The sequence below is a fragment of the Amycolatopsis antarctica genome (assembly GCF_002262875.1).
Taxonomy (GTDB): domain Bacteria; phylum Actinomycetota; class Actinomycetes; order Mycobacteriales; family Pseudonocardiaceae; genus Amycolatopsis; species Amycolatopsis antarctica.
On the sequence record NZ_NKYE01000023.1, the window covers coordinates 1 to 51,611 of the forward strand.

Below are 51,611 nucleotides of genomic sequence, written 5' to 3' on the forward strand. Positions count from 1 at the left end.
ACGACTCCGCGCGACCCGCACGACGTCCTCACGGAACTCACGGGGATAGGGCTTGGGCACAGCGACATCCTTCCAGCCTGCACATCAGCAAGCGATCTCAGATGTCACAGATCCCTTCAGCAGCCCCAACCCCTCCACCCACCAACCAACCTGCCAGCACCCTTTTAGCGCATACCCCGCGCACCAGAACCGCGTACTAGTCCCGAGCAGCCGAGGCATCAACGACTGGCGAAGACCGCGCACACCCTCACCAGGTCGTGGAAAAGTGCGCACCGCCACGCCCCGGCCTGCCGATCGCGCGATCGTGACGACGGACGTCGCCCCGGACTACGACCAGGACACTACGAGCCCGCGTCACCCGCACCGCCAACTCGACGACTGATACCGACAAGGCGACAGGACCAGAAGTTCGCACATCGACACCCTTCGGCACACCCGGCACGAGGCCGTGACAGCAGGGGGACGGCTCCCCCTGAGCACATAGCACCCGTCCGCAGTAGCAAACAGGACCACCACCAAACCGCACCAGAGAAACCGTTCCGTGGGGAACTGCCGCTGGTGACCACCACCAGAATTGACCCGTGCGGCGGCAGTTTCCCACGGCGCGCCGAAGGCGTGCCTGAAACCCAACCAGCCACCCAGAACGCCAACATTCCAAGGCCCGCAACCACTCCGCCGGTCCCGAGCCCCGAGCCCACAATGGAGTGCATTACGAGGCGGCCCACCGCGAGGTACAGCGCCGAGAGACGGCGTATCTGCGAGGTAGCGCATCACGGTAGCGCTGTACACCTGGAACACGGCGCATCGCGGGGTACCGCACCTGCGAGCGGCGTACCGCGCGACAACGCACCCACACGCAGCGCATCACGAGGCACGCACCAAGAACCGGCGTACCAGGACGTGCCGCATCCAGGTGGCAGCGCACCACGAGGTGCCGCAGTGCAACGCAGCGCAATTTCGAGGTACCGCACCACGAGGCAGCGCACCTTTGAGGTGGCGCATCACGGCAACGCAGCGCCGTCCAGCGCGGCGCACCGCGAGGTACCCCCCGAGGTGCCCCGCCAGCCGAGGTGCCCGCCAGCCGAGGTCTCCCCGTCGAGAGACCGCGCCCACCTGCCGCACCGAGGACGTACCGCGTTGTCGTATCTGCTCCGGCGAACCTTGCCCTGCGCTTGGGTCGGCGTGGATCAGGTCGTCTGAGTAGGCGCGTCCGGTGATTGCGGCCGCATCGCCACGCGTGGCGATGCGACGGGAGTGGCGTCAGAAGGCGACGTTGACGCAGGCGGGCCGCTTGCCCGCCATCCCGGCGTGACCGGGGTCGGTGTGCGTGTGCGTCTCGTGGATCACCACGGACATCGCCCGCCGTTCGTCGAATCCCCAGTCTACAGTGGACACCGCGACGGCGTTGCCGACGGCGTCGGTGGTGAGGTCGAGCCAGATCTCGTTGTCGGGGTTGGCATACGCTGGGTCGACCGAGGGCGTGACCGGATCCTGCTCGTGCTGGAAGTGCGGACCGGCCGCGTCGCCGGTCGCCCCGCACGGCTTCGTGTGCGCGTGCGCCCCGTACTCCCGGTCGGGCACCAGGCCCCGCACGCTCAGCAGCGTCGTGGTCCCCAGGAACGACCGCGAGGACACGACCACCCGAGCCTGCGCGCCGACCGGCACCAGCGCCTGGTCGTAGGTGCTCGCCGCCGCACCCGGCGCGAACTCGGCGAAGGTACCGCCGGCGTGCACCAGGCCGACCCCGATCCGGGGAGCTTCGGACGCCGCGGCGGCGCTGCCGGTCGACGCGATCAGCGCCGCCGAGGTGGCGAGGAGAGTGGTCATGACGGTGGGAAGGAGACGTCGCATACCTACTCGGTAACCCAGCCGATCGGGCGACGCCAGCCGAACCGGCCCACTGTCACTCGAACCGGTGGTATTCCACACTGTGGTCTTGACGTCCTCGCGGCGGCAATCCGCCCCGTCCACTCGTAACCTGACCGCGTGACATCCAACGCCGCCGAACCGGCCGACCGGACCTGGCTGATCGCGGTGGCCGCCGCGATGTGGGGCACCGACGGCCTGCTCCGCGTCCCGCTCGCCGACGCGCTGCCCGCCGCCACAGTGGTGTTCTGGGAGCACCTGCTCGTGGTGGTCGTCCTCCTCCCGTGGCTGCCCTCCGCCGTCCGCGCTCTGCGCCGCTGCGGGCCACGCGAATGGGTGGCCGTGCTGGTGATCGGTGGCGGGGCGTCCGCACTCGCCACGGCCCTGTTCACCGCCGCCTTCGCCACCGGCGACCCGGTGACCCCGCTGGTCCTGCAGCAGCTGCAACCCCTGTTCGCGCTCCTGGCTGCCTTCTTCCTGCTCGGCGAACGCCTGCGCGCCGGCTACGCCCTGTTCGCCCTGCCCGCGCTCGCCGGAGCGTGGCTGCTTGCCTTCCGAAACCCGTTGCAGATCGAACTGTCGGCGGCCCGCGCCGCGCTGCTCGCCGTCGGTGCCGCCGCGCTCTGGGCCGCCGGGACGGTACTCGGCAGGCTGGTGTCGGCGAAGCTGCCCGCCCGCGACGTCACCGTGCTGCGGTTCGGCATCGGCCTGCCGGTCGCCGCCGGCATCGTCACGGTCCAGGGCGGGGCGTTCGCGGTCGGCTGGGCCAACGCGCCCGGGCTGGCGCTGCTGGCCTTCGTGCCCGGACTGCTCGCGCTGAGCCTCTACTACCTCGGCCTGCGGTCCACCCCTGCCGCCAGGGCGACCCTCGCCGAACTCGCGTTCCCCGTCACCGCCGCACTGCTCGGCGTCACCTTCCTCGACGCGACGCTGAGCGTGACCCAGTGGATCGGCCTGCTGGTCGTCGTCACCGCGGTGACCGCACTGAGCTGGCACGAGAAGGTGCGCCGCACGCCGATGGTGCGCACCGACCTGCCCGAGCTGTCCGCGAAATAGCCCACAGGCCCCCGAGTTGTCCACAGGTCTCCACCTGGGCATCGGGAAACTCGTCGACGAGATTCCTCGCAGCCGGCCGGTTGACATTCGTCATCCAGGACCGGTGACGCCGCCGCACTACCCGCCGCCCGCCGCCCGCGACATCGTTGCTCTCACGGCGAAACGGGAGGCCACGGTGACAGAGCAGCAGACGGTACTGCGGGTGCGCGGAGCACAGCACAGCTACGGACGGACGGTCGCGCTCGACGGCGTGGACCTCGACGTCGGCGCGGGCGAGTGCGTGGCCCTGCTCGGCCCCAACGGTGCGGGGAAGACGACGCTGGTGAACCTGGCGATCGGGCTGCTCACCCCGCAGGGCGGCGAATTCCGTTGCAACGGCGGCAATCCCCGCGACGCGGCCGCGCGGCGCAGGCTCGGCGTCGTGCAGCAGACGCTGGGCTTCCCGACGACGCTGAAGGTCGGCGAACTCGTCACCGGTGCCGCCATCCGGGCGGGCCGCCATCGCGGCGCCGCCGGGCCGGTGCTGGCCGAGCTGGACCTGACGGACCTGGCGGGCCGTCGCGCGACGAAGCTCTCCGGCGGCCAGCGGCAGCGGGTGCAGCTCGCGATGGCGCTCGTCGCCGACCCGGCCCTGCTCGTGCTGGACGAACCGACCGCCGGACTCGACGTGCCCACGCGGCAACGGTTCTGGCGGATCATCGACGCCCGCCGCGACCGTGGCACGGGGGTGCTGGTGACCACCCACCTCATCGACGAGGCGGGTTCCGTCGCCGACCGCGTGGTGGTGATCGACGGCGGCACCATCGTCGCCGAGGGCACCCCGGCCGACCTGATGTCGCGGTTGCCCGACCGGACGGTCGTCGCCCGCACCCGACTCGACGACGCGCAACTCGCGCGGCTCCCGGGGGTCGCCTCGGTCGGCCGGGACGGTGAGCACGTGCGGCTCACCACCCGGTCGCCCGAGGCGCTGGTCGGCGCCCTCCTCGCGGCCGACGGCGACCTCAGCGACCTCCGCGTCGACGGCGCGGGCCTGGAAGAGGCCGTGGTCAGCCTGACCCGCCTGGCCCACCCGGCGCGGGCGGAAGTGGCATGACGTCCCACCCGCGCGAACCCCACCCGAATCCCGACACCGGTGCCTGCCCGGCACCCGCGAACAGGAGTGCCGACCGATGACCGCTCTCGCCGCCCGGATCTTCCGGGTCGAACTGTCCGAGGATCTCAAAGGAATCGTCCGGGAACCGGCCGCGCTGTTCTTCTCGGTCGTGCTGCCGGTCGCGTTCTTCGCTGTCTTCGCGTCGATCTTCGGTGCCCAGCAGAGCGGACCGCTTCCCGGCGGCACGATCATGCTCGCCACCTTCGGTGCCTACGGGGTGCTGGCCGTGACGCTGATGAACCCGGGTATCGGCGTGGCGACGGACCGGCAGATCGGCTGGCTGCGCGCCAAGCGCGTGTCGGCGGTGCCGCCCTGGCTGACGCTGTCGGCGAAGGTCGCCGCCGCGCTGCCCTACGCGGCCGGGGTGTTCGGCGCCATGGTGCTGGCCTCGGCGCTGACCGGCACCCTGGACGCGTCGCCGGGGCAGCTCGTGCGGGTCGGGGCCGTGCTGCTGGTCGGCTCGCTGCCGTTCGCGCTGCTGGGCCTCGCCGTCGGTTTCCAGGCTGGCACCAATGCCGCCGTGGCGATCCTCAACGGCGTGCTGATGCCGTGCGCGGTGGTGTCCGGGCTGTGGATGCCCTTGGAGATCCTGCCCGCGTTCTTCGGCGACGTCGCGGTGTTCCTGCCCACGTACCATCTGTCCCAGCTGGCGCAGGCCCAGCTCGACGGGGGTGAGACGCTCGTGCACGTGCTCTTCCTGCTCGGGACGGCGGTCGTCGCCGGGGCACTCGCCGCCGCGTCCTACCGCAGGGCGAGGATCTGACGCGATGAGCACGGTGGAGCCCCGGGCAGGCCGGGACCGGGTCCGGATCTGGCACTGGGTTCACCTGGTCTACCTGGTTTTCCTTTTCGCCCAGCCGGGTTTCGACCCGGCGAGCGGAGCCCTGGACTGGGTGCTGGCCTCGGTGGTGGCGGCGCTGGCCGTGGCCGTGTACGTGGCCGCCACCCTCGCCGACACGGCGCGGGTGCGCTGGGTGGGCGCCCTGCCGATGGCCGCGCTGGCCACACTCGCCGCCCCGCTCAACGCCTCGGCGACCGTGCTGTTCATCTACTCCGCCGCCTTCGCCGGTTCCTGCGAGACCCGACGGTTCGCTTTGCGCTGGTTCGCAACCCTGTCGCTGCTGACGGTGGCGCTGGCGTTCGTGTCGCAGACGCCGATGCCGTACCGGCTGTGGAGCGTCCTGCCGCCGCTGCTGCTGATCTGGGTCGTCGGGTTCTCGGTGATCGCGGAGGCCGACAAGGACCGGGAGTCGGCCGAACTGCGGCTGCGCAACGCCAGGATCGAGCACCTGGCGACGGTCTCCGAACGCGAACGCATCGCCAGGGACCTGCACGACCTGCTCGGGCATTCGCTGACCGCCGTGGTGGTGCGGGCGCAGTTGCTGCGCGAGCTGGTGGCGGGCGACCCGGCACGCGCGGCCGAGGAGGCCGCGGAGATCGAGCGGACGGCCCGCGAGGCGCTGAGCGAGGTTCGTAGTGCCGTCACCGGTTGGCGGCGGGCGAGCCTGGACGCCGAACTGGAAGCCGGGCGTGGAACGCTGCGCAGCGTGGGCGTGGAGCTGGACGTGGAGAGGGAACCCGGGTTGACCCTCGTCGGCTCCACCGAGCACGAACTGGCGGGCGCGCTGCGCGAGGCGCTGACCAACGTCGCGCGGCACGCCGACGCCCGCACCTGCCGGGTGGCGCTGACGCGGCGGGACGGGGAGCTGCGGCTGACCGTCGCCGACGACGGGATCGGCCTGCGCGCACGGGGACGGGAGGGCAACGGCATCGCCGGGATGCGCGACCGGGTCGCGGTACTGGGTGGAACCATTCGCCTGCAAGGGGAACGAGGTACGACGGTGACGATCGCCGTGCCGCTGGAGGTGGCGGTGTGAGCGGGTCCGCGAGCGGGACGATCCGGGTGGTACTCGCCGAGGACCAGGGGATGGTGCTCGGTGCGTTCGCCCAGCTTCTCGGTCTCCAGCCGGACATCGAGGTGGTCGCCACGGCCGTCGACGGGGAGCAGGCGCTGCGTGCCGTCGCCGAGCACCGGCCGGACGTGCTGCTCACCGACGTGGAGATGCCCGGGCGGAGCGGGCTCGACGTGGCCGCCGAACTGCACCGGATCGGCGACCCGGTGCGCATCCTGATCGTCACCACCTTCGCCAGGTCCGGGTATCTGCGCCGGGCCCTGGACTCCGGGGTCTCCGGTTACGTGCTCAAGGACGCGCCGATCGGGGAACTGGTGGCGGCGCTGCGGCGGGTGCATGCCGGCGAGCGGGTCGTCGCGCCGGAGCTGGCCGTCGCCGCCTGGGACCGGGCAGACCCGCTGACCGAACGCGAACGGGCACTCCTGCGCGAGGTGGCCACCGGTGCGTCCAATGTGGACATCGCCGCCCGGCTCAACCTCGCCGAGGGCACGGTGCGCAACTACCTGTCGAACGCGATGACGAAGCTCGACGCCCGCAACCGTGCCGAAGCCGCCCGCGTCGCGGCCGAACGCGGCTGGCTCTGAAGCCTGCCGGAAACCTCGTCGCAAAGCCGTTCGGCCCACTGCCGCAATGGGCGACATTGGTATGAATGGCGGTACCGTCGGCCTGATTCCCATTCTTTGAGTTAATCCTGTTCCACCTGCTGAAACATTGGAACTTTCGTAGCTTACAGGCGCCTTTCCTGCGGGTATTTTTTTCGATGAACGGCACCTTTGTGTCAGCCATCGGCATGTCGCATTCCCTGGGCAGGAAGGACCATCCGTGAAACGGACCAACGGCAAGGGGCTCGCGCTCGTTCTCGCCGGTGCATTCGGGATCGCCGGGGTCGCGCTGACCGCCGTGCCCGCCGCGGCCGAGCAGGCCGCCGGACCGGACCTTCCGCAGAGCACCGGCAGCACCCAGCTCATCGTCGCCTACAAGTCGGGCGACGCCGCCAAGGTCGAGCGGGACGCCGCCGGCACCGCCTCGGCGGCCACCGGGGCCGCCACGTTCCAGCGCCGCACCGCCACCGGCGCGGCGGTGGTGGACCTGGGGACCTCGGACGCCGGCGCGGTCGACGCGGCGCTCGCCGGGTTCCGGGCCGACCCGGACGTCGCCTACGTGGAGGTCGACCAGCGGCTCACCGCGCTCGCCGCGCCGGACGACCCCGAGTACCCGAAGCAGTGGGACTTCAGCGAGGCGGCCGCGGGAATGAACGTCCCCGGTGCCTGGGACGCGGGCGCGACCGGTGAGGGCGCCGTCGTCGCGGTGCTGGACACCGGTTACGCCGCGCATTCCGACGTCGAGGGGAACGTCCTGCCCGGTTACGACATGATCGCCGACCCGGTGACCGCCCGGGACAACGACGGCCGGGACGCGAACGCCGCCGACGAGGGCGACTGGGCCGAGGCCGACGGCGCGTGCGGACCGGATTCCAAGCGCACCAACTCGTCCTGGCACGGCACGCACGTCGCGGGCACCGTGGCCGCCACCGCGAACAACGCCGTCGGCGTCGCGGGCGTCGCGCACACGGCGAAGGTGCAGCCGGTCCGCGTGCTCGGCCGCTGCGGCGGCATGACCTCCGACATCGCCGACGGCATCGTCTGGGCCTCCGGCGGTGAGGTCGAGGGCCTGCCGGTCAACCCGACACCGGCCAAGGTGATCAACCTGAGCCTCGGCGGCCCCGGCGTCTGCGGGGTCACCACGCAGGCCGCCATCGACGGTGCCGTCGCCCGCGGCACCTCGGTGGTCGTCGCCGCCGGCAACAGCGACCAGGACACCTCGCTGTTCACCCCGGCCAACTGCAACAACGTCATCACCGTCGGCGCGAGCAACCGGGCCGGGGACAAGGCGTTCTACTCGAACTGGGGCGAGCTCGTCGACGTGACGGCGCCCGGCGGTCAGATCCGCGAGGAGAGCGACACGCCCGGCACCATCACCACGCCGGAGAACGGCATCCTGTCCACGGTGAACCTCGGCGAGACCACCCCGGGCGACGAGGGCTACAAGCCGATGATGGGCACGAGCATGGCCGCGCCGCACGTGGCCGGACTGGCCGCGCTGATGCTCGGCAAGGACGCCGAACTGGCCCCCGCCGCGGTCGAGGACCTGCTCAAGGCCAACGCCCGCCCGATCCCCGGCGTCTGCGCCGAGGGTTGCGGTGCGGGGCTCGCCGATGCGACGAAGACGGTGGCCGCGGTCGGCGCCACGGCGGCACCCTGAGCGAAGGGAACCGACGGCCGGGGCGCGACCGCGTCCCGGCCTCCTTCCCGGCGCGAGCGTCGGTGCGGGCCGGTCAGTGCAGGGGTTTGCGCATCAGTACGCAGGTGGCGCGGTGCCGGGTGACCGTCCCGTCCGGCGTCACCACGTTCCACTCCTCGGGTTCCCGCCCGTAGGCCAGGTAACCCAGTCGTTCGTAGAGCGCGCGGGCCCTCGGGTTGTCCTCCGCCACCGACAGTTCGGCACGGTCGTGGCCGCGCTCGGCGATCCGCCGTTCCGCCGCGCCGATCAGCAGCGTGCCGAGGCCGCACGAGCGCACGGCCGGATGCACCGCGAGCTGCCACAGGGTGCCCGCTCCCGGACGCCGGGTGTAGTCCACGCCGCCGATCGCCAGCGGCAGGTCCGTCGGCGGGCACACCGCCAGATACTCCACCTCGCCGAGTTCCGCGCGCCGCAGCGCCACGGTGACGAAGCCGAGATGGCCGGGCCCGCCGGCCCAGCCGCATCCGGGCAGGTCGTCACGGCGCAGGTCGCGGACGGTGACCTCGAGCCGGAACGTCGCCACGACGCCGAATCTACCGCGTCCGCGGGCGTCTGCCCCCGTCAGTCCCAAGTGGACGGTCCGATCGGCGGCGGCCCGCACGGCGCGGGCAACGTAGAGTCTCCGGGAGAATCCGGCACCGACGGCGGAAGAGACCACTGCGTGAGCAATGACGAGGACGAGGACAGGGCCCTGCTGGCCCTGGCGGACAGCGTCGACCGGCCGTCCGCGGCCCGTGTCTACGACTACTTCATCGGCGGCGAGACCAACTACGCCATCGACCGCGCCTTCGCCGAGCAGGTCCGGGAACGGGTACCGCTGATCGGCGAGTACTGCCGCACCAGCAGGCAGTTCCTCGGCCGCGCCGTCCGGCACTGCTCCGCCGGGGGAGTCACGCAGTTCGTCGACATCGGTTCGGGCCTGCCCACGGCCGGCAACGTGCACGAGGTGGCCGACGCGGCCCGCCCGCAGCTCGACACCCGGGTCGTCTACGTGGACAACGAGCCGATCGCGCTGGCGCACTCCCGGATGCTGCTCGCCGACACCGCCGATCCGGAGCGCCACCACGCCATCGCCGCCGACCTGATGGAGCCGGGTGAGCTCTGGGCGCAGGTGCGCGACACCGAGATCCTCGACCTGAGCCGTCCGGTGGTGCTGATCGTCAACGCCGTGCTGCACTTCATCAAGGACCAGGACGACCCGGACGGGATCATCGAGTTCTATCGCGAGCTGCTGCCCTCCGGTTCTTTGCTCGTGCTCTCGCAGATGACCAACGAGAACCCGGAGAGCGAGGACGAACGGCAGGCGCTCGCCGATCTGCAGGACTACTACGAACGCACCACCAACCCCGGGCAGTTGCGTACCACCGGGGAGTTCGCCCGGTTCTTCGGGGACTGGGTCCTCGAAGAACCGGGCCTGGTCTACGCCCCGGCGTGGCACCCGGACGACGAGACCCTCTTCCGCACGGAACCCTCGCAGTCGCGAGTGCTCGGTGGTGTCGCGCGCAAGTCGTGACGTGGTGTCCCTGCCCTCGTCTGGTTGCCCGGGTGCACGCGGGATGGCACCCTTGAGGTACACCACCGCCCAGAGTGGTGTTCTTCGCCCGAGACCCCGGCGCTGAGTTGATGCGCGGGGCTCCCGTCGAAAGACCTGTCGGTGCTTTCGAGTCGCCGCGATTCCCGAGGTGGCAACCGGCACGGTGCGGAGCACCTCACCAGTGCACCTTCGCGAGTTCGCAGGCGGATGACCGTGCGCAACCGATGAAAGGCACTCCATGACTTCAACCGACGCTCCGGCTCGACCGCAGCCGAACGAGACGCCGGGTAGCGACTTCGCCGATCTGGCCCGCACCATCAAGGGTGAGGGCCTGCTGGACCGCCGTCGCGGCCATTACCTGACCAGGATCGTGCTCAACCTGCTCGCGTTCGCGGGTGGCTGGGTGGCGTTCGCCTACCTGGGCGACTCCTGGTGGCAACTCTTCCTCGCGGCCTTCTTCGCGCTGATGTTCACCCAGCTCTCGTTCATCGGCCACGACGCGGGGCACAAGCAGATCTTCTCCAGCCGCAAGGCCAACGACGCCGCCGGCCTGTTGCACGGTGGTCTCGTCGGACTCAGTTACGGCTGGTGGATCGGCAAGCACAACCGGCACCACGCGAACCCGAACCACGAGGAGAGCGACCCGGACCTGGACATCCCCGCGCTCGCCTTCACCAAGGGCCAGGGCAGCACCAAACGCGGATTCCTCCGCTGGATGGCGAAGTACCAGGCGTTCCTGTTCTTCCCGCTGCTTTTGCTGGAAGGCCTGAACCTGCACTGGTCGAGCATCGTCTCGGTATGGAAGGACGACCTGAAGTCACGCCGTGTCGAACGGCTGCTGATGGCCGGCCACGTCGCGGCGTACCTGACGGCCGTGTTCGTGGTGCTCTCGCCGCTGACCGCGCTCGTGTTCATCGCCGTGCACCAGGGCCTGTGGGGCCTCTACATGGGCTGCTCGTTCGCGCCCAACCACAAGGGGATGCCGACGATCCGTGCCGGGGAGAAGCTGGACTTCCTGCGCAAGCAGGTGCTCACCTCACGCAACGTGCGGGGCGGCCCCGTCGTCGACTTCGCTCTCGGCGGCCTGAACTACCAGATCGAGCACCACCTGTTCCCGAACATGCCGCGGCCGAACCTGCGCCGTGCGCAGGTGCTGGTCAGTGAGTTCTGTGCGCAGCGCGAGGTGCCGTACGCCCAGTGCGGTGTCTTCCGGTCCTACGGTTACGTGCTGGAACACTTGCACGAGGTCGGCAGGCCGTTGCGCGCACCCGCGCCGGTGGGCGCCGCCTAACCTCTCCGTGCGACGCCCGGCTCGCCCGCACCGGCGAGCTGGGCGTCGTGCATTCGGCGCAGCGCCAGTTGCGCGAGGATCGCCCCGCACAGGCAGAGGAACATGTCCCACTGGGTGTCCCAGACGTCGCCCTGGGTGCCCAGGAAGTCGTCCGCCCCGGAACCGAGAGCCATCGCCGCCGCCCATTCGACGAACTCGAAACAAGCGGCGATCGACAGGCACACGGCGGTGGTGAGTACGAACGTCCAGCCGCCGCGGCGCAGCGGGCTCAGCCGCAACAGCAGCTCCCGCACCAGGATCGCCGGCACGAAACCCTGCACGAAGTGGGCGAAGCGGTCGTAGTTGTTGCGCGCCGTGCCCAGTGCGCCCTGAACCCACTCACCGAGCGGTGTCTCGGCGTAGGTGTAGTGCCCGCCGTAGCAGAGCACGATCGCGTGGAACACCAGCAGCCAGCACACCAGCCGGCTCAACGGGAACCGCCTGCGGTTGAACAGCACCAGCGGTACCCCGGCCAGAATCCAGACGATCTCCATCAGCCAGGTGGACGTACTGGTGGCCCCGATGCCGGACCACACCAGCACCACCGCCAGCACGGCGAGCAGCGCGCCGCCCTCCGTCCGGGACGGGCCACGGACGTCGGCTTCGGTCACGGTCGCGCCCTTCATCCGCGCCACTGTGCCGCATCGCGTCCCGGGCCGCACCGATTCGCGGAGTCAGGTTCAGTCCCGCGGCTACCGGGGGCCGGGGTGCTGGACGTACTCGACGCCGATCCGTCCCGCCTCGCGGACGACGGACAGTGAACGGGCCGTGGCGGCGAGCATCAGCAGCACGCCGAGGTTCTCGCCGAGTTCCTCGGCGTGGTAGGTGAGCACGTACAACGGTCCGCTCTCGCCGCCCGCGATCAGCAGGCCCTGCAGTGCCTCGCCGCCGAGGGCCGAGCCGAGCAGCAGGGCGCAGCCGCCGACCATGTACCAGCGCGCGGCGCCCCGCAGTCGCACGGCGAGCAGCAGCAGGGCGAGCGCGACGAAGGCGCCGGCGACCAGGCCGGGGATCAGCCAGTAGAACGGGAAACCGTCGAAGGAGAGGAATTCCCGTCCGACACGGTCGAGCCGTTCGTGGAGCTGGGTGTGGTCGTCGAGGGACAGGGCACCCAGCATGGCGGCGCTGACGAACCACGCCCACCCGCCGGGTACGCGGCGGGCGCGGGCCACCGCGCCGATCCCCGCGTGCACGACGGCACCGGTGACCAGCAGCGCGGTGCTCCACCAGGTGGGGAGGTTGCCCTCGACGAACACGTCGAGGTAGAGCTGCACCTCGCCGCGGTCGCGGGTGAGTGGATGGTCGATCAGCGCGGGCACGGCCATGCTGGCCACGTTCAGCGCGAGCGTGACGGCAAGGACCACCCAGCCGGCCACGCGGAAGCGAACGTGCCGCACGGAATGTGACGCGACGTCGCCGAGCGTGTCCACGGGTGCGACCATGACCGACCTCCGAGGTGAGGGAATCCGGACACGGTAGGCCCGCAGATGAAGAACCGGGCATCCGGGTGTGTTCCGGGCGGTCACGGTCCTGTTTGCATGCCCTACCCCCCTAGGGTATAAATGACCTCATCCTGCATACGGGTAAGGGGTATGTTGGATGTGCCGACGACGAAAGGGCACACGATGCGCGGATACACCGGTGACAAGGACGCGTACCTCAAGCGGCTGCGCCGCATCGAGGGTCAGATCCGTGGCCTGCAGCGGATGGTCGAGGACGATGTGTACTGCATCGACGTCCTCACCCAGATCTCCGCCGCCACCAAGGCGTTGCAGTCCGTCTCACTGGGACTGATCGACGAGCACCTCAAGCACTGCGTGACCGAGGCGATCGCCGAGGGCGGCGACACCGCCACCGAGAAGGTCCGCGAGGCCAGCGAGGCGATCGCCCGGCTGGTCCGTTCCTGACGGCACCCGAACCCGAAACCCCGCACCGAAACCGAACCACGAGGAGAACCGGACGATGGCCGAGACGACCTACACCGTGACCGGAATGACCTGCGAGCACTGCGCCCGCTCGGTGACCGAGGAGATCCAGGAACTCACCGGGGTCACCGCCGTCGCGGTGGACGTGCCCACCGGGGCGGTCACCGTCAGCAGCGAGGCGGATCTCGGCCTGGCCGAGGTGCGTGCCGCCGTCGAGGAAGCCGGATACCAGCTCGCCGCCTGATACGGGAAGCGTCCGCGAAAGCCCGGAAGGAACGCCATGAACGTACCCACCAGACTCGCCGCCTACGGTGCGGTGCTCGTCCTGGCCGCCGGTGGCGCCTGGGCGGTGGGCACCGCCGTCGGTCCCCTCGGCGCTGCCGCCGACGGCGGCACCGGGGCGCACGGCGAGCAGGCCGTGCACGGTACGGACGCGGGCCACGGCGATACCCACGGCGACGTCTCGGGGGCCGCGGCCGAAGCGCCGGGAGGACTGGTTTCCACCGCTGCGGGGTACACGCTCGTCCCGCTCGCCACGACCGTGGCCGCCGGACCGGAACAGCCGTTCTCGTTCCGGGTCACCGGCCCGGACGGGCGGCCGGTCACCGCGTACGAGGTCGAGCACGAGAAGCCGCTGCACCTGATCGTGGTGCGCCGGGACACCTCCGCGTTCCAGCACGTCCACCCGGAACTGGGGCCGGACGGAACGTGGACCGTTCCACTCGACACCACCGCACCCGGCAGCTACCGGGTCTTCGCCGATTTCGTCCCGTCCGGCGGTCCGGCGCTGACGCTGGGTACGGACCTGTCGGTGGCCGGCGAGTTCACCCCGGTCACCCACGCCGAATCCAGGGACACCACCGTCGACGGTTACCGCGTGTGGCTCGACGGGGACCTCACCCCGGGCCGTACCTCGCGGCTCACCCTGGCCGTGGCCAGGGACGGCGAGCCGGTGACCGACCTCCAGCCCTACCTCGGCGCGTACGGCCACCTGGTCGCCCTGCGCGCGGGGGACCTCGCCTACCTGCACGTCCACCCGGACGGCGAGCCGGGCGACGGCCGGACCGCCCCGGGGCCGACGGTCACCTTCTTCGCCGAAGTACCCACGGCGGGCACCTACCGGATGTTCCTCGACTTCCAGCACGAGGGCACCGTGCGCACCGCCGAGTTCACCGTCGGCACCGCACCGGCGGCGGCGACCCATCCGCCCGGTGCGCCGGAACCCGCACATGGCCACGGACCGGCCGACGAGTGAGGAGGCCACCGCGATGACGGACACGACCGGCACCGGCGTACGCCCGCCCGCCACCGAGATCGAACTGATCATCGGCGGCATGACCTGCGCCTCCTGCGCGATGCGCGTCGAACGGAAGCTGAACAAGCTGGACGGTGTCAGCGCCACCGTCAACTACGCCACGGAGAAGGCGAAGGTGACCTACTCCGGCGAGGCCGAGCCGGAACGGCCCGTGGAACAGGCACTGGTCGCACAGGTCGAGGCCGCCGGTTACACGGCCACGCTGCCCGCCCCGCCCGAGCCGGACGGTGCCGCCGCGGCCGGGGGCGAGGCCGCCGGGGACGAGACCGATCCGGCCACGGACTCGCTGCGGCAGCGGCTGATCGGATCGGCGCTGCTGTCGGTCCCGGTGATCGCCATGGCGATGATCCCGGCACTGCAGTTCACCTACTGGCAGTGGATCTCGCTGACTCTCGCCGCACCCGTGCTGGTCTGGGCGGCCTGGCCGTTCCACCGTGCCGCCTGGGCGAACCTGCGGCACGGCGCCGCGACGATGGACACGCTGATCTCGATGGGCACGCTGGCCGCGTTCGGCTGGTCGCTGTACGCCCTGCTGTGGGGCAGCGCGGGCGTGCCGGGGATGACGCATCCGTTCGAGTTCACCGTCGAGCGGATGGCGGGCGAGGCGAACATCTACCTGGAGGTCGCCGCCGGGGTCACCACTTTCATCCTCGCCGGACGCTACTTCGAGGCCCGGTCCAAGCGCCGGGCCGGGGCCGCGCTGCGGGCGCTGCTCGAACTCGGCGCCAAGGACGTCGCCGTCCTGCGCGAGGGCGTGGAACGGCGGATTCCGGCGGGCGAACTGCTCGTCGGTGATCGGTTCCTCGTGCGGCCGGGCGAGAAGATCGCCACCGACGGCGTCGTCGTCGAGGGCAGCTCGGCGATCGACGCGAGCATGCTCACCGGCGAGTCCGTACCGGTCGAGGTGGCGCCCGGCGGCACGGTGGCAGGCGCGTGCGTGAACGTCGGCGGCAGGCTCGTCGTCCGCGCCACCCGCGTCGGCGCCGACACCCAGCTCGCCAGGATGGCTAAACTCGTCGAGGACGCGCAGACGGGGAAGGCCCAGGTGCAGCGTCTCGCCGACCGGATCTCCGCGGTCTTCGTGCCGATCGTCATCGCGCTGTCCGTGGCGACGCTGGCGTTCTGGCTGGGCGCCGGGGGCACCCCCGCGGCGGCGTTCACCGCAGCCGTCGCCGTGCTGATCATCGCCTGCCCCTGCGCGCTCGGGCTCGCGACGCCGACCGCGCTGCTGGTCGGTACCGGAAGGGGCGCGCAGCTCGGCATTCTGATCAAGGGACCGGAGGTGCTCGAATCCACCCGCGCCGTGGACACCGTCGTGCTGGACAAGACCGGCACCGTCACCACCGGCCGGATGTCGCTGGCCGGGGTGCACACCGTCCAGCGCGCGGACCCCGGCGAGGTGCTGCGGCTGGCCGGCGCGCTGGAGGACGCCTCCGAGCATCCGATTGCCCGCGCCATCGCCCGTGCGGCACGGGAGAACGGGCCGTTGCCCGGCGTCGAGGGCTTCGCCGCGGTGGACGGCGGGGTGCGGGGAACGGTCGAGGGGCACACGGTGGTGGCCGGGCGGACCGCGCTGCTGGACGGGGACCTGCCCACCACGCTCGCCACGGCGAAGGCCGAGGCCGAGGCGCTCGGGCGGACGGCGATCGTCGTCGGCTGGGACGGCGAGGCGCGGGCCGTGCTGACCGTCGCCGACACCGTCAAGGACACCTCCGCCGAGGCGATCGCCCGGCTGCGCGGCCTCGGGCTCGCCCCCGTACTGCTCACCGGCGACAACGAGGCCGTCGCGCGCACGGTAGCCGCGGAGGTCGGCATCGACGAGGTGATCGCCGGGGTGCTGCCCGCCGGGAAGGTCGAGGTGGTGCGGCGGTTGCAGGCGGAAGGCCGGGTCGTGGCGATGGTCGGCGACGGCGTCAACGACGCGGCCGCTCTCGCGCAGGCGGATCTCGGCCTGGCGATGGGCACCGGCACCGACGTGGCGATCGAGGCCGGTGACCTGACGCTGGTCGGCGGCGACCTGCGTGCGGCCGTCGACGCGATCCGGCTGTCGCGGCGCACGCTGCGCACGATCAAGGTGAACCTGTTCTGGGCGTTCGCCTACAACGTCGCCGCGCTGCCGCTCGCCGCCGCCGGGCTGCTGAACCCGATGCTGGCGGGTGCGGCGATGGCGTTCAGTTCGGTGTTCGTCGTATCGAACAGCCTGCGGCTACGCGGTTTCCGCACCGCTCTGCGCTGAGAACTCTGCGCCGAGCGCACGGCCACCGGGCCGGTCAGCGCAGCTTTTCGGGGACGGTGTCCAGGGCGTGCACCATGCGCACGGCCAGGTCGAGGGCCGCCTGGCCGTCGAGGGGCGAGTGCTCGCGGACGATGCCCTGCACGAGCAGCACCCGCTGGTCGTACCGGGAGGGGAGGGTGACGTCGGTGGTGATTTCGGCGGTCATGAGGTGGTCCCGTCTTCTTCGATGTCCGCCCGCAGCCTCGCGGACGCGGGGCAGACGCAGCCGCGGGCCAGATTGCCGGCGAGGGTCGCCGAACAGAACCTGAGCCCGATCTGATCGTGGTCGTCGCGTACGTGGGAGCACGCGGTACAGCCATCGAGACTGGTCGGCTCGGTGACCGGCTGTGTGGTGTCGGTGGCCGGCATTGTCACTCGTGGTTCCCGTCCGTGATCACGCCTGCCATGCGGCATCGGGGCGTGCGATTCGCCATGCGACCGGGAATACGGTCGCCGGATCTGACGCTCGGGGAGGGGTCCCGTGCCCCGGGCAGATCTGTGGTTCTCACTCGGTGTGGCCGAGGACCGGACCTATACGCCCAGGGTACTCCCAGGCAGGCCACGGTGCACCGCAGGCAAGTCGAAGTCCACAGTGGACGGATGCCGTCCGTCCCTCGGCCACACGGCCGATGCGCACCAGCCGAGTGGCCGATCCTAGGTATGCGAGCCGGCTTCTAGTGTCGTCCGGGACCACGCGACCGCTCGCGACAGAGGAGTTCTTCGATGCCCGTTGCCGGAAACAGCAGGAAGTGGATGGGCGCGTTCGCGCTCACTGGTGCCGCGATGGTGGTGGCCGGTGCGCTGTCGCCCGCCGTCGCCGCGGCCGAGGACGTCACGCCGTACGTCATCGGCGGGCACGACGCCACCGAGGACTACTCCTTCATGGTGTCCCTGCAGAGCGATGGCAATCCCTTCTGCGGCGGCTCGCTGATCAGGCCGGACTGGGTGGTCACCGCGGCACACTGTGTCGACGGTCAGGACCCGGCCCAGATCAGCACCCGGATCGGCAGCCGCGAGTACTCCGGCGGTGGCAGCGAGGCCGGGGCGAGCAGGATCATCGTGCACCCCGACTACCAGCCCGGCCCCAGCGGCGCCGACATCGCGCTCGTGCAACTGGACCGCGCCGTCGAGCAGCAGCCGATCTCCATCGCCGCCGAGACGGGCGGGGCGGGCACGCCGACGCGCATCCTCGGCTGGGGCCAGCACTGCTTCGACCAGAACTGCCAGGAGCCACCGCTGGTGCTGCAGGAACTCGACACCAAGGTCGTCGCCGACGACCAGTGCGTGAAGTTCACGGCGGGCAAGGAGATCTGCACCGACAGCGACACCCCGGACGCGCAGGGATGCTTCGGCGACTCGGGTGGTCCGCAGATCAAGGGACGCCCCGGTTCCTGGGAACTGGTCGGCGCCACCAGCCGGGACGGCGACGAGGACCCGATGTGCGCGACCGGCACCGGCATCTGGACCGACGTCACCGTGCATGCGGAGTGGATCGAGCAGAACGCGGTGAGCTGAGCCCGTTCCACCGTCCCGGCCGATACGTACCGGCCGGGACGGTGGCGGTACCGCGCCGGTCACGCAAAGGCTCAGACCCGGCCGTTCGCACGCAGCAGAGCCAGCGCGCGCAGGGTCGCCCAGCCGCGCCACTCGAACTCCCCCGCCGGGGAGTGGGAACTCCAGTCGACGGTCCAGCCGCCGTCCGCGCGCCGCGCCGCCGCCAGCGCGTCGAGCCCGGCCTCGATCAGCGGCTCCGCCAGGTACGCGCGCACCGGCCTGCCGGGTTCCGGGGCGAAGTCCAGCGGGTGCATCGCCTCACCCTCCGCGCCACCCTCCACCGGCATGACACCGGACGCGGGCAGGAACGCGGCCAGCCTGCGCAGTTCGGCGTCGGCCCCAGGCACGAGATCGTGCACGGTGTCCAGGAACCGCAGTGCGAACCGGAACTCCAGCGCGTGCCCGGGAGCGTCCAGTTCCCGGATCCGCCGCATCGAGTACTCCGTCGCGGTTGCCGTCCACGGATGCTCGCGTACCGCCGTGTCGTGCCTGCCGGTCAGGTGCGCGCTCGCCGCGAGCATGCAGGTCATGTGCAGCGAGGACACGGAAGGGTCGACGGCGGCGAAGAACGGGGCGCAGCCCGCCGGGTCGGCGATCGGCAGGCCGAACGGCAGGCCACCGTCCGGGAGGGTGATCGAGGTCAGCCAGTCACACAGCCGGGCAGCCTCCGATGTGGTTTCCGGGCCGATCTCCTCGAACACCTCGAAGGCGTGCAGGGCGGCCACGGGCTGGCTGCTCGCCGAGCGTAGGTCCGGTTCGAGGCCGGAACCGTAGCCACCGTCGGCATTGCGGTATGCGGCGAGCGCGGCCGTCACCGCGCCGGTGGTGCCGTCGCCGAAGCTCAGTTCGAACCGCCGCCGGTCCAGCAGCCGGGCATGGGTCGCCATGAAGGTAGTGGTCGCGTCGAGTGGAGTCACCCCGCGATGATCCCGCCATCCGCGCCGCACGGCTTGTACGGAACGGTCACCGGGCACCGGAGGTCCGGCGTCCGGCGCGCTCGGCGATCACCAGCACCACCACCCCGATCACCGAGACGGTGAGGTTCGCGTACACCTCGAAACCGGTCAGCGCGTCGATGTGCGGGATGACGAACCTGTTGAAGGCGTTCAGGATCGGGTTGAGGATCGGCTGGAACGCGAGGTGGTCGATCGTCCCGCTGATGCCGGCGACGACCAGGTACAGGCCGAGAAACTGGATCGCTTTACGCATACCCAGGACGCTAGGAACCGCGGACCGGTAGCCGCATCGGCCGCCGGCATCCGCCGCCTTGACGCCCGGATCGGACCCGCCGCCGCGCGCTCCGACCTCGGTATCGACCGTGCCGACTTCGGTATCGTTCCGCTCGCGCGGCGCGCCCCGTACCCCCGGGCGCGGGTAGGTTCGGCCGGCATGGACGGTGCGCGGCGGCGCGATACCCGCGAGTGGGTGGTGGACAGTGCCGTGTTCCTGGTCGCCGTCCTCTACGGCTTGGTGACCGCCGGACTCCGGCTGGACTCGGTGCCGCCGGAACCCTCGTGGCTGTTCACCGTCGACCAGTTCACCGGTGCGCTCGGCTGTGCGGCCGTCTGGTTGCGCAGGCGCTGGCCGGTTCCGCTGGTGCTGGTGCTGGTGGTGCTGTCGACGTTCTCCGAATTGGTCGGCGGCGCGCTGCTGGTCACGCTGTTCACCGTTGCCGTGCACCGGCCGGTGCGGACCACGATGTGGGTGTTCGGGCTCGGCCTGCTCGCCGCGGTCGTCTACGTGGTGCTGCGTCCCGAACCGGACGTCCCGACCGCGCTCCTGCTGGCGTTCGGGGTCGCCGTGGAGGGAGCGGTGGTCGGCTGGGGGCTGTCCATCCATCATCAGCGCAGGCTGGTGGCGCAGGCGGAGACGGAGGCGGCGTTGCGCGCCGAACAGGCCCAGCACGAGGTTCGGGAGGAGATCGCCAGGGAGATGCACGACGTCCTCGGCCACCGGCTGTCCCTGCTGAGCGTGCACGCGGGCGCGCTGGAGTACCGGCCGGACGCGCCCGCCGAGGACGTGGAGAGGACGGCCGCGGTGATCCGGCAGAGCGCCCACGAGGCCCTGCAGGACCTGCGCGAGGTGATCGGTGTGCTGCGGGCCCCGGTGGGTGAGCTGCCACAGCCGACGCTCGCCGACGTGGACGCTCTGGTCGCCGAATCGGCGGCCGGCGGAATGCGTGTGCACCTGCGCGAGGTGCCCGCGGGGCCGGTTCCGGACCTCGCCGGCCGCACCGCGTACCGGGTGGTGCAGGAGGGGCTGACCAACGTCCGCAAGCACGCGCCGGGGGCGGAGGCGAGCGTCGCGGTCACCGGCCGGCCGGGCGAGGGGCTCACCGTGCTGGTGGTCAACGGCCCGCCCGCCGCCACCCCGGCACCGGGGCGGCCGGGGCGGGGGCTGACCGGATTGGGCGAGCGGGCAGCGCTGGCAGGCGGGCGGCTGGAGCACGGAGGTGTCCCCGGCGGCGGCTGGCGGCTGACGGCCTGGCTACCGTGGCCGGCATGACCGGATCCGCGGCGAACCCCGTCGGCGTGCTCATCGTCGACGACGATCCGCTGGTGCGGGCCGGCCTGACGATGATGCTGGGCGGCACGCCGGAGATCCGGGTGGTCGGTGCGGCCGCTGACGGCGCGGAGGTGCCCGCCCTGGTCGAGCGGCACGCCCCGGACGTGGTGCTGATGGACATCCGGATGCCCTCGGTGGACGGGCTGAGCGCGACCGAGGCGCTGCGGGCCCGACCGGGTGCACCGGAGGTCGTGGTGCTGACCACCTTCGACGCGGACGAGCACGTGCTGCGCGCCCTCCGGGCGGGAGCGGCCGGCTTCCTGCTGAAGGACACCCCGCCCGCCGAGATCGTGGCGGCGGTACGCCAGGTGGCCGCCGGACGCCCGGTGCTGTCGCCGGAGGTGACCCGGAGGCTGATCGCGAAGGTCTCCGCGTCCGGCAGCGACCGCCGCCGGGACGAGGCGACGCGCAGACTGGCCGCGCTCAACGAGCGGGAGCGCGAGGTCGCCACCGGGATCGGCGAGGGCAGGTCGAACGCGGAGATCGCCGCCTCGCTGTACCTGGGCGTGCCGACGGTCAAGACGCACGTGTCGGCCATCTTCACCAAGCTGGGCCTGAACAACCGGGTGCAGATCGCACTACTGGTCCACGACGCTGCCGGGGACGGTGCCTGACTGTCTGTTGTGGACGGTCGATGGTGGCGCTGGCCCACGCGTCGGTGGGCCGGCGCCGGACGTGTGCCGAGACGGTCAGGCGCAGGCGGCGGTGTCGACGTCGAGCACCGGGTCCCCGGCGAGCGCACCGGTGATCGTGTAGTCGTCCACCGGCGTGGCGACACCGTCCTGGACCTGGTAGCGGACGCGGCTGCCGTCGTAGACGAGGTCGGTTCCCGTGCCGACGTTCGAGGCGGCGAGCGTGATGAGGTCGCGGCCGGTGGCCGACGCGGCGCACTCGTAGCCGACCCGGCTGGCGGCGCCGCCGCCCTCGTTCAGTTTCAGCGGCTGCCCGTCCTCGGTGGTCAGACCGCGGGGGGCGCCGTCGGCGGCCCTGTCCCAGACACTGAAGGTGGCGGTGTTCGCCCCCATCGACTCGGTGACCACGACCTCCTGGCTGCCGTCGCCGTTGATGTCGGTCACTCGCAGCGGCAGTACGCCGCGGTAGGCGTCGGCGGGCATCTCCACCGAGTTCTCCACCCCGTTCACGGTGAACCGCAGCGACTGCACGCTGCCGTCACCCAAGGGGGTCAGCGTGACCAGATCGGCCGTGCCGTCGCCGTCGAGGTCCGCGGCGGCCTGCTGCACCTGCGGAATCTCCTGCGCCGAGGCGATTCCGACCGGCAGCGCGAAGAGTCCTGCGGTCAGCGCGGTCATGGTGACGACGGTCTTCGTGGTCCTGCGCATGGTGTGGCCTTCCCTGGTGCTGTCGTGGTCCGGTGCGTTCGTGACTTCGCGGGTCGCGTTCGGCATCCGGCTCCCCCGGTGTTCGCGGGCAACTCCTTCGTCGTCGAACTTCGGCGACACAAGAGGAGATGCGTGGGAACGTCCCGATGTTCAGCCGAAGTGAGATTGGTCCGAACCAGGCAACCTTTTCGCCGACGATGCGTCCGAAGTCACGGCTGGACAAGAACAGCAGGGTTTGGCGGACCGTCTACTCAGGACTTCGATCCGTGTGCCTTTACGGAGACCGGTTCCCACTCGCGCCAGGTCGCCAGTCGCGACTCGTAGTCCTTCGTCGCGACCGCCAGCGGGCCGTCGCCGAAGAAGATCCGCAGTGGCGGCCGCGCGGAGTCGACGAGCTGGAGTACCGCGGCCCGCGTCGCCCCGGGATCGCCGGGGGTGGCCTGCCGTTTCGGAGCGGCCTTCTGCGCTTCGCGGAAATCGTCGTAGACCGGCAGTGCCTCGGCCCGCCGGGCGGACGGTCCGGCCCAGTCGGTCGAGTAGCCCGCCGGTTCGATCAGCGTCACCTTGATGCCGAAGCTCGCGACCTCCTGGGCGAGCGACTGGCTGATTCCCTCCAGCGCCCACTTCGAGGCGTGGTAGGCACCGACATTGGGGAAGGCGCTGATGCCACCGATCGAGGACACCTGCAGGATGTGCCCGGATCCCTGATCCCGCAGGAAAGGCAACGCGGCCTGGGTGACCCAGAGCGCGCCGAAGAGGTTGGTCTCGAGCTGGTCGCGGAGGTCGGACTCGCTCAGCTCCTCGACCATGCCGAACTGCCCGTAGCCCGCGTTGTTGACCACCACGTCCAGGCTGCCGAACCGCTCCCGCGCCGTGCGGACGGCGGCGAAGGCGGCGTCCCGGTCGGTGACGTCGAGCCGCAGCGGCAGCACACGGTCGCCGAAGCGATCGACCAGATCGTCGAGGGTGGCCGTGTCGCGGGCGGTGGCGGCCACGGAGTCGCCGCGTTCCAGTGCCGCGATCGACCATTCCCGGCCGAAACCCTTGGAAGCGCCGGTGATGAACCAGGTCTTCGGTGTCATATCGCTCCTCAGCGGTCGATGAACCCGATCAGGGCCTCGTTGAACTCCTGTGCGTGCGAGGCGTTGATCGCGTGCGGGCCGTTCTCCAGCACTACCAGTTCGGAGTCGGCGATCGCCTCTGCTGAGCGCTTCCCGCTGACCTCGAGGGGGACGATCGCGTCCGAGTCGCCGTGGATCACCAGCGTGGGCACGGTGACCTTCGCCAGATCCGCGCGGAAGTCGGTGCGGCCGAACGCCGCGATGCAGTCGAGGGTGCCCTTGGGTGAGGCGAACGCGGCGATGGTCTGTGCGTAGGCGCGTTGTTCCTCGCTGACGGTCAGTGTGCCGCCCGCGCTGAAGAAGTTGGTGGTGAACTCCTTCAGGAACGCGAGCCGGTCCCCGGTCACGCCGTTCTCGAAACCGGCGATCGTCTCGTCGTCGAGGCCGCCGTCCGGGTTGTCCTCGGACTTGTAGAGGTACGGGGGCACCGCGGCGGCCAGCACCGCCCTGGCGATCCGGCTCGAACCGTAGGTGCTCAGGTACCGCACCACCTCACCGCCGCCCATCGAGAATCCGACCAGGGTGACCTCGTTCAGGTTCAGGTGGTTGAGCAGGGTGTCCAGGTCGCCGGCGAAGGTGTCGTAGTCGTAGCCGTTCCACGGCTGCGAGGAGTCGCCGAAGCCGCGGCGGTCGTAGGTGATGACGCGGTGCCCGGCGTCGACGAGTGCCGGTACCTGGTGTTCCCAGGACCGTCCGCTGAGCGGCCAGCCGTGGATCAGCACGACCGGGGTGCCGCTGCCGTAGTCCTCGTAGTGCAGTTCGATCGGACCGCTGTTCTCACTGCCTGTCGTCAGCGTGGGCATGGTGACCTCCGGTTTACTCGAATACCTTGTGCACAAGGTAAGTGCCCGCAATGCACCAGAATCATGCAAGATGTGATGCCAGTCATATTCGTCGGTGAGCGATCCCGCGGCACGCCGGGGCGCACGAACGGGTGCCACACACGCGGCAGCGGCCCCGACCAGGAGGTCGGAGCCGCTGCGGTGTCGATGCCGTGCGCCGGCGGGAACTACTCCGGGTTCTCCTGCAGGGCGCGGACCTCGATCCGGGACTGCAGGGCTGCCGAACACTGCTCGGCCCAGGTCAGCGCGGCCGCTTCGTCAGCCGCCTCGATGATCCAGAAACCGCCGACGTACTCGGTCGCGTCGACGAAGGGACCGGGCGTGCGCTTCGGTTCGCCGCCGGTGGCGTCGACGGTGATCGCGGTCGACGGCGGGTGCAGGCCCCCGGCGTGGACGAAGGCCCCGGCCTCGTTCAGTTCGGTGTTGAAGCGCTCGACCGCGGCCATCATCGCTTCCAGTTCGGCCGGGTCCATCTCCTGCATCGACTCCATCGTCGGCTCCTCGGCCGTGTCGTGCGGGATGGTCAGGAAGTACTGCGTCATGGGACTGCTCCGTTTCGTTTCGGTATTTCTGTTCGATCGGACAGGTCGGCCAGATCGGTGTTGCGGGGTTTCCGGTTCGGTTGGGTCGACGATTCAGGACTGCTCGGCGAATTCCTGGATCATCACCGGAGAGGCGTGGATGCAGACAATCCGGAGCGTCCCGGTGCCGGTGTTGGTGAATCGGTGCCAGGCGTCGGCGGGGGCGACGGCGGTGTCGCCCGCACGGGCGACGAAACTGTCCTCGCCGACGACGATGGTCGCCTCGCCCTCCAGGATCGTCCAGGTCTCGTCGTACGGGTGGCGGTGCAGGCCGGGACCCTGACCGGGGCCGGAGGTGACGAGGAAGAACGACACGTTCGAACCGTGCGGCGCTCCCTCGAACCGGAGGGTGCGGCTGTCGCCGACGCGGATGCTGTCTGCCGGAATCGCGGGCGTGGTGGCCATGATCTGTGGTCCTTTCGGCTGGAACGCGCTGTTCTTGTTCATAGATTGCTCCGGCCGGGGCAGCGCTGACTACGCTTTCGATGTGGATCGAAAGTTCGTGGAATTCCGGCTCCGGTCGAGCGATATCTCGGCGGTCCGGTTCGGCATCTCGCCCGGGCATGAACTGGTGCACGCGGTGCGCGTCGTCCTCCGCCCGGAGACGGCACCCCTGCAGTGGGGCTGGGTCCGCACCATGCGTGACAAGCCGGCCGACGAATCCTTCCGGCTGCTGGCAATGGTCTGCGGCGCGGAGGGCTACATGCCCGACTTCCTCACCGCCACACCGTCCGGGGACATGACCCCGGAGGAGGAGATCGAACGCCTGCGGAAGGTTCCGGACGAACGGCTGATATTCGATCTGGAGAAGATGGTGCTGCGCTCGACCGGGGCCAGGCAGCAGCGGATCCGGGAGATGATCGCCGCCCCCGGCCGCGCCCGGGCCGTCATCGCCGATGCCTGGCAGGAGGTCTGGGAGGCGCTGCTCGCGCCGGTGTGGCCGCAACTGCTCCGCCTGCTCCGCGCGGACATCGCGGTGCGCTCGCGGCGCAGCAGCGATGCCGGCCTCGCGGAGATGGCCGCCACCCTGCATTCGACGGTGACCTGGGACGACGAGATCGTCCGCGTGCAGATGCGCCGTCACGAGGAGATCGTCGACTGTGGCGGGACCGGACTGGTGCTGGTCCCCTCGGTGATGATGGCCGCGCGCGGTTGCGCCGTGCTCACCGAGCGGCCAGCGCAGCCGACGATCTTCTACCCCGCGCACGGGGTGTCGGAGAACTGGCACCGGGACCACACCGACGCGCTCGACGCGCTCACCGCACTGCTCGGTGCGGCCCGTGCCCGGCTCGTCGTCGAACTCCAGCAGCCGCTGTCCACCTCCGAATGTGCCCGGCTGACCGATCTGGCGGTGTCCACCGCGTCCCACCACCTCACCGTGCTCCGCGACGCCGGGCTGGTGGACAGCCGTCGTGCGGGCGCGCGAGTCCTGCACACCAGGACGCCGCTGGGCGAGGCGCTGGCGGGTGTCCTCCCCAGGCCGTGAGCCGGTAGCGGCCGGATCTCCGCCGGGCCCGGGATCGTCGCGCCGATACGGCGAACGGGTACACCCCGGGAAAGTCCCGCCCGCCGGGGAACTTTCCCGGTGGCACCCCCGACATCTGCATGGAATGCAGGCGCGGCACGGTGAGAAGTGGGCGTGGAATGGGCGTTGACGATCAGCTTGTTCGTTCGGCAGTCATCGGGGACGAGGAATCGGAACGGTCGCCGAACCGGATGAGTGGATGGCGGGTGTTGCGTCCGCTGGTGTTGCGGCTGCACTTCTACGCGGGCGTGTTCGTCGCCCCGTTTCTGGTCGTGGCCGCGGTGACCGGGCTGATGTACGTGTACACCCCGCAGATCGACGCGCTGCTCTACGAGCACGAACTGCACGTCCGGGACAGTCCGGTGAGCCGCTCGCTGACGGACCAGGTCGCGGTCGCGACAGCGGCCAGACCCGGCGACACGGTGACGCTGGTCCGCCCCGCCCCCACCGGCACCGATACCACCCAGGTGGTGTTCGAGGCGCCGGACCTGTCCGCGAGTTACACGCGTACCGCCTTCGTCGATCCGCACACCGCCGAACTCCGGGGTGTACTGGAGACCTACGGCAGCGGTGGTGCGCTGCCGGTACGAGCGTGGGTGGACAACCTGCATCGCGGCCTGCATCTCGGCGACGCCGGACGCCTCTACAGCGAACTCGCCGCGAGCTGGCTGTGGGTCGTCGCGCTCGGCGGTGTGGCGCTGTGGTTGTCCCAGCGCCGCAAGAAGAACCGGCTGCGTTCGCTGCTGCTGCCGGAGCGCGGGGCCACCGGCAGGCGGCGGCTGGTGTCCCGGCACGGTTCGGCAGGTCTGTGGATATCGGCCGGCCTGCTGTTCCTCTCCGCGACCGGACTGACCTGGTCCACCTTCGCCGGCGAGAACATCACCTCGCTGCGATCCGCGCTGTCCTGGGACACCCCGGCGGTGTCCACCGAACTGGGCGGCGCCGAAGGGCCTTCGGGCGCCGGCGCCCCCGGGGCCGACATCGGTTTCGACGGTGCGCTGGCCTCCGCGCGGTCCTACGGTCTGGCGGGCTCGGTGGAGATCACGCCGCCGGAGACGGCGGATCAGGCCTATACGGTCAAGCAGAACGGCCGTCAGTTGCCGAGCAGGCAGGACGCGCTGGCCGTGGACCCCGGGTCCGGCGAGGTCGTCGATGCCCAGCGGTTCGCCGACTACCCGTTCGTCGCGAAGCTCGCGCGCTGGGGAATCGACGCGCACATGGGCGTGCTGTTCGGCTTGCCGAACCAGTTGCTGCTGACGGCGCTGATGCTCGGTTTCCTGTGGGTCGTCTACTGCGGATACCGGCTGTGGTGGACTCGCCGTCCACGACAGGACGGGGAGCGCCGGGGTGGCGCACCACCTCGCCGGGGATCGTGGCGCCGGGTTCCCGGCAGGGTGCTCGCGCCATTGATTCTCGGTGCCGTCTTCGTCGCCTACTTCCTGCCACTGCTGGGCGCCTCGCTGCTGGCTTTCCTTTGCGTGGACGGGATTCTGGGGACGCGGGCCCGCAGGCGCGCACTGAACGAAGAGGTCGAAGGAGCGGCATCGTGATCGAATCCACCCTGCTGCAATGGCTTCTCACCATCCTGTTCAGCGCCACGGGATGCTGGAGCGTCGCCGAACTCGTCACCCGCCAGGCGCGCGGGCGTGAGCAGATCGACGCCCTGTGCCACCTGTTCATGAGCGCGTTCATGGTGGCGATGCTCTGGCCGTGGGGAATGGGGATTCCGGCGGCTCCGCAGATCCTGCTGTTCACCGTGGCCGCACTGTGGTTCCTTGCCACGATGGTGCTCGGCATCCGCGAAACCGGTGGGCGAGCGCGTTCGGTGCCGCGCCTGTCCCGGCTGCACCACGTGCTGATGATGGGGGCGATGGCGTGGATGGTCGCGGTGATGCCCGCCCTGATGCACGCGCGTCCGGCCGACGACGGAGGCGGACACCATCACGCGCTGGCATCCGCGACGGCCGTGTCCCTCGCCGAGCCGTCCGCTCAGGTATCCGTTGCCACGGTCGCGGTCACCACCGTGCTCGGCGCGTTGCTGATCCTGGCGAGCCTGCCCTGGCTGTCCTCCGCGCTCGATCACGGCCGGGCGGCGACGCTCACGGCCGCGCAGCGCAGGACGGCGCTGACCCACGCCGGCCACGCGGCGATGAGCCTCGGTATGGGGGTCGCCTCGATCGCGATGCTGTGAGCCGGCTCCGGCAGCGCTCGCCCGTAGTCACCATCACGACGCTCCCTGGCCGCACCGACGGAACAGACCCTCCACTCGGCCTAGCGAGCCCGAAGTCCTTGGCGTACCGGCCAAGGCGCGAACCGGGAGTACGGAACGGTCAGGCGGTGCCGAAGTCGAGGTCCACGAGTGACGCGCCGCGCAGCGGGGCGATCCGCTCGGCCTCGTCCTCGATCGACTTCCTGTCCCGCTGCGACAGTGAGCCGAAGGTCCGGACGGTCATGGTCAGCTTCCGGCCATTCTTGCGTGGCCGCCAGATTCCGGCGATCTCACCGTCGGTCAGTACCGCGCCCGGTTCGCCGACGGTCTTCCACACCTGCCGGTGGTACTTCTCGTCGACGATCGTGCCGCGATCGCGCATCTGCGTGTACGGGTCGCGTGGTGGGAGCAACCGCGTTCCCTTCGGTGCCGGTGCCGACCGCAGTGCGTCGAGGTCCTCGGTTCGGATCCACAGCGTGCGGCCGAACTCGACCCGCGTCAGCTCGTCCTCGACCAGATCCCACCACGGCGCGGCGTCGCCGGCCTTGATTCCCAGCCAGGCGGCGAAATCCGCTCGGTTCGACGGCCCGTAGCAGTGCAGGTAGCGGCGAAGCAGGTCGGCGCGCGCGAGATCCGGGTCGACGTCCGGGATCGGTTCGCCCAGCCATTCCCCGGCCAGGACGAACGGAGCCTTGTTTCCCTCGCGCGGCGCCAGGCAGACGACCCGCCGCAGCGTCAGGATGCGGACGCAGAAATGGACGACGGCCTCGCCGAGCGGCTGACCCGGGCTGTGCGGGCCTTCCTCCGCCCAGACGGCACGTTGCCGCTCCGGCAGAGTGCGGGCGATCCGCTCGGCGAGTTCGGTGCCCAGCTCGTTCATGGCGAGCCTGCGTCCGGCCAGCACCTCGCGGATCTCGGCACCGGTCAGGTCGACCGCCTCGGTCAGGCTCATTCCGAGCCTGCTCAGGGAATGGGTCACGCCGAGGACGAGATGGCTTTGCGCCTCCTCGGCCGGGGGCAGTACCCCGGTGGTGAAGACCGGCGCGTCGGCGGTCGGAAAGTAGAACGGTGAGCCGCGCATGTACCAGGTCTGCAGCAGGCTCCTCTTCTCGTCGACCTCCTCCGCCAGCCGTTCCGGTGTGAGGTCGCGGACCCTGGCGTGCAGAGCCAGCAGGCCCGAGCCTGGCGGGCTGTTCTGGATTCCGCAGGCACCCGCCGCGTCGAGAAGTCCGTTCTCCGGCAGGCGTTCGGTGAGATGGTGGGTATGGAGCCGGAAGGCGATGACGTCGCTTCTCGAGATCGTGGCAGCCACCGGCACAGGTTACCGCCCGCTCCGGTCGCCGTCGCTCGCGTCAGGGCGGCGTGACGCCGACGTGCGGTCCGCCGTCCACGCCGGGATCCGTGCCCACCGGTTCCGTGTGCGGTGCCGATCGGGTCCACTTTGGACAGTCCGGCACCGTCCCGGTGATTCGGGCGATCAGTGGCGGGCGGCGGGGCTCAGTCGTCGGTGCTGCCGGTGACGTCCGAGGTCCGGTAGGCGGAGCGGACGGCGATGACGGCCGCGTCCGCGTCGGCACCGAGTTCCCTTGCCGTGCGGGCGAAATCAGCCGCGGCACGGTCAAGCAGGTCCTGTGGTGCCGGGTGCCGGGGTTGCTCGGTGACGACCGTTCCCCTCGCCCGTCCGGTGTGCACCCAGCCCGTCGTCTCCAGTTCCCGGTAGGCCCGCGCCACCGTTCCGGTGGCCAGCGCGAGGTCCCGGGCGAGCTGACGGATGGCAGGCAGCCTGCTGCCGGGTGGAAGCGCACCGCTCGCGATCGCGTGCGTGATCTGCTCGTGCACCTGCCGCCACGGCGCCACCCCCCGTTCGGTGTCGACGACGACGCGCAGCGAGGTCATCGCGCGGCGGCCGGTGCGCGCCTGCCGCCGGTGAGCGTGAGCAGTGCGACGAGGGCGAGAACCCCCGCTGTCAGGCCCACCCACCAGGTCCAGGTCGCGGTGATCGATCCCGGCACCAGTGCGGCGACGGTGGGCCCGAGGCCCACGGCCACCCTGGCGCTGCGGGCACGCAGCGCGAGATCCACTTCGACACGGCCGCTGGCCGGCCTGCGCACGGCCAGCGCGGCCACCGCCAGCGCGGCCAGCACGATGCCGCCCGCCCAGGCCGTCGCCGCCCACTGTGCCTCGACCGCCAGCCTGCCCAGTATCGCGGCGCTGGCCACGGCGGCGAGCGCGATTCCCCATCCGGGTACCAGATCGCCGATCCCGCGGGCGGCGAGCATCGCCTCGCGCCGGGGTTGCCGGGACGGCCTCAGCGCGAGCAACTCGGCGATCAGCGCACCGAGCAACAGCGTCGCCAGCACCGCCCACCCGGTGGACCGCCGCTCGTCGTCGAGGCCGCCGAGCGCCCCGGTGATCACCGGAATGCCGAGGAACAGCCACGGATACCAGAACCGCCGGCGGCGCAGGTAGGTCACCGCGGTCGTGACGTCCGCCCCGGACGGGTCCGCGACCCCCCAGCGCCGCAGCAGCCGTTCGCCGTGCCGCTCGTTCGGCCACAGCACCACCAGGATCGCGATCCCGATCAGGCCGGTGACCAGGGCGACCCCGAGCAGATTGTCCAACGGCATTTCACACCATCCCCAATCTTGTGTCAACGAGATGGTACAAGCTTTCCGGTTGCGGCACCAGCGAGCACCACTCCCTGCCATCGGTGCCCAATTCTCCGATCCCCGCGAAAGTGGCCCGGCCTACGGTGACGCCATGACAGCACCGATGCCCCCGATCCGCCCGCAACCTCTCTTGGCCGACGCGGGCTGACCCGCGCGCTGCGGCAGGCCGGACGCCTGCACCGCGGCGGAAGGGCACCTACGCTCACAGCAGCGGTGGAAAGCGAGCGGCGGCCGAACGGGAGGCAGCGATGGGCACGAATCAGCGCGCGCGGATCGTCATGACCGAGGAGGAGGTGGCCGCCTTCGTCGACCGGAGCCGCACCGCCACCGTCGCGACGCTCGGGCCGTCGGGAACCCCGCACCTGGTCGCCATGTGGTACGCGGTGATCGACGGGCAGATCTGGTTCGAGACGAAAGCCAAGTCGCAGAAGGTGCGCAACCTCCGCCGGGACGAGCGCGTCACCTGCATGATCGAGGACGGCCACACGTACGACTCGCTGCGCGGCGTGTCGATCGAGGGGCGCGGGGTGATCGTCGAGGACGACGCGGACGCGATCTGGCGGGTCGGGGTGAACGTCTGGGAGCGCTACACCGGCCCGTACAACGACGAGGTCAGGCCGTTGGTCGAGATGATGATGAACAAGCGCATCGTGGTCCGGGTGGACGTGGAACGGGTGCGCTCCTGGGATCACCGCAAACTCGGCCTCGAACCGATGCCGGTGGCCGGTTCCACCGCGGAGCACCTCAGCGGGTGATGTCGCGTCCGTCCACAGTGTCCAGTTCGGCGGCGGTGGGCAGGCCTTCCCAGTCGCCGTGGGTGGACACCGCGATGGCGGCGACGGCGGTGGCGCGGCGCAACCGTGCGTCCTCCGGGTCTCCGCGCAGCAGGCCGGACAGGTAGCCGGCGGCGAAGGAGTCGCCCGCGCCCACCGGATCGATCTCGGTCACCGGTACGGCCGGGACCCGGAGCGCACCTTCCGCCGAGGCCGATACGGCGCCCTCCGCGCCGAGCGTCACGACGACGGTGCCGGGGCCCTTGGAGCGCAGTGCGGTGGCCAGGTCCGCCGCCGTGCCCGAGGCGAACAGCCGCGCCTCGTCCGCACTGGCGAACAGAACGTCCACTTCGGACAGAAGCGGGTCCAGGGCGGCGACCGCGTCGGCATCCGTCCACAGTCCACGCCGGTGGTTGAGGTCCAGTGACACGGTGACCCCGGAGTCCCGCGCCCGTGCGATCGCGACCCTGGCCGTCTCGGCGGCGGAGTCGCCCAGCGCGAAGGTGATCCCGGAGACGTGCAGCACCTCGGCGCTCTCGACGACACCGTCCGGCAGGTCCGCCGCGGACAACCGGGACCCGGCGGAATCCCGGCGGTAGTAGTGCACACGCCGGACCCCTGCCGCCCTGCGCTCCTTGAGCATCAACCCGGTCGGCGCGTCCGGGTCGCGCCGTGCGTACACCTCGATGCCCTCGCCGCGCAGCCGCATCTCCACCAGGGCACCGAGTTCGTCATCACCGATCCGGCCGATCCAGGCGGCCGGGTGCCCGAGCCTGCGTACCCCGATGGCGACGGTGGACTCCGATCCGGCGACGGAAAGGCCCATGGTGCGGGTGTACCGCAGGGGCCCGACGTGGTCCGGGGCGAGGGCGGCCATGGTCTCGCCGACCGTCACCACGCTCATCGTCGCACCGCCGCGGCCACGAAATCCCTTGCCCGCGAACGTAAAGCGCTCAGCGAACCGCCGGAGAGCGCGTCGCCGAGCACCGGTGACCCGACTGCGACACCGAGCGCCCCGGCATCGAGGTAGGGCTCTACATCTGACAGTGCCACCCCACCGGTGGGGACCACCGGCACGTCCGGCAGCGGCGCCGCGACCGCCGAGACGAACGCGGGGCCGAGCGCCGAGGCGGGAAAGAGCTTCACCGCGGACGGCCCGAGGTCCCAGGCCGCGGCCATCTCCGTCGGGGTGAAGACCCCCGGCAGCGAGCCGATTCCGGATTCTCGTGCGACGGTGACGATCTCCGGACGGAACACCGGGCTGACGACGAATCGTGCCCCCGCGTCCGCCGCCACCGCCACGTCCGCGGCGGTCAGCACCGTTCCGGCACCGATCAGTACGTCCGGCGGGGCCTGCGCGGCCAGGATCCGCACCGCGTCGAGGGCGCCGGGTGTGGGCAGCGTGATCTCGACGGCCCGTACCCCGGCCTCGATCAGCGAGCGGACGACCTCGACCAGCGGCGCCTCCTGCCTGGCGCGCAGGATCACCAGTAATCCGTTGCGCCGCAAGGACTCTCGTAGCTCAGTCACCTGGCATCCCTCCGGCGGTCTCGGCACGGTGCACTCCAGGCTACCTGCGCGCCGCTTCTCACCCGAGCGTGCGAACGCCAGGGAAGGTCATCTGTGGCAGGGTCGATCGGGTGGACGAACCACGAGAGCCATCGCCCGTTGACCGGCGAAGGGACCAGCGCAAATCCGCGTGCGCCAGTACCGCGGCGCTGTTGCTGGTCGTGCTGGCGGGTTTCCTCAGCGCGGGCACGTCGTGGGCCATCGTGCTCTGCGCCGCGGCCGGAGTGCTGATCGGTGTCGCCGTGGTCCTGCAGTGGGCCCGGTACCTCCGCCTCCGCACCTGAGCCCGCGCACGAGAATGGGCCGCCCGGATACCGGACGGCCCATCACCGGACGGCGGATCAGCTCGCGAGCGCGGCGTCCAGCGTGATGGTGGTGCCGGAGAGCGCCTTGCTGACCGGGCAGGTCTTCTCGGCGGTCTCGGCGAGCTGCTTGAACTTGTCCGCGTCGACGCCCTCGACCTCGGCGCGCAGCGTGATGGCGATGCCGCTGATCTTGAAGCCGCCGCCGTCCGGCCCGAGGGTGACCTCGGCGCTGACGTCGATCGACTTCGCGGTCAGGTTCTCCCCGCCGAGCACGCCGGAGAGGTTCATCGCCAGGCACGAGGAATGCGCGGCCGCGATGAGTTCCTCGGGGCTGGTCTGCCCTTCCGGATCGCCGGACCGGGTCGGGAACGACACGGAGAACTGCCCCGCGTTCGACGAGTCCAGCGTGACCTCGCCCTTGCCGTCCTGCAGTCCGCCTTGCCAGCGGGTGGTGGCGTCGCGACTGGGCATGGTGCCTCCTTCTGGTTGGTTGACCGCGAATCCGGCGGTCACTGGTCCTCCACCGGACGCGCGGGGCGTCCGGCTTCGGGGGTTCGCACGGCTTCGGTGAGTTCCCGCAGGGTGGCGATCAGCTCCCGCCGCGTGCCCGCTTCCATGCCGAGCGCGCAGGCGATGTTCCCCGGGATCTCCGCGGCACGGTCGCGCAACGCGACCCCCTTGGGGGTGAGCGCGATGGCGACGCTGCGCTCGTCGGCGGCTTGCCGGTTGCGCACCACGAGACCGCGGGCCTCCAGACGCTTCAGCAGGGGCGACAGGGTGCCGTAGTCGAGTTGCAGTGCGGCCCCGATCTCCTTCACCGTGCGGGAATCGCGTTCCCACAGCACGATCAGCACCAGGTACTGCGGGTAGGTGAGGTCGAGTTCGGTGAGCAGCGGCCGGTACACGTCGGTCACCGCCCGCGAGGCGGCGTACAGCGCGAAGCACACCTGCTCGTCCAGCAGCAGGTCGTTTCCGCCGGCACCGTCCGCGTCGCCGTCCGCCCGCAAAGACATGACAAAAGCCTATAGTGCGATTACATCGTGCGCAATGTATCGGAAGGGTGGCTCGGGCCACCCCTCGGCAGCCGCCTGCGGCCGGGTGAGCGGGCTCTGGGCCCGGTACTGATCCTTGGAGTGCTCGGACCCTCAGCCGCTGTACCGTTCGAACACCGCGGCGAGCCCCTGGCCACCGCCGATGCACATGGTCTCCAGCGCGTAGCGGCCCGAGCGACGATCCAGTTCCCGCAGCAGCGTCGCCAGGATCCGTGCCCCGGTGGCTCCCACCGGATGACCCAGCGAGATGCCGGAGCCGTTGACGTTCGTGCGTTCCCAGTCGGCCCCGCCGAAGTTCCACTCCCGCGTGCATGCCAGCACCTGCGCGGCGAAGGCCTCGTTCAGCTCGATCAGGTCCATATCGGCCAGCGTCAGCCCCGCCCGGGAGAGTGCACGGGCCGTCGCCGGGACCGGGCCGATCCCCATCGTCTTCGGCGGCACCCCGGCGACCGCCCAGCCCACCAGCCGGGCCAGCGGCCGGAGGCCGAGTTCCGCCGCCCGCTCCGGCGTCGTCACCAGGCACGCCGCGGCACCGTCGTTCTGCCCGCTCGCGTTGCCCGCCGTCACGGTGGCCTCCGGGTCGTCCCGGCCGAACACCGCGCGCAGGCCGCCGAGCGACTCCGCCGTGGCGTCGGCACGCGGGTGCTCGTCCCGTTCGACCACCGTGTCCGGTGCGCCCCGCCTGCCCGGCAGCGTCACGGGCACCAGTTCGTCCGCGAACCGGCCCTGCTCGATCGCGGCGACGGCCCGCCGGTGCGAACGCAGCGCCAGCTCGTCCTGCTCGGCCCTCGGGATCGAGTACTCCCGGCGCAGGTTCTCGGCCGTCTCCAGCATCCCGCCCTCGACGGAGAAGTCCGCGCCACCTGCCGTCACCCGGGCACGGGCGAGCCGGTCGTGCAACTGCACCCCGCTGCCCTTGACGCCCCAGCGCATCGCGTTCGAGTAGAACTCGACCTGGCTCATGCTCTCCGCACCACCGGCGATCACCACGTCCGCGACACCCGTCTGCACCCGCATCGCCGCGTCGAGGACGGCCTGCAGCGAGGAACCACACCGGCGGTCCACCTGCAGGCCGGGCACCTCCACCCCCAGCCCGGCGTCGAGGGCCGCGACCCTGCCGATGGCCGGGGACTCGCCGTTCGCGTAGCACTGGCCGAGGATCACGTCCTCGATCTCGCCTCCCGGTACCCCCGTGCGCCGCAGCAGCTCCCGCAGCACCGTGGCGGCGAGCACGTGCGCGGGCACGTCCCGGTAGACCCCGCCGAACCGGCCCACCGGGGTACGGACCGGTTCGCAGACGACTACCTCGCGCATGGCTTGCCTCCTCGTCGGCCGGGATCGCCGGCCACCGTATCCGGCGGTTCCCGCCGTCTCCCGACCGTAACGGGCGCAGCCGCCGACGGACGCGGGACGGCGGCCGCACGGGTCAGCGGCTCAGGGCGTGTCCCGGCGGGCAAGCTCGCGCACGCAGTCCCAGGCCGACACCACGGCCTTGGTGAACCGCAGGTACTCGTGGGTGTTACCGCTCGCGGCGAAGTCACCCGCCATCGTGCGGGCGATGAAGTCGTTGCGCGGTGCGGTCATCAATCCCAGCCAGGACAGCTCCGAGCCCGCGACGGTGAACGTCGGGCCGGACGGGGTGGACCTGGCCACGTCGACGACCAGTCCTTTGTAGATACGGAACTGCACCGCCTCGTCCCCGCAGCGGAACGCGATCGATCCGTCCATCGGCCGGGTGGCCGAGACGAACTCCTCGTTCCGGGTCAGCGCGTCCGCCAGTTCCCGCGCCCATGGCAGGGAGCAGAAATCGGTGCGCACATGCTGTGTCAGAGGTTCGGAATGCTTGGCGGGAAAGGAGAACACGGCGGTGCCCTCGCCGAGCACCGTGTCCGCGCGGTCGGTGAGCCGGAGATGACGGTGGACGAGGCCGGTGCCTTCGGCGCCGAAGCGGCAGCGGGTGACCGTGCCGGTCAACGTCGTGTCTCCCGGTTTCCCGGCGTCGCCGAAGGTCCAGCGCAGGTCGACCGGGGTGCCGCCGTCGCCGATGACGTCGAACGCCATGTCGAACGCGGCCGACGCCGCCGGACGCCCTGCGGTGGCCGCGGCCGGCACCTGCCACCGCCGGCACTGCCCGACCCGGAAGTCCTCCAGGTACCCGGGCGCGGTGTCAGCCTCGCTCATCCGGCCTCCAGCGCCCGCGAGTGGCTCCGGAACGCCACGCCGAGCAGCGCTCGCACCACCGCGACAGGTCCCGGGCTCTCGATCACACGGAGAATGTAGGCCCGTTCACCCGGCCGGGGCAATGCCGTCGCACGGCGGGCACGGACTCGCGCCGTCAGCGCCAGAACTGCCAGCGCGACTTGCCCGTGCCGGTGTCGTCGGCCGCATTGGCCGCCGTGGCCTCCTGGGCGGTGGCCAGCAGATCGGGCGCCTGCTCCCGCACCGCGTCCTCGATTTCGGAGAACTGCGGGTTGATCAGCGCACGGTCACCGACGAACACCGTCGGTACGATCTCGTTGCCGTCCGCCACGGAGCGCACCCTGGCGGCCGCGTCCGGGTCCTCCCAGATGTTCACCGCCCGCACCGGCAGCCCGCTGCGTTCGAGGGGACGCTGCAGCGCCATGCAGAAGCCGCAGCCGGGACGCCAGTAGAACTCGATCTCGGTGACGGGAGCGTTCACGATTCCTCCTCGGAGGCGGCCGGTCGAAGCCGGAAGGTGTTCGGTGGCTACTTCGCCTTGTCCGCGCGGGTTCTCCGCACGCCGTACGCGATCAGTCCGGCACCGGCGATCACCGCCAGCAGACCGATGCCGAACCACAGCTTCTGGCCGGTCATCGGGCTGCCGGTGAGCACTCCCACGCCCTGCAGGCCCCATACGGCGCCGATGGCGAGCAGCAGCGCGCCGAGGACGTAGACGATCCCGTTCTTCACAGCGGTACTCCCGTCGTGGGCGGAGTCATCAGTTGGCGACCCGCACGAGCATCTTGCCGGTGTTCGCCCCGCCGAGCATGTCCAGGAACGCCTGCGGCATGTTGCGCAGACCGTCGACGGTGGTTTCGGAGTAGCGGAGCTTGCCAGCCTTGACCAGCGGGGCGACCTCGGCGAGGAACTTCTCGCGCAGGTGCAGGTGGTCCCGGACGAGCAGGCCGCGGATGGTGAACCGCTTCGCGATGATCTGGGCGAGATTGCGCGGCGCCGGGGTGGGCTCGGTGGCGTTGTACTGCGAGATCATGCCGCAGACGGCGATCCGGCCGTGCAGCGTGATCGAGTCGATCGCCGCCTCGAGGTGCTCGCCGCCGACGTTGTCGAAGTACACGTCGATGCCGTCCGGGGCCGCCGCGCGGAGCTGTTCGGTGACCGGGGCGTCCTTGTAGTTGAACGCCGCGTCGAACCCGAGTTCACCGGTCAGATGCGCCACCTTTTCCGCGGACCCGGCGCTGCCGATGACCCGGCCCGCGCCGCGCAGGGACGCGAGCTGGCCGACCAGTGAGCCCACCGCGCCCGCCGCGCCGGAGACGAAGACGGTGTCACCCTCGCGGAACTCGGCGACGTCGAGCAGCCCGGCGTACGCCGTCAGCCCCGGCATGCCGAGCACGCCCAGGTAGGCGCCGAGCGGGGCCGCGTCCGGGTCGACCTTCACCGCACGCTTGGCGTCCAGCACGGCGTGCGAGCGCCAGCCGGCCTCGTGCATGACGAAGTCGCCCTTCGCCAGTTTGTCCACTGTGGACTCAACGACCTCGCCGACGGCCGTTCCGGTCATCACCTCGCCCACCGCGTACGGCTCGGCGTAGGACTTGGCGGAGCTCATCCGGCCGCGCATGTACGGGTCGACGCTGTTGATCAGGTTGCGGACGACAACCTGGCCCTCGCCGGGAGCGGGCAGCTCGACGTCCACGATCTCGAAGTTGTCGAGTGTGGGCCAGCCCTTCGGCCGGGCAGCGAGCCGGATCTCCGTGGCCTGCAAGGTCATCAATCTCCTCTGTGACGCTTCTCGGGCGGCGGTGTCCGCGCGCCCTGCCCATGTGCAACGGACGGACGCGCGGATTTATTCAGTTCGTGGCCGCCAGCTCGTCGAGGTTGCCGAGCACGCCGTCGTAGATGCGCTTCAGTCCGGCCGGGGCGAAGGTCTTCTCGAAGAAGCCGCCGATGCCGCCCGCGCCGTCCCAGCTCGTCTCGATGCGCACCAGCGTCGCCTCGCCGGCCTCGCGCACGGTCCAGGTGGTGACCATGGAGGAGTTGGCGTCGGTTTCGACGATGGTGCCGGGGGCGGGCTCGGACACGGTCGCCGCGACGTCGCGCACCCGCTTCGAGGTGGCCTGCAACTTCCACTTCGCGACGGTCCCGGCACCGGAGCCGCCCTCGGTGACCTCGAAGTCGCGGTAGTGCTCGGTGAGGATCTTCGGGCGGCTGCCCGAGTAGTCGGCGACGATCGCGCGCACCTTGTCCAGCGGTGCCTCGACGCGGCGTTCGGCGGTGGCGGTGACCTTGCCCATGAGTGTCCTTCCGGCGGGATTCGCTACCTGTCCCACGATTGCACCGCCGGGATGCCGTGCCCACACCGGGTCACGCTCCGGTCACTCGATCGCGCGGGCCAGCCCGTCGAGCACCTCGGCGCCGGGCAGCGCGGCCAGCACCGGGCCGGGCACGAGCAGCTTGCCGCCGCGCAGTCCGCTGCCGATCACGAGTTCGGGGGCCTCGGCGACGGCGCGGTCGATCAGGATCGGCCAGTCGGCGGGCAGGCCGATCGGGGTGATCCCGCCGTAGGCCATGCCGGTCAGCGCGACGGCGTCGTCCATCGGCGCGAACGAGGCCTTGCGCACGTCGAGCCTGCGCTTGATGACGCCGTTGACGTCCGCGCGGGTGGTGGCGAGCACGAGCGCGGCGGCATAACGCACCTCACCGGCACGCTTGCCCGCGACGACCACACAGTTCGCCGAGGCGGACAACGGCGAGGAGTACGCCTCGCAGAACTGGGCGGTATCGGCCAGCTCCGCGTCGATCTCGACGACCGCGACCCGGTCGGACTCGGGCAGCGCGGCGAGGGCTTTGGCCACCGGCTCGGCGAGCAGGTCGGCGCGGCTGGTGGTGGGTTCGGGCGTGAGGGTGCCCGCGATGGACCAGGAGCTCATTCGCCCTGTCTACCAGCTACGGCCACCGCGCTGGACCTCGATGAGCTTCGGCCGCACGTCCACCAGGTAGACGAGCACCGCGACGAGCGCGGCCAGCCAGAAGATCATTCCCGGCCCGTGGAAGTCGAACAGCAGCAGCGCGGCCGTACCTCCACCGGTGATGGCCATCCAGACCGGTTTCGACTTGCGGTCCGCGGCGGAATAGGCGTCGGCACGCTGCGACAGAGCGTGCACCAACGCGAAGGCTCCCACCGGGACCGCAGTCCACTTGATGATCAGCACAATCCAATACGCGGCTTCGGGCACGTCCCCCAGAGTACGGGTTCACCCGCGACACGGCCCCCGGCACCTCAGGTGGGGTGCCGGGGGCCGTGCCGGTGTTGTGCCGTGTACTGCGCCGCGCGGTTGCCGCTGGTGCCGGCGACCGGTTACTTGGTGCTCTTGCCGGTGGTGCCGGTGGTGCCGCCCGCGGGCTTCTTGGCGTTCGCCGGGGTGGTGCTGCGACGGGTCGCCGGCGCCGTGCGGTTGGCGGCCTTGCGGCTGGCACTGCGGGTCTCGTGGGCCAGGTCGTCGCCGGCCTCCTGGACCTTCTCCGCCGCGTCGCCCGCGACCTCCTGGACCTTCTCGGCGGTCTCGCCCGCGACCTGCTGCACGGTGCGCGCGGCCTTCTCACCGGTCGAGCGGGTGCGCTTGGTGACCTTGCCGAGGACGTCGTCCACGCGGCCCCGGGTCTCGCCCGCGACGTCGTCGAAGCGGTCCTGCGCGGTGCGTGCGGCACCTTCGAGCTGCTCGATGGTCCGCTTGAGCTGCGGCTGCGACAGGATCTTGTCCAGCGCCTGCTCACCGGACTCGGCCAGCTTGCTGTACAGCTTCAGCGCGGCCTCGGTGTACTCGTCGATGGCCTTGCGCAGCTCGGCCGGGTCCAGCTTGCCGCGCAGGCTCTCGATGTCGGTGGGCAGCTCGTCCATGTTCTTGCGGGCGGTCTCGCCGCCCTCGGCGACGCGCTCCTTGGCCTTGCCCACGGCGTCGACCACGGCCTGCCCAGCCAGGTTGCCCGCGCCGAGCGCGGCGAGCAGCGGGGTACGAAGCTGGTCGAGGGGGGTGTGCTGCTGGTTCTTGCCGGCGGTCTGGGTCTTGGTGCCGGACGTCTTGGGGCTGGACATCGTCGATCACTCCTTGTCGGTAGTGGCCGAACGGCCACTCAGCTCTGGTTCGTGCTCGCGGCGCCGGCGTTCTTTCCGCCGCCCGTCGCGACGCCGGAATCTGTTCCCGGCGAAGTCTTCTCGGTGCTGCTCTCCGGAGCGTTCTCCCGGCGGAACGACTCGTACACGTCGAGCAGAACTCGCTTCTGCCGCTCGGAAAGCTCGGTATCGGCGCGGATCGCGTTGCTCACCTCGCCCGCGGGGGCCAGGTCCAGGATTCCCGCCTGCACGTACAGCGCCTCGGCGGAGATGCGCAGCCCCTTGGCGATCTGCTGCAGGATCTCCGCACTCGGCTTGCGCACGCCCCGCTCGATCTGACTCAAGTAGGGATTGGAGACGCCGGCCAGCTTGGACAACTGCCGCAGGGAGATTTTCGCGGAGCTGCGCTGGTGCCGGATGTACGCGCCGATGTCGCGTCCGATATCGGCCACCTTGTCGATCGGGTTGGGGAGGTCCTCGTGCGCGGTGACCTCCTCGGTGACCGGCTCGCCGTGCGGCCCTGTTTCCGTTGGCCCTGGCATCGCGATCACCTCCTGTCGACGTACTCGACGGTACACACGAGTGCTAGCACCTGCAAGCACTCTGCTTGCACGCGAGGTGTGGTTCCGCTCACGGCCGTTTACCGTGGTCGTATGCGACCTGCCCTGGTGCGCGAGGCGAACAACCGGCGGCGTGAACTCGTCGCCGGCCTGCGCCGCGACGGTGCGCTCACCGAGCGGCCGTGGATCGAGGCCTTCCGTGCCGTGCCGAGGCATGCCTTCCTGCCCCGCTTCTTCGCCCGGTCCGCGGGCGCCTGGACCGCGGTCGAGTTCGGCGACGACGCCTGGCTGCCGGACATCTACGCCGACCGCGTGCTGGTCACCCAGCTCGACGACGACCCCGGCGCCTGGGAGCGTGCCCGCCGCGAGGGCGGCACGCACGGCATGCCCACCTGCTCGTCCAGCATGCCCGCGATCATGGCGATCATGCTGGAGGAGCTGCGGGTCGCCGGGGGGATGCGGGTGCTGGAGATCGGTACCGGCACCGGATACAACGCCGCGCTCCTCTGCCGCCGCCTCGGCGACCAACTGGTGTCCACTGTGGACATCGATGCCACGCTCGTGGACGGTGCCCGTGCCTGTCTGGATGCCGTCGGCTATCACCCGTACGTCGCGGCCAGGGACGGTTCGCTCGGCGCCGAGGGCACCGCTCCGTTCGACCGGGTGCTGTGCACCTGCTCGGTGACGTCGATCCCGCCCGCGTGGCTGGAGCAGACGCGGCCCGGCGGCATGGTGGTGACCACGCTGCACCGGCCGATCGGTGCCGGTCTGGTCCGGATCGTCGCCGGCGAGGGGGCCACCGGCAGCGGCCGGGTGCTCGCCCGTGACGGCCGGTTCATGCCGCTGCGCGCGCACCGGCGGGCCGACCCCGCCGGACTGCTCGCGGCGCTGCCGCCCACGAGCGGCGGGGGCAGGCCGTCCGCGCTGCCCGTCCGGGAGGTCATCGATCCGGCACGCGGCTTCGAGTTCTTCGCCGGGATCGCGCTGCCCGGCGTCACCCCGGCCTTCGACGCCGAGGACCCGGACGTGACCTACCTGGTGCATCCGGACGGTTCGTGGAGCAGGCACGACGGCGACCGCGCCTCGCAACTGGTCGAGCAGGGCGGGCCGCGCAGACTGTGGGACCTCGCCGAGGACGCGCACCGGCACTGGGAGGCACTGGGCAGGCCGCGCCGCGAGGAGTTCGGCATCTCCGTCGACGGGCAGCGGCAGGAGTTCTGGCTGCGCTCCCCCGACGGCCCGCGCTGGCCGCTGAGCGGCCCGGGCACGTGATGGCCGTTTCCGGCCACCGGGCTCGTTCGTCAGCGCGCCGGCGGGATCGTCACCTAGGATTTCCAGGTGGTCACCGAAGACGCGTTCCCCGCACTGCCGCGGGGCAGGCACAACCTCAGCCGTGAGCAGGTGGCCGACGTCCAGCGTCAGCGACTGCTGTTCGGCATGGCGGCGGCCGTGTCGGAGAAGGGGTTCGCGAAGACGTCCGTGGCCGAGGTGCTCTCCAGGGCGAAGGTGTCCCGCGAGACCTTCTACCAGCACTTCGACGGCAAGGAAGCGTGCTTCCTGGCCCTGCTCGACACCTGCTCGGGCATCCTCTCGACGCTGATCGAGGGCAACCTGGTCGCGTCGAGAAGCGACGACGACCCGCTGACCCGCTTCGGAACGGCGCTCGAGGTGTACCTCAGGACCCTGTCCGAGCAGGTGCAGATCGCGAACGTGTTCTTCCTGGAGGCCCCCGCGGCGGGACCCGGCGCGCGGGAGCGGCGATTCGACGTGCAGCGGCGCTTCACCGAGTCCGTCGCCCTGAACTTCCGCGAGGACCCGGGCTGGGCGGCCGTGCCGGATCCGGAGTTCGCCTGCCAGCTCCTCGTCGCGGCGATCAGTTCGCTCGTCGTGGGCAAGCTCGCGGTGGGTGAGGCGAAGGACCTTCCCGGCCTGCACGAACCGATCATGGCTCTGTTGCGCGGAATCCGGGACAGCCGGGTGTCCGGCGAGGCGTGAGGGCGCACGCCCCGCCGGAACCGGTTCAGGCGCTGTAGCCCTTCGGCGGGATCAGCGAAGCCAGGTGATCGAAGCTGAGCCAGTAGATCTGGTTGCCGGAGAACGAGGCCGGGTCGGCGATCTGCACCATCCGGTCGTCCGGGTTGTAACCGATGACCGTGAAGTAGTGGTAGATCGTCTGGTCCGGCGGGTAGCCGGGGGGCTGGTTGCCGGGAGGCGCGACGATGTTCGCCACCAGCGGGAACCCGGCGTTGATGTCGGTGACGATGTCGTTCCAGAGCAGGTCCTTCTGCGCAGGAGTGGGCGGATCGTTCGGCATCTCCTTGGTCTCGTACCAGCCGACGTGGCCGCCGAGAACGTTCGTCACCTGTCCGATGTGGTCGGTGCCGCCGGTGTGGGTACCGAGCTGGGCGGCAAGGTCGGCCTGGCTGAGGAAGATGCCGCGGGCCGACAGCGCGATGCGTGTCGCGGCGGGCCCGCACCAGTATCCGGTCTCCTGGACCTGGTAGTCGACGTTCAGGCTGATCGGTCCCTGCCGGGGTGCCGGGGCGGCCGTTGCCGCGCTCGTCGCGCCCGCACCTGCCGTGGTGGCGGTGGCCGCTCCCGGGAGGGCCAGCAGTCCTGTCGTCGCCGCCACGATCGCGACGGTGAGTGCTCCTCGACGCATACTTCCTCCAGTCGGAGATTAACGATCAATCGAATGAATGCGTGATTTTCTTCGTTTGATATTCGCAGGCCGGAGCCGTCCGGAACAGTGCCGTTCGGACTAATCGGTAAAAGTTCACACACAGTTTCCGTGTGTTTTCTCCATAAAATGGGCGCGACAAATAAATCGATTACGCTCCGCCGCTTCGCGAATCAGCGCGAGGTCACGCGGCGAGGTGACCATCGGGGCGAATGCGCAGCCCGCCGATCACCAGAGCGAGCATTTCGTAATGCCCGACGAGCATGAAGAGTTCGACGATCTCCGGGTCCGAAAGATGTGGTCGCAGCGTTTCCCAGGTTTTGTCATCGACCGTTCGGTCGGTATGTAACTGTTCCACCGCAAGCAGAATCGCCGACTCGCGTGGACTCCATTCCCTTTCGGCGCGGTCGGCGATCCCGTCGATCTCCGCGCGGCTGACCCCGGCGCGGCGAGCCATCCGGACGTGGTGCTCGTATTCGTAGTCGCAACCACACAACCCGGCCACACGCAGGATCACCAGTTCCGTTTCCCGGCGAGGAAGCTTTCCTCGTGGCATCAGCCGGGCGGCGAATCGGAGCCAGGAACGGAACAGTCGTCGATTCTTGCCGAGGATCAGGAAAAGGCGCGGCGGTTCCCCGCGAGTGACGCGGCCGGCGAGCCGGACGAACGCCCAGATGGGCAGGCCCAGCTCCGCCCGGGTCCCCGGTTCGAGCCTGCTGCTCCCGGTCACCCGCACTCACCGGCCACTGTGGACGGCGCCCCTGGTTGGTCCGTGGTGAACGGAACATCCTCCTCGCGGGCGATCCGCAGCGCGGCGTCCACCTGCGATCTGCGCGAGCGGTCGATCACCCGCTGGAGCACGGATCGCACGGGCAGCATCGCTCCGACCCAGCGCGGGGCGACGGCGGTGCGGGAGCGCAGGGTGATGGCCTTTTCCAGCGCGTCGATCCCGGCGACGACGGGGGTCACCGTGGTCAGCGAGCGCTTGCGCAACAACCGCCTGGCGGCGTCGGTGTCGAAGCCGCGGGAGGTCATGTCGGTGTCGAGCTCGGCGAAGTAGGCCACGCCGACCTTCGCCCCGGACGGCCGCAGTTCCGCGCGCAGCGTGTTGCCCAGTGCCTCGACCGCCGCCTTCGACGCGCTGTACGCGCCGAGTAGCGGCAGGTGCACGGCGGCGGCCAGTGAGGAGATCAGCAGCGCGTACCCACCGGGATGGCTCAGGTGCGGGCCGGCCGCGCGCAGCGTGTAGTAGGTGCCGAGGACGTTGACCCGCAGGGTCTGCTCCATCACCTCGGGCGATCCGCCGACCAGCGGGAGCTGCTTGGCGATGCCGGCGTTGGCGACCACGACGTCCAGTCCGCCGAGCTCGGCCACGATCCCGGCGACGGCGGCGTCCACCTGGCTCCGGTCGGCGACATCACAGACGCGCCATGGCGCGTCGCCGCAGCCCTTTGCGGTGTCGGCGAGCAGTTCGGGTTCGAGGCCGACCAGGCCGACCCTGGCTCCGCGCTCGTGCAGGCGCCGGGCGAGTAGCGCGCCGATGCCACGCGCCCCGCCGGTGATCAGCACCCGGGTCCCTACCAGGCTCGATGCCTGCTGAGTTTTCCTCACGTTCTCAGCCTAACATCTGCGAACAGTTTTGTTCGTCGAAATTTGACGAAGCGCCAACGGGCTCGGCCGGTGTCGAATCAGCCGGGCAGGCGGGCGGTGATCCACTCGCAGGCGGCGTCCACGGCGGCGTCGAGCGTGGCCCGGGTGGTGTCGAAGACGGTGACCGGCGGGCACATGCTCGCCGCGTCCGCCCGCAACCAGCGGGCGAACGCGAGCGTCTCGGCGATCCGCGGCTCGGACCACTGCCGCCAGGCAGGCCGCGCACGCAACCGGGCGGCGAGCACCTCGTCCTGGGCGAGGTAGGCGAGATAGTGGATGTCGCTGAACAGTTCCCGTTCCGGCAGCGGCTCGAACTCCGGCGGCACGACGGTGCCGCACAGGACGACAGGACGGCCGCTCTGCTGGATCATCGCGGCCATCCGCAGCCAGGTGGACCGGAACCGGGGCTGGCCGTAACCGTCGTCCTCCGGCTCGCGCAACCCCGCCGTCCAGAGCACGTCCTGCTCCAGCACCACGACCCGGTCACCGAGACGGGCCGCGAGCGCGGGCCCCACGGTCGACTTGCCCGCACCACTCGGGCCGGTCAGCGCGAACAACGGCAGCCTGCGAAACGGCCACCGGTGCGCGCAGCGCGCGCAGGCCAGCGCCGGGGCGTCCTCCGGCGCGCCGGAGGCGAGGCGATGATCGTCCCGGTCCCCGCAGGCCGGGCAGATCTTCAGGTCGAGGCCGGACACCGCGTCACGCTGATCGTCTCCTGGAACCCGCGCCGCCAGGGCGGGTCTGGCAATTGGCGTGGTCGCGGTGTTCGCACCGGGAGTCGCCCGCCAATCCCTAGTCGAAGAGTCCGTCGAGGAAGCTGCGCTTGCGGTGGCCCTTGTGGCCACCGTGTCCGTACGGGCGGGGCGAATCCGCATACCCGCCGCGGTGGGGACGCGGTGAGTCGGCGTAGCCGCCGCGGTAGCCACGCGGCGAGTCGGGATGCCCGCCGCGGTGGGGACGGGGTGAGTCGGCGTAGCCGGCGCGGTAACCGCGCGGCGAGTCGGGATGCCCGCCGCGATGCGGGCGAGGTGAATCCGGGTGGCCCTGCCTGCGGCCGTGACCGCCGTGCGGGGCAGGCGAGTCCGGCCGGTACGGCGGCGGGGCCGCGGCGTAGAACGCCGTCTCGGCCTTGGCGATCTGCTCCAGTTCGCCGCGGTCGAGGAAGATGCCCCGGCACCCCTCGCACTGGTCTATGTGGACGCCGTTCTTGTCGACCGTCCGCATCTTGCTCTGGCATTTCGGGCACGTCACGGAGCAGGAGCTTACTCATGCGTGCCGGGTCAGTCACCGTCCGCGGCGCAGGCGCAGAGGCAGAACGGGTGCCCGGCCGGATCGGCGTAGACCCGGAACGTCTCCGGCTGGTCGTCGAGTAGCCGGGCGCCGAGCGTGAGAGCGCGTTCGTGCGCGGCGGGCAGGTCGGTGACCGTCAGGTCGAGATGGAACTGCTGCGGACGGTCCGGCTCGGGCCAGCCGGGTGGGCGGTAGTCCGCGACGCGCTGGAACTCCAGCAATGGGCCACCGAGCGGATTGGTCAGTGAGACCCAGTCCGGATCGGACGTGGCGGGCACCGGCCATTCGAGCAGCCGCGCGTAGAAACCCGCCAGTGCCTCGGGGTCCGGGCAGTCGAGCACGATCCCGCCCAGTGTTGGGACGAGGCCGGGAACGGTGGGGGCCGGCATCGCTTTGCCTCCCTGAAGTCGAGTAACCAGTGAAGTGAGTATGCAAGTTATGTCGATCGGACGCAACCGGCATCGGGACTACAGTGGTGACGTGAGCGCAGAGCCAGCGACCAGCCCGGACGCGAGCCTCGTGCTCGGCTTCCTCAACACCGTGGACGTCGAAGAGGGCACGGATCTGTTGCGTGGCAAGCAGAGCTGGCAACGATGGGCCTCGGCGAGAGGCCTGCGCGCCGGATCGCTCACCGACGCCCGCGCCACCCGCGAAGCGTTGCGTGCCGCCGCCGGGGACCCAGGGGCCCGCGCCGGGGACGCGGGAACCTCCGTCCGGGTCGAACTCGCCGGCGGCACACCCAGCCTGGTCGCCGATACCGCGCTCGGCGCGGTACTCGCCGCCGCCGCCCGGCTGGCCGTGCTCGGTGAGTGGGCACGCATCAAGATCTGCCCCGCCGACGACTGCCGGTGGGCGTTCTACGACCACTCCCGCAACCGCTCGCGCGCCTGGTGCTCCATGCGGGTCTGCGGCAACCGGGAGAAGGCAAGGGCCTGGCGGCGGCGGGCAGACGGCACGAACTGACAAGCTCCGCGCGCTGCGGCTACGGTGGCTCCGGAACCTACGACGACCACGAGGCGGCGCCGATGGCATGGCCGTGGACCCCGGAAATCCCGCTACTGAACGACAAGCCGGTCTTCCAGGTCACCGCGACCGCGGCCGAGAACGCCGGGCAGGGCTGCGATCTGCACGCAGCGCTGAAGGCCCGCCCCGAGACCAGGCCGGACAACGGGCGCTGGCGGCGGCGGTACAGCGACGACACCTTCACCCTCGGCCCGCTCGTCGACGCCATCGCCCAGGTGCACGGCGTCACCGCCCGGGGGACCGACCTCGGCGAGGCGGTCGGCAGGGCGCGCATGGCGTTCGGTTCCCTGCACCCGGGCTGGCGGACGTTCCTCGAACTCGCCCTGGAGCAGTACTTCGAGTACCACGAGGCGCGCGAACAGGAACTCGGCGCGCTGCGCTACCTCGGGCTGACCAACAAGGTCGCGCTGCGGCCGGGCTCTGCCGTGATGACCTGGGGGCCGTTGTACGAGAACGAATCCGGCATGCGGGAGATCCGCAGGCTCCGGTTCGGCCGGGCGCACTCCGAACACACGGTGTGGGCCGATGTCGCCGCCTACGTCGCGGCGGAGCTTGCCACCGACCGTCCGGTCCGGCAGGTGTACGTCACCGAGGTCGGGCTCCAGGACGGCGTCGAACGGCACCTCATCAACGGGATCGCGCCCGAGCAGGCACGCGAGGGGTACGAACGTTCCGTCCGGCCGAAAGCGCGGTCCGTCGTCGAGGGTGCCGTCCGGACGCCCGGGCACGACTGCGAGTCGTGCAAGTTCACCGGCGGCTGCCCGGATCTGGTAGCCGTGCCGGGAATGCTGCAGCTCGACGCGCCCGCCGCCTGGTCGCGGTCCGTCTCCGCCCACGACCTCTCACTGCACCGGCGCTGCCCGTCCCGGTGGTACCTCCAGCGGCAGCTCAACCTGCCCCGGGAGGCGGAGGACTCGGACACCCTGCGACGCGGAACGGCCGCGCACGCCTGGATCGACCAGGCCCACCGCCGTGGCACCGCCTGCGAGCTCGGCGACCTTCCGGCACCTGGTGCCGAGGGGGCCGGCTCCGACGGCTTGGGTTCCGGTGGGCTGGGTTCTGGTGGGCTGAGCGAGGAGGAGTACCGGCTCGCGTATCCGTTCCTGCTGCGGCATGTGGACGTGTGCCCGTTCAGGGAAGGACCGGTGGACGTCGTCCTCGCCGAGCGCAGTGTGCACGCACGGGACCCGGAGGCGGACGTCGTCGTGGTGGCAAAGCCGGACTTGCTGATTCGGCGGGACGGGGCGCTCGTCGTGCGGGAACTGAAGACGTCCGGAGGCCACCTTCCTGCCGACGAAAGGGAAGCGCGGGACCGGTACCTGGCCGTCGTCTTCGACCTCGCGCTGCTCGCCTACGGACTGGCGGAACGGTACGACTGCGCGGAGGGGAAGGTGGAGCTGGAGATCCTGACGCCGAACGAGGCCGCCGTCTTCACCTACTCGACCGAGGATCCGCTGATGGCGAAGGTCAGCCGTGAACAGTTGAAGGCCCACGCGGAAGAATGGGCCCACGACACGACGTGGGATACGCGGCCCGGTCCGCAGTGCGCCTGGTGCCCGGTGCGGGAATGGTGTCCCGACCGCGATGCGTACGGGGCGACCGTCGCGGGGCCACCACCCACCGAGGACGCTCCGTTCTGATTCTCTGGGGGGTTTGGGGGTGAGTTCTGCTGGGGGGCTTGTTTTGGCTGGGGGGTTTGTTTTGGCGGGAGGGCTTGTTTTGGCTGGGGGGTTGGGTTTTGCGGGGTTGGGGGTATCGGGGTGGCGTCTTGGGTTTCGGGCACGCCTTCGGCGCGCCGTGGGTAACTGTCGCTGCACGGGGCGTTCGCCGTTGATGGTCACCAGCGACAGTTACCCACGGAACGGGTTTCTCGGTGCTGTCTGGTTCGGTGCGGGTGGGGTGTCGCGTCCGGTTGGGTGTGTCGCGTTCGGGTTCGTACCCCGGTTGTTGCGTCCGGTTGTCCTTCGGGGGCCTGCTTGACGGGATGGGTGGCGCTGGTCGGCTTGGTGCTGGTCGGTTCCTGGCTGCGCGGGGGCTCGGTGTTGGTCGGTTTGGTGCTGTCGGGTTCCTGATCGCGCGGGGGCACGGTGGTGACTTGGTGCTGTCCGGCTCCCGAACCGCACGGGCAGGGCAGTCTGATGTCGTTCGGTCCTCGTCCGTGCGCGGCTCACGGCGGTTGGCGATACCTGACGCCCCTGGAGCGCAATATGTCGACGTATTGCGAAATCATCCCCGCACAAGGGCAGCGCAATACGGTGCCGTAGTGCGCTCGCACTCAGCCTCACCTACGCGCTGTCACCACCCAGGCGGGGGTTCCGGCCACAGTCGAACGGCCCAATCCCCTGCACAGTGCCCTACGAAGGCGTCACTTGTGGCCGTTTCTCATGCCCGGGGTCATGTTTTCGTGGATTAGTGTGGCATTAGCGTGACAGGGCGGGTCATGAATGGGACTTTCACATATTGGGGGTACCTGATGGTGTTATTTCCACTCTCGTGAATGCCCGCTACAATGGACATATGATCGATGGGGGATCTGTAGAAGTTCAGCTATCCACGATTCTGGACATGGAATCGCGAGAAACAGTGCGCGTCGACCACAGCGGTGTGAACCACGGCGGGCCGACCGGTGTCAGGCTCGGACGGTTGTCGCGGCGGGGGTTGCTACGGGTCATGCGGGATGCCGAGGCCGCACGCTCCCGCGCCGACGCCGTGCAGGTGCGGGCCATGGCCCGCTTCGCTGCCCTATCCGAAGGCCCGCGTGGGGTGGCAGCCGAGATCGCACTGACCTTGGCGACCACCGAACACCGCGCGCAGCGAATGGTCGCGATGGCACAAGCGTTGACCACCCGGCTACCAGCAACACTGACAGCAATGGAAACCGGCGTCATCGACGCCTACAAAGCCTCCAAAATCGTCGACGCCACCGCACCCTTGTCCGACGAGCACGCCATTGCGGTGGACACCGCAATGGCTGGCCGAGTGGACGGTCGGAATCCGTCCAGCATTCGCCGCGCGGTCGTGCGACAGGTCGCACACGTTGACCCCGACGGGCACGCCGAACGAGCCCGGAAACGGCGCCAAGAACGCAGCCTGCAACTGGTGCACCAAGACGACGCCATGAGCACCCTCATCGCCGACCTGCCCACCGAAACCGCCACCACCATCTACACCCGCGTGGACCGCATCGCCAAAACCCTCCGCGGCCACACGGAGACCCGCACCCTGGAACAACTCCGTGCTGACGTGTTCGCCGAACTCTGCCTCGGCCACCGTCAGAGCGAACCCCGCACCGAAATATTCGTCCACGTCGCCGCCACCACCCTCG

The 51,611-nt window shown here is 70.6% G+C and carries 61 protein-coding genes; 25 read left to right on the forward strand and 36 right to left on the reverse strand.

The features are described 5' to 3' along the window. Positions 1 to 1,260 precede the first annotated feature (1,260 nt). Positions 1,261 to 1,851, reverse strand: coding sequence for a superoxide dismutase (locus CFN78_RS26595; protein WP_094865792.1), 591 nt, complete (start codon positions 1,849 to 1,851; stop codon positions 1,261 to 1,263). 135 nt (positions 1,852 to 1,986) lie between these two features. On the opposite strand from CFN78_RS26595, the gene CFN78_RS26600 reads away from it, so the two are divergent. The 6 genes from CFN78_RS26600 to CFN78_RS26625 all read left to right on the forward strand — a co-directional run bounded on the left by CFN78_RS26600 (position 1,987) and on the right by CFN78_RS26625 (position 8,250). Then, complete coding sequence (locus CFN78_RS26600; RefSeq protein WP_276307382.1) at positions 1,987 to 2,922, forward strand: DMT family transporter; 936 nt, start codon at positions 1,987 to 1,989, stop codon at positions 2,920 to 2,922. Between the two features lie 175 nt (positions 2,923 to 3,097). Then, entirely contained in the window at positions 3,098 to 4,015 is a 918-nt protein-coding gene (locus CFN78_RS26605) for an ABC transporter ATP-binding protein (protein ID WP_094865844.1), read from the forward strand. A gap of 76 nt (positions 4,016 to 4,091) precedes the next feature. Then, positions 4,092 to 4,838 carry an ABC transporter permease gene (locus tag CFN78_RS26610; protein WP_094865793.1) on the forward strand — a complete coding sequence of 249 codons (747 nt, stop codon included), beginning with the start codon at positions 4,092 to 4,094 and terminating at the stop codon, positions 4,836 to 4,838. A 4-nt stretch (positions 4,839 to 4,842) separates the two neighbouring features. Next, positions 4,843 to 5,952 (forward strand): sensor histidine kinase, encoded by a 1,110-nt coding sequence (locus tag CFN78_RS26615; RefSeq protein WP_094865794.1) that lies wholly within the window; start codon positions 4,843 to 4,845, stop codon positions 5,950 to 5,952. After that, a complete protein-coding gene (locus tag CFN78_RS26620) occupies positions 5,949 to 6,572 on the forward strand; it encodes a response regulator transcription factor (protein WP_276307383.1) in 624 nt (207 codons plus the stop codon). The genes CFN78_RS26615 and CFN78_RS26620 overlap by 4 nt, the downstream gene beginning before the upstream one ends. A gap of 238 nt (positions 6,573 to 6,810) precedes the next feature. Beyond that, the gene (locus tag CFN78_RS26625; RefSeq protein ID WP_205660666.1) at positions 6,811 to 8,250 is read left to right on the forward strand and encodes a S8 family peptidase; all 1,440 of its coding nucleotides are present in this window, start codon (positions 6,811 to 6,813) and stop codon (positions 8,248 to 8,250) included. A gap of 73 nt (positions 8,251 to 8,323) precedes the next feature. On the opposite strand, the gene CFN78_RS26630 is transcribed toward CFN78_RS26625, so the two are convergent. Then, positions 8,324 to 8,812, reverse strand: coding sequence for a GNAT family N-acetyltransferase (locus CFN78_RS26630; RefSeq protein WP_094865849.1), 489 nt, complete (start codon positions 8,810 to 8,812; stop codon positions 8,324 to 8,326). A 138-nt stretch (positions 8,813 to 8,950) separates the two neighbouring features. Here CFN78_RS26630 and CFN78_RS26635 point away from each other — a divergent pair, with 138 nt between their 5' ends. After that, positions 8,951 to 9,802, forward strand: coding sequence for an SAM-dependent methyltransferase (locus CFN78_RS26635; RefSeq protein WP_240519711.1), 852 nt, complete (start codon positions 8,951 to 8,953; stop codon positions 9,800 to 9,802). Between the two features lie 259 nt (positions 9,803 to 10,061). After that, entirely contained in the window at positions 10,062 to 11,114 is a 1,053-nt protein-coding gene (locus CFN78_RS26640; RefSeq protein WP_094865795.1) for a fatty acid desaturase family protein, read from the forward strand. Here the strand turns inward: CFN78_RS26640 and CFN78_RS26645 are convergent. Next, positions 11,111 to 11,779 (reverse strand): DUF2238 domain-containing protein, encoded by a 669-nt coding sequence (locus CFN78_RS26645; protein ID WP_110495032.1) that lies wholly within the window; start codon positions 11,777 to 11,779, stop codon positions 11,111 to 11,113. The two genes, CFN78_RS26640 and CFN78_RS26645, sit on opposite strands and share 4 nt — an antisense overlap. A gap of 66 nt (positions 11,780 to 11,845) precedes the next feature. Then, positions 11,846 to 12,595: a hypothetical protein gene (locus CFN78_RS26650; RefSeq protein ID WP_094865796.1), complete on the reverse strand. Its 750-nt coding sequence runs from the start codon at positions 12,593 to 12,595 to the stop codon at positions 11,846 to 11,848. Positions 12,596 to 12,778: 183 nt separating this feature from the next. Between CFN78_RS26650 and CFN78_RS26655 the strand changes: the two genes are divergently transcribed. Genes CFN78_RS26655 through CFN78_RS26670 form a run of 4 tightly spaced genes read left to right on the forward strand, consistent with a single transcriptional unit; the run spans position 12,779 to position 16,629 of the window. Further along, positions 12,779 to 13,060, forward strand: coding sequence for a metal-sensitive transcriptional regulator (locus CFN78_RS26655; protein ID WP_094865797.1), 282 nt, complete (start codon positions 12,779 to 12,781; stop codon positions 13,058 to 13,060). A gap of 55 nt (positions 13,061 to 13,115) precedes the next feature. Beyond that, on the forward strand, positions 13,116 to 13,322 hold the full coding sequence (locus CFN78_RS26660) for a heavy-metal-associated domain-containing protein (protein ID WP_094865798.1): 207 nt from the start codon (positions 13,116 to 13,118) through the stop codon (positions 13,320 to 13,322). 36 nt (positions 13,323 to 13,358) lie between these two features. Continuing rightward, positions 13,359 to 14,333 carry a hypothetical protein gene (locus CFN78_RS26665; protein WP_094865799.1) on the forward strand — a complete coding sequence of 325 codons (975 nt, stop codon included), beginning with the start codon at positions 13,359 to 13,361 and terminating at the stop codon, positions 14,331 to 14,333. A gap of 13 nt (positions 14,334 to 14,346) precedes the next feature. Then, the gene (locus CFN78_RS26670) at positions 14,347 to 16,629 is read left to right on the forward strand and encodes a heavy metal translocating P-type ATPase (protein ID WP_094865853.1); all 2,283 of its coding nucleotides are present in this window, start codon (positions 14,347 to 14,349) and stop codon (positions 16,627 to 16,629) included. 34 nt (positions 16,630 to 16,663) lie between these two features. Here the strand turns inward: CFN78_RS26670 and CFN78_RS29385 are convergent, their stop codons facing one another. Both CFN78_RS29385 and CFN78_RS30395 read right to left on the reverse strand, forming a co-directional pair. After that, entirely contained in the window at positions 16,664 to 16,834 is a 171-nt protein-coding gene (locus CFN78_RS29385; protein ID WP_165777724.1) for a DUF6307 family protein, read from the reverse strand. Next, positions 16,831 to 17,082 (reverse strand): RGCVC family protein, encoded by a 252-nt coding sequence (locus CFN78_RS30395; protein ID WP_420807933.1) that lies wholly within the window; start codon positions 17,080 to 17,082, stop codon positions 16,831 to 16,833. Before CFN78_RS30395 ends, CFN78_RS29385 begins: the two co-directional genes overlap by 4 nt. Before the next feature lie 309 nt (positions 17,083 to 17,391). Here CFN78_RS30395 and CFN78_RS26680 point away from each other — a divergent pair, with 309 nt between their 5' ends. Beyond that, a complete protein-coding gene (locus CFN78_RS26680) occupies positions 17,392 to 18,183 on the forward strand; it encodes a S1 family peptidase (protein ID WP_338065555.1) in 792 nt (263 codons plus the stop codon). Positions 18,184 to 18,254: 71 nt separating this feature from the next. Here CFN78_RS26680 and CFN78_RS26685 read toward each other — a convergent pair whose 3' ends face one another. Both CFN78_RS26685 and CFN78_RS26690 read right to left on the reverse strand, forming a co-directional pair. Beyond that, positions 18,255 to 19,139 carry a hypothetical protein gene (locus CFN78_RS26685; protein WP_338065556.1) on the reverse strand — a complete coding sequence of 295 codons (885 nt, stop codon included), beginning with the start codon at positions 19,137 to 19,139 and terminating at the stop codon, positions 18,255 to 18,257. 46 nt (positions 19,140 to 19,185) lie between these two features. After that, positions 19,186 to 19,431 (reverse strand): hypothetical protein, encoded by a 246-nt coding sequence (locus CFN78_RS26690; RefSeq protein ID WP_094865802.1) that lies wholly within the window; start codon positions 19,429 to 19,431, stop codon positions 19,186 to 19,188. A 180-nt stretch (positions 19,432 to 19,611) separates the two neighbouring features. Here CFN78_RS26690 and CFN78_RS26695 point away from each other — a divergent pair, with 180 nt between their 5' ends. Both CFN78_RS26695 and CFN78_RS26700 read left to right on the forward strand, forming a co-directional pair. Beyond that, positions 19,612 to 20,727, forward strand: coding sequence for a sensor histidine kinase (locus CFN78_RS26695; RefSeq protein ID WP_094865803.1), 1,116 nt, complete (start codon positions 19,612 to 19,614; stop codon positions 20,725 to 20,727). After that, positions 20,724 to 21,401, forward strand: coding sequence for a response regulator (locus CFN78_RS26700; protein WP_094865804.1), 678 nt, complete (start codon positions 20,724 to 20,726; stop codon positions 21,399 to 21,401). Before CFN78_RS26695 ends, CFN78_RS26700 begins: the two co-directional genes overlap by 4 nt. Before the next feature lie 75 nt (positions 21,402 to 21,476). On the opposite strand, the gene CFN78_RS26705 is transcribed toward CFN78_RS26700, so the two are convergent. The 5 genes from CFN78_RS26705 to CFN78_RS26725 all read right to left on the reverse strand — a co-directional run bounded on the left by CFN78_RS26705 (position 21,477) and on the right by CFN78_RS26725 (position 25,118). Continuing rightward, positions 21,477 to 22,193 (reverse strand): FG-GAP repeat domain-containing protein, encoded by a 717-nt coding sequence (locus CFN78_RS26705; RefSeq protein WP_094865805.1) that lies wholly within the window; start codon positions 22,191 to 22,193, stop codon positions 21,477 to 21,479. Positions 22,194 to 22,378: 185 nt separating this feature from the next. Beyond that, positions 22,379 to 23,209 carry an SDR family oxidoreductase gene (locus CFN78_RS26710; RefSeq protein ID WP_094865806.1) on the reverse strand — a complete coding sequence of 277 codons (831 nt, stop codon included), beginning with the start codon at positions 23,207 to 23,209 and terminating at the stop codon, positions 22,379 to 22,381. Between the two features lie 8 nt (positions 23,210 to 23,217). Further along, positions 23,218 to 24,051, reverse strand: coding sequence for an alpha/beta fold hydrolase (locus CFN78_RS26715; protein WP_094865807.1), 834 nt, complete (start codon positions 24,049 to 24,051; stop codon positions 23,218 to 23,220). Between the two features lie 206 nt (positions 24,052 to 24,257). Next, positions 24,258 to 24,632 carry a YciI family protein gene (locus tag CFN78_RS26720; protein WP_094865808.1) on the reverse strand — a complete coding sequence of 125 codons (375 nt, stop codon included), beginning with the start codon at positions 24,630 to 24,632 and terminating at the stop codon, positions 24,258 to 24,260. 93 nt (positions 24,633 to 24,725) lie between these two features. Beyond that, complete coding sequence (locus CFN78_RS26725) at positions 24,726 to 25,118, reverse strand: cupin domain-containing protein (protein WP_205660669.1); 393 nt, start codon at positions 25,116 to 25,118, stop codon at positions 24,726 to 24,728. A 40-nt stretch (positions 25,119 to 25,158) separates the two neighbouring features. On the opposite strand from CFN78_RS26725, the gene CFN78_RS26730 reads away from it, so the two are divergent. The 3 genes from CFN78_RS26730 (at position 25,159) to CFN78_RS26740 (ending at position 28,387) form a co-directional block, all read left to right on the forward strand. Then, the gene (locus tag CFN78_RS26730) at positions 25,159 to 26,157 is read left to right on the forward strand and encodes an ArsR/SmtB family transcription factor (RefSeq protein WP_094865857.1); all 999 of its coding nucleotides are present in this window, start codon (positions 25,159 to 25,161) and stop codon (positions 26,155 to 26,157) included. A gap of 230 nt (positions 26,158 to 26,387) precedes the next feature. Beyond that, complete coding sequence (locus CFN78_RS26735; RefSeq protein ID WP_240519712.1) at positions 26,388 to 27,746, forward strand: PepSY-associated TM helix domain-containing protein; 1,359 nt, start codon at positions 26,388 to 26,390, stop codon at positions 27,744 to 27,746. Next, the gene (locus CFN78_RS26740) at positions 27,743 to 28,387 is read left to right on the forward strand and encodes a DUF5134 domain-containing protein (protein WP_094865811.1); all 645 of its coding nucleotides are present in this window, start codon (positions 27,743 to 27,745) and stop codon (positions 28,385 to 28,387) included. The genes CFN78_RS26735 and CFN78_RS26740 overlap by 4 nt, the downstream gene beginning before the upstream one ends. 139 nt (positions 28,388 to 28,526) lie before the next feature. On the opposite strand, the gene CFN78_RS26745 is transcribed toward CFN78_RS26740, so the two are convergent. The 3 genes from CFN78_RS26745 to CFN78_RS26755 form a co-directional block, all read right to left on the reverse strand. After that, positions 28,527 to 29,717: a winged helix DNA-binding domain-containing protein gene (locus CFN78_RS26745; protein ID WP_094865859.1), complete on the reverse strand. Its 1,191-nt coding sequence runs from the start codon at positions 29,715 to 29,717 to the stop codon at positions 28,527 to 28,529. Between the two features lie 185 nt (positions 29,718 to 29,902). Then, positions 29,903 to 30,301 carry a GntR family transcriptional regulator gene (locus CFN78_RS26750; RefSeq protein WP_205660671.1) on the reverse strand — a complete coding sequence of 133 codons (399 nt, stop codon included), beginning with the start codon at positions 30,299 to 30,301 and terminating at the stop codon, positions 29,903 to 29,905. Continuing rightward, positions 30,298 to 31,032 (reverse strand): hypothetical protein, encoded by a 735-nt coding sequence (locus tag CFN78_RS26755; RefSeq protein ID WP_094865812.1) that lies wholly within the window; start codon positions 31,030 to 31,032, stop codon positions 30,298 to 30,300. The genes CFN78_RS26750 and CFN78_RS26755 overlap by 4 nt, the downstream gene beginning before the upstream one ends. Before the next feature lie 290 nt (positions 31,033 to 31,322). Between CFN78_RS26755 and CFN78_RS26760 the strand changes: the two genes are divergently transcribed. After that, positions 31,323 to 31,829, forward strand: a complete 507-nt coding sequence (locus CFN78_RS26760; protein ID WP_094865813.1) for a pyridoxamine 5'-phosphate oxidase family protein — start codon at positions 31,323 to 31,325, stop codon at positions 31,827 to 31,829. Here CFN78_RS26760 and CFN78_RS26765 read toward each other — a convergent pair. Beyond that, positions 31,819 to 32,751 (reverse strand): sugar kinase, encoded by a 933-nt coding sequence (locus CFN78_RS26765; RefSeq protein ID WP_094865814.1) that lies wholly within the window; start codon positions 32,749 to 32,751, stop codon positions 31,819 to 31,821. The genes CFN78_RS26760 and CFN78_RS26765 overlap by 11 nt on opposite strands. Further along, positions 32,748 to 33,377, reverse strand: a complete 630-nt coding sequence (locus CFN78_RS26770) for a bifunctional 4-hydroxy-2-oxoglutarate aldolase/2-dehydro-3-deoxy-phosphogluconate aldolase (RefSeq protein ID WP_205660672.1) — start codon at positions 33,375 to 33,377, stop codon at positions 32,748 to 32,750. The genes CFN78_RS26765 and CFN78_RS26770 overlap by 4 nt, the downstream gene beginning before the upstream one ends. A 110-nt stretch (positions 33,378 to 33,487) precedes the next feature. Between CFN78_RS26770 and CFN78_RS28935 the strand changes: the two genes are divergently transcribed. Beyond that, on the forward strand, positions 33,488 to 33,700 hold the full coding sequence (locus CFN78_RS28935; protein WP_133116493.1) for a hypothetical protein: 213 nt from the start codon (positions 33,488 to 33,490) through the stop codon (positions 33,698 to 33,700). Positions 33,701 to 33,757: 57 nt separating this feature from the next. Here CFN78_RS28935 and CFN78_RS26775 read toward each other — a convergent pair whose 3' ends face one another. From CFN78_RS26775 to CFN78_RS26830, 12 genes are all read right to left on the reverse strand, one after another. Beyond that, positions 33,758 to 34,192 (reverse strand): OsmC family peroxiredoxin, encoded by a 435-nt coding sequence (locus CFN78_RS26775; RefSeq protein WP_094865863.1) that lies wholly within the window; start codon positions 34,190 to 34,192, stop codon positions 33,758 to 33,760. Positions 34,193 to 34,230: 38 nt separating this feature from the next. After that, the gene (locus CFN78_RS26780; protein WP_094865816.1) at positions 34,231 to 34,734 is read right to left on the reverse strand and encodes a MarR family winged helix-turn-helix transcriptional regulator; all 504 of its coding nucleotides are present in this window, start codon (positions 34,732 to 34,734) and stop codon (positions 34,231 to 34,233) included. Positions 34,735 to 34,866: 132 nt separating this feature from the next. Then, positions 34,867 to 36,087: an acetyl-CoA C-acetyltransferase gene (locus tag CFN78_RS26785; RefSeq protein WP_094865817.1), complete on the reverse strand. Its 1,221-nt coding sequence runs from the start codon at positions 36,085 to 36,087 to the stop codon at positions 34,867 to 34,869. 120 nt (positions 36,088 to 36,207) lie between these two features. Continuing rightward, entirely contained in the window at positions 36,208 to 36,954 is a 747-nt protein-coding gene (locus CFN78_RS26790) for a hypothetical protein (RefSeq protein ID WP_094865818.1), read from the reverse strand. A gap of 154 nt (positions 36,955 to 37,108) precedes the next feature. After that, positions 37,109 to 37,453, reverse strand: coding sequence for a glutaredoxin domain-containing protein (locus CFN78_RS29990; RefSeq protein WP_276307384.1), 345 nt, complete (start codon positions 37,451 to 37,453; stop codon positions 37,109 to 37,111). Positions 37,454 to 37,500: 47 nt separating this feature from the next. Beyond that, entirely contained in the window at positions 37,501 to 37,704 is a 204-nt protein-coding gene (locus tag CFN78_RS26800; RefSeq protein ID WP_094865820.1) for a hypothetical protein, read from the reverse strand. 28 nt (positions 37,705 to 37,732) lie between these two features. Further along, on the reverse strand, positions 37,733 to 38,737 hold the full coding sequence (locus CFN78_RS26805) for an NADP-dependent oxidoreductase (RefSeq protein WP_165777725.1): 1,005 nt from the start codon (positions 38,735 to 38,737) through the stop codon (positions 37,733 to 37,735). A gap of 85 nt (positions 38,738 to 38,822) precedes the next feature. Further along, positions 38,823 to 39,266 carry an SRPBCC family protein gene (locus CFN78_RS26810; RefSeq protein WP_094865822.1) on the reverse strand — a complete coding sequence of 148 codons (444 nt, stop codon included), beginning with the start codon at positions 39,264 to 39,266 and terminating at the stop codon, positions 38,823 to 38,825. Positions 39,267 to 39,347: 81 nt separating this feature from the next. Next, a complete protein-coding gene (locus CFN78_RS26815; RefSeq protein ID WP_094865823.1) occupies positions 39,348 to 39,902 on the reverse strand; it encodes a YbaK/EbsC family protein in 555 nt (184 codons plus the stop codon). A gap of 9 nt (positions 39,903 to 39,911) precedes the next feature. Next, positions 39,912 to 40,208, reverse strand: coding sequence for a DUF2516 family protein (locus CFN78_RS26820; protein WP_094865824.1), 297 nt, complete (start codon positions 40,206 to 40,208; stop codon positions 39,912 to 39,914). A gap of 122 nt (positions 40,209 to 40,330) precedes the next feature. Then, a complete protein-coding gene (locus CFN78_RS26825; RefSeq protein WP_094865825.1) occupies positions 40,331 to 41,065 on the reverse strand; it encodes a prolipoprotein diacylglyceryl transferase in 735 nt (244 codons plus the stop codon). 38 nt (positions 41,066 to 41,103) lie between these two features. Beyond that, the gene (locus CFN78_RS26830) at positions 41,104 to 41,544 is read right to left on the reverse strand and encodes a helix-turn-helix domain-containing protein (protein ID WP_240519718.1); all 441 of its coding nucleotides are present in this window, start codon (positions 41,542 to 41,544) and stop codon (positions 41,104 to 41,106) included. Between the two features lie 192 nt (positions 41,545 to 41,736). On the opposite strand from CFN78_RS26830, the gene CFN78_RS26835 reads away from it, so the two are divergent. Next, complete coding sequence (locus CFN78_RS26835) at positions 41,737 to 42,915, forward strand: methyltransferase domain-containing protein (protein WP_094865826.1); 1,179 nt, start codon at positions 41,737 to 41,739, stop codon at positions 42,913 to 42,915. A 66-nt stretch (positions 42,916 to 42,981) separates the two neighbouring features. After that, on the forward strand, positions 42,982 to 43,638 hold the full coding sequence (locus CFN78_RS26840) for a TetR/AcrR family transcriptional regulator (RefSeq protein ID WP_094865828.1): 657 nt from the start codon (positions 42,982 to 42,984) through the stop codon (positions 43,636 to 43,638). 25 nt (positions 43,639 to 43,663) lie between these two features. Here the strand turns inward: CFN78_RS26840 and CFN78_RS26845 are convergent, their stop codons facing one another. The 6 genes from CFN78_RS26845 to CFN78_RS26870 all read right to left on the reverse strand — a co-directional run bounded on the left by CFN78_RS26845 (position 43,664) and on the right by CFN78_RS26870 (position 47,652). Next, positions 43,664 to 44,305: a C39 family peptidase gene (locus CFN78_RS26845; RefSeq protein ID WP_094865830.1), complete on the reverse strand. Its 642-nt coding sequence runs from the start codon at positions 44,303 to 44,305 to the stop codon at positions 43,664 to 43,666. Positions 44,306 to 44,507: 202 nt separating this feature from the next. Continuing rightward, positions 44,508 to 45,059, reverse strand: coding sequence for a carboxymuconolactone decarboxylase family protein (locus CFN78_RS26850; protein ID WP_338065557.1), 552 nt, complete (start codon positions 45,057 to 45,059; stop codon positions 44,508 to 44,510). Continuing rightward, positions 45,050 to 45,934 carry an SDR family NAD(P)-dependent oxidoreductase gene (locus CFN78_RS26855; RefSeq protein ID WP_094865832.1) on the reverse strand — a complete coding sequence of 295 codons (885 nt, stop codon included), beginning with the start codon at positions 45,932 to 45,934 and terminating at the stop codon, positions 45,050 to 45,052. The genes CFN78_RS26850 and CFN78_RS26855 overlap by 10 nt, the downstream gene beginning before the upstream one ends. Before the next feature lie 77 nt (positions 45,935 to 46,011). Next, positions 46,012 to 46,668, reverse strand: coding sequence for a P-loop nucleotide/nucleoside kinase family protein (locus CFN78_RS26860; RefSeq protein WP_240519713.1), 657 nt, complete (start codon positions 46,666 to 46,668; stop codon positions 46,012 to 46,014). A 97-nt stretch (positions 46,669 to 46,765) separates the two neighbouring features. Continuing rightward, positions 46,766 to 47,224, reverse strand: coding sequence for a TFIIB-type zinc ribbon-containing protein (locus tag CFN78_RS26865; protein ID WP_094865834.1), 459 nt, complete (start codon positions 47,222 to 47,224; stop codon positions 46,766 to 46,768). 29 nt (positions 47,225 to 47,253) lie between these two features. Next, complete coding sequence (locus CFN78_RS26870) at positions 47,254 to 47,652, reverse strand: VOC family protein (protein WP_094865836.1); 399 nt, start codon at positions 47,650 to 47,652, stop codon at positions 47,254 to 47,256. 91 nt (positions 47,653 to 47,743) lie between these two features. Here CFN78_RS26870 and CFN78_RS26875 point away from each other — a divergent pair, with 91 nt between their 5' ends. From CFN78_RS26875 to CFN78_RS26885, 3 genes are all read left to right on the forward strand, one after another. After that, positions 47,744 to 48,226 (forward strand): CGNR zinc finger domain-containing protein, encoded by a 483-nt coding sequence (locus CFN78_RS26875; RefSeq protein WP_240519714.1) that lies wholly within the window; start codon positions 47,744 to 47,746, stop codon positions 48,224 to 48,226. 62 nt (positions 48,227 to 48,288) lie between these two features. Beyond that, positions 48,289 to 49,926 carry a PD-(D/E)XK nuclease family protein gene (locus CFN78_RS26880; protein ID WP_094865840.1) on the forward strand — a complete coding sequence of 546 codons (1,638 nt, stop codon included), beginning with the start codon at positions 48,289 to 48,291 and terminating at the stop codon, positions 49,924 to 49,926. A gap of 877 nt (positions 49,927 to 50,803) precedes the next feature. Continuing rightward, positions 50,804 to 51,611, forward strand: an 808-nt coding sequence (locus tag CFN78_RS26885) for a DUF222 domain-containing protein (protein ID WP_133116494.1), incomplete at its 3' end; no start/stop codon positions are given.

Excerpts from the sequence above, each read along its gene's own strand:
- CFN78_RS26775 (WP_094865863.1), bottom strand. The coding sequence starts at position 34,192 with ATGCCCAGTCGCGACGCCACCACCCGCTGGCAAGGCGGACTGCAGGAC.
- CFN78_RS26880 (WP_094865840.1), top strand. The coding sequence starts at position 48,289 with ATGGCATGGCCGTGGACCCCGGAAATCCCGCTACTGAACGACAAGCCG.
- CFN78_RS26660 (WP_094865798.1), top strand. The coding sequence starts at position 13,116 with ATGGCCGAGACGACCTACACCGTGACCGGAATGACCTGCGAGCACTGC.
- CFN78_RS26690 (WP_094865802.1), bottom strand. The coding sequence starts at position 19,431 with ATGCGTAAAGCGATCCAGTTTCTCGGCCTGTACCTGGTCGTCGCCGGC.
- CFN78_RS26765 (WP_094865814.1), bottom strand. The coding sequence starts at position 32,751 with ATGAGCGTGGTGACGGTCGGCGAGACCATGGCCGCCCTCGCCCCGGAC.
- CFN78_RS26700 (WP_094865804.1), top strand. The coding sequence starts at position 20,724 with ATGACCGGATCCGCGGCGAACCCCGTCGGCGTGCTCATCGTCGACGAC.
- CFN78_RS26655 (WP_094865797.1), top strand. The coding sequence starts at position 12,779 with ATGCGCGGATACACCGGTGACAAGGACGCGTACCTCAAGCGGCTGCGC.
- CFN78_RS26760 (WP_094865813.1), top strand. The coding sequence starts at position 31,323 with ATGGGCACGAATCAGCGCGCGCGGATCGTCATGACCGAGGAGGAGGTG.
- CFN78_RS26810 (WP_094865822.1), bottom strand. The coding sequence starts at position 39,266 with ATGGGCAAGGTCACCGCCACCGCCGAACGCCGCGTCGAGGCACCGCTG.
- CFN78_RS26790 (WP_094865818.1), bottom strand. The coding sequence starts at position 36,954 with ATGAGCGAGGCTGACACCGCGCCCGGGTACCTGGAGGACTTCCGGGTC.
- CFN78_RS26735 (WP_240519712.1), top strand. The coding sequence starts at position 26,388 with ATGAGTGGATGGCGGGTGTTGCGTCCGCTGGTGTTGCGGCTGCACTTC.
- CFN78_RS26815 (WP_094865823.1), bottom strand. The coding sequence starts at position 39,902 with ATGAGCTCCTGGTCCATCGCGGGCACCCTCACGCCCGAACCCACCACC.
- CFN78_RS26650 (WP_094865796.1), bottom strand. The coding sequence starts at position 12,595 with ATGGTCGCACCCGTGGACACGCTCGGCGACGTCGCGTCACATTCCGTG.
- CFN78_RS26665 (WP_094865799.1), top strand. The coding sequence starts at position 13,359 with ATGAACGTACCCACCAGACTCGCCGCCTACGGTGCGGTGCTCGTCCTG.
- CFN78_RS26705 (WP_094865805.1), bottom strand. The coding sequence starts at position 22,193 with ATGCCGAACGCGACCCGCGAAGTCACGAACGCACCGGACCACGACAGC.
- CFN78_RS26825 (WP_094865825.1), bottom strand. The coding sequence starts at position 41,065 with ATGTCCAGCCCCAAGACGTCCGGCACCAAGACCCAGACCGCCGGCAAG.
- CFN78_RS26670 (WP_094865853.1), top strand. The coding sequence starts at position 14,347 with ATGACGGACACGACCGGCACCGGCGTACGCCCGCCCGCCACCGAGATC.
- CFN78_RS26750 (WP_205660671.1), bottom strand. The coding sequence starts at position 30,301 with ATGACCTCGCTGCGCGTCGTCGTCGACACCGAACGGGGGGTGGCGCCG.
- CFN78_RS26615 (WP_094865794.1), top strand. The coding sequence starts at position 4,843 with ATGAGCACGGTGGAGCCCCGGGCAGGCCGGGACCGGGTCCGGATCTGG.
- CFN78_RS26595 (WP_094865792.1), bottom strand. The coding sequence starts at position 1,851 with ATGCGACGTCTCCTTCCCACCGTCATGACCACTCTCCTCGCCACCTCG.
- CFN78_RS26645 (WP_110495032.1), bottom strand. The coding sequence starts at position 11,779 with ATGAAGGGCGCGACCGTGACCGAAGCCGACGTCCGTGGCCCGTCCCGG.
- CFN78_RS29385 (WP_165777724.1), bottom strand. The coding sequence starts at position 16,834 with ATGACCGCCGAAATCACCACCGACGTCACCCTCCCCTCCCGGTACGAC.
- CFN78_RS26720 (WP_094865808.1), bottom strand. The coding sequence starts at position 24,632 with ATGACGCAGTACTTCCTGACCATCCCGCACGACACGGCCGAGGAGCCG.
- CFN78_RS26725 (WP_205660669.1), bottom strand. The coding sequence starts at position 25,118 with ATGAACAAGAACAGCGCGTTCCAGCCGAAAGGACCACAGATCATGGCC.
- CFN78_RS26870 (WP_094865836.1), bottom strand. The coding sequence starts at position 47,652 with ATGCCGGCCCCCACCGTTCCCGGCCTCGTCCCAACACTGGGCGGGATC.
- CFN78_RS26715 (WP_094865807.1), bottom strand. The coding sequence starts at position 24,051 with ATGCCCACGCTGACGACAGGCAGTGAGAACAGCGGTCCGATCGAACTG.
- CFN78_RS30395 (WP_420807933.1), bottom strand. The coding sequence starts at position 17,082 with ATGCCGCATGGCAGGCGTGATCACGGACGGGAACCACGAGTGACAATG.
- CFN78_RS26640 (WP_094865795.1), top strand. The coding sequence starts at position 10,062 with ATGACTTCAACCGACGCTCCGGCTCGACCGCAGCCGAACGAGACGCCG.
- CFN78_RS26755 (WP_094865812.1), bottom strand. The coding sequence starts at position 31,032 with ATGCCGTTGGACAATCTGCTCGGGGTCGCCCTGGTCACCGGCCTGATC.
- CFN78_RS26695 (WP_094865803.1), top strand. The coding sequence starts at position 19,612 with ATGGACGGTGCGCGGCGGCGCGATACCCGCGAGTGGGTGGTGGACAGT.
- CFN78_RS26835 (WP_094865826.1), top strand. The coding sequence starts at position 41,737 with ATGCGACCTGCCCTGGTGCGCGAGGCGAACAACCGGCGGCGTGAACTC.
- CFN78_RS26785 (WP_094865817.1), bottom strand. The coding sequence starts at position 36,087 with ATGCGCGAGGTAGTCGTCTGCGAACCGGTCCGTACCCCGGTGGGCCGG.
- CFN78_RS26610 (WP_094865793.1), top strand. The coding sequence starts at position 4,092 with ATGACCGCTCTCGCCGCCCGGATCTTCCGGGTCGAACTGTCCGAGGAT.
- CFN78_RS26780 (WP_094865816.1), bottom strand. The coding sequence starts at position 34,734 with ATGTCTTTGCGGGCGGACGGCGACGCGGACGGTGCCGGCGGAAACGAC.
- CFN78_RS26680 (WP_338065555.1), top strand. The coding sequence starts at position 17,392 with ATGCCCGTTGCCGGAAACAGCAGGAAGTGGATGGGCGCGTTCGCGCTC.
- CFN78_RS26845 (WP_094865830.1), bottom strand. The coding sequence starts at position 44,305 with ATGCGTCGAGGAGCACTCACCGTCGCGATCGTGGCGGCGACGACAGGA.
- CFN78_RS26710 (WP_094865806.1), bottom strand. The coding sequence starts at position 23,209 with ATGACACCGAAGACCTGGTTCATCACCGGCGCTTCCAAGGGTTTCGGC.